53 protein-coding genes, 1 tRNA gene and 1 pseudogene (1 of these 55 running past the window's edge) are annotated in these 57,671 nt (G+C 42.8%); 38 read left to right on the forward strand and 17 right to left on the reverse strand.

Translation table 11 applies throughout. The annotated features are described in order from the left end of the window. Window positions 1-138: 138 nt before the first annotated feature. Window positions 139-300 (forward strand): annotated as a pseudogene (locus JEY82_RS16725) (IS3 family transposase); the annotation flags it as partial. Between the two features lie 35 nt (window positions 301-335). Next, the gene (locus JEY82_RS16730) at window positions 336-713 is read left to right on the forward strand and encodes a hypothetical protein (RefSeq protein WP_304087718.1); all 378 of its coding nucleotides are present in this window, start codon (window positions 336-338) and stop codon (window positions 711-713) included. Window positions 714-983: 270 nt separating this feature from the next. On the opposite strand, the gene JEY82_RS16735 is transcribed toward JEY82_RS16730, so the two are convergent. Genes JEY82_RS16735 through JEY82_RS16745 form a run of 3 tightly spaced genes read right to left on the reverse strand, consistent with a single transcriptional unit; the run spans window position 984 to window position 3,326 of the window. Continuing rightward, window positions 984-2,090 carry an AAA family ATPase gene (locus tag JEY82_RS16735; protein WP_304087720.1) on the reverse strand — a complete coding sequence of 369 codons (1,107 nt, stop codon included), beginning with the start codon at window positions 2,088-2,090 and terminating at the stop codon, window positions 984-986. Further along, window positions 2,024-3,124 carry a hypothetical protein gene (locus tag JEY82_RS16740; protein ID WP_304087721.1) on the reverse strand — a complete coding sequence of 367 codons (1,101 nt, stop codon included), beginning with the start codon at window positions 3,122-3,124 and terminating at the stop codon, window positions 2,024-2,026. The genes JEY82_RS16735 and JEY82_RS16740 overlap by 67 nt, the downstream gene beginning before the upstream one ends. Then, window positions 3,117-3,326, reverse strand: coding sequence for an AlpA family transcriptional regulator (locus JEY82_RS16745; RefSeq protein WP_304087723.1), 210 nt, complete (start codon window positions 3,324-3,326; stop codon window positions 3,117-3,119). Before JEY82_RS16745 ends, JEY82_RS16740 begins: the two co-directional genes overlap by 8 nt. Window positions 3,327-4,078: 752 nt before the next feature. On the opposite strand from JEY82_RS16745, the gene JEY82_RS16750 reads away from it, so the two are divergent. Both JEY82_RS16750 and JEY82_RS16755 read left to right on the forward strand, forming a co-directional pair. Continuing rightward, the gene (locus JEY82_RS16750; protein WP_304087725.1) at window positions 4,079-5,917 is read left to right on the forward strand and encodes a DUF262 domain-containing HNH endonuclease family protein; all 1,839 of its coding nucleotides are present in this window, start codon (window positions 4,079-4,081) and stop codon (window positions 5,915-5,917) included. Between the two features lie 502 nt (window positions 5,918-6,419). After that, on the forward strand, window positions 6,420-7,061 hold the full coding sequence (locus tag JEY82_RS16755) for a hypothetical protein (RefSeq protein ID WP_304087727.1): 642 nt from the start codon (window positions 6,420-6,422) through the stop codon (window positions 7,059-7,061). 406 nt (window positions 7,062-7,467) lie between these two features. Here JEY82_RS16755 and JEY82_RS16760 read toward each other — a convergent pair. Next, window positions 7,468-7,544: transfer RNA gene (locus JEY82_RS16760), tRNA-Arg, on the reverse strand. Between the two features lie 260 nt (window positions 7,545-7,804). Between JEY82_RS16760 and JEY82_RS16765 the strand changes: the two genes are divergently transcribed. The 11 genes from JEY82_RS16765 (at window position 7,805) to JEY82_RS16815 (ending at window position 19,923) form a co-directional block, all read left to right on the forward strand. Next, a complete protein-coding gene (locus JEY82_RS16765) occupies window positions 7,805-8,413 on the forward strand; it encodes a TetR/AcrR family transcriptional regulator (RefSeq protein ID WP_304087729.1) in 609 nt (202 codons plus the stop codon). 21 nt (window positions 8,414-8,434) lie between these two features. After that, window positions 8,435-10,570: a squalene--hopene cyclase gene (gene shc, locus JEY82_RS16770; RefSeq protein ID WP_304087731.1), complete on the forward strand. Its 2,136-nt coding sequence runs from the start codon at window positions 8,435-8,437 to the stop codon at window positions 10,568-10,570. Between the two features lie 8 nt (window positions 10,571-10,578). Further along, complete coding sequence (locus JEY82_RS16775) at window positions 10,579-11,304, forward strand: acyl-[acyl-carrier-protein] thioesterase (RefSeq protein ID WP_304087733.1); 726 nt, start codon at window positions 10,579-10,581, stop codon at window positions 11,302-11,304. Between the two features lie 245 nt (window positions 11,305-11,549). Continuing rightward, window positions 11,550-13,478, forward strand: a complete 1,929-nt coding sequence (gene thrS / locus JEY82_RS16780; protein WP_304087735.1) for a threonine--tRNA ligase — start codon at window positions 11,550-11,552, stop codon at window positions 13,476-13,478. Next, window positions 13,465-14,013, forward strand: coding sequence for a translation initiation factor IF-3 (gene infC / locus JEY82_RS16785; protein WP_092160524.1), 549 nt, complete (start codon window positions 13,465-13,467; stop codon window positions 14,011-14,013). The genes thrS and infC overlap by 14 nt, the downstream gene beginning before the upstream one ends. Window positions 14,014-14,064: 51 nt before the next feature. Beyond that, a complete protein-coding gene (gene rpmI / locus JEY82_RS16790) occupies window positions 14,065-14,262 on the forward strand; it encodes a 50S ribosomal protein L35 (RefSeq protein ID WP_304087737.1) in 198 nt (65 codons plus the stop codon). A gap of 72 nt (window positions 14,263-14,334) precedes the next feature. Continuing rightward, window positions 14,335-14,688: a 50S ribosomal protein L20 gene (gene rplT, locus JEY82_RS16795; protein WP_092160521.1), complete on the forward strand. Its 354-nt coding sequence runs from the start codon at window positions 14,335-14,337 to the stop codon at window positions 14,686-14,688. Window positions 14,689-14,690: 2 nt separating this feature from the next. Further along, entirely contained in the window at window positions 14,691-15,740 is a 1,050-nt protein-coding gene (gene pheS / locus JEY82_RS16800; RefSeq protein WP_304087739.1) for a phenylalanine--tRNA ligase subunit alpha, read from the forward strand. A gap of 146 nt (window positions 15,741-15,886) precedes the next feature. Continuing rightward, window positions 15,887-18,286 carry a phenylalanine--tRNA ligase subunit beta gene (gene pheT, locus JEY82_RS16805; protein WP_304087741.1) on the forward strand — a complete coding sequence of 800 codons (2,400 nt, stop codon included), beginning with the start codon at window positions 15,887-15,889 and terminating at the stop codon, window positions 18,284-18,286. Between the two features lie 222 nt (window positions 18,287-18,508). Then, a complete protein-coding gene (locus JEY82_RS16810) occupies window positions 18,509-19,126 on the forward strand; it encodes a TetR family transcriptional regulator (protein WP_304087743.1) in 618 nt (205 codons plus the stop codon). A gap of 62 nt (window positions 19,127-19,188) precedes the next feature. Next, the gene (locus JEY82_RS16815; protein WP_304087745.1) at window positions 19,189-19,923 is read left to right on the forward strand and encodes a hypothetical protein; all 735 of its coding nucleotides are present in this window, start codon (window positions 19,189-19,191) and stop codon (window positions 19,921-19,923) included. Window positions 19,924-20,044: 121 nt separating this feature from the next. Here JEY82_RS16815 and JEY82_RS16820 read toward each other — a convergent pair whose 3' ends face one another. Further along, window positions 20,045-21,244 (reverse strand): aminopeptidase, encoded by a 1,200-nt coding sequence (locus tag JEY82_RS16820; RefSeq protein WP_304087747.1) that lies wholly within the window; start codon window positions 21,242-21,244, stop codon window positions 20,045-20,047. 366 nt (window positions 21,245-21,610) lie between these two features. Here JEY82_RS16820 and JEY82_RS16825 point away from each other — a divergent pair, with 366 nt between their 5' ends. From JEY82_RS16825 to pgm, 6 genes are all read left to right on the forward strand, one after another. Then, window positions 21,611-21,799 carry a ferredoxin gene (locus JEY82_RS16825; RefSeq protein ID WP_304087749.1) on the forward strand — a complete coding sequence of 63 codons (189 nt, stop codon included), beginning with the start codon at window positions 21,611-21,613 and terminating at the stop codon, window positions 21,797-21,799. A 317-nt stretch (window positions 21,800-22,116) separates the two neighbouring features. Further along, window positions 22,117-22,893: a YkgJ family cysteine cluster protein gene (locus JEY82_RS16830; protein ID WP_304087751.1), complete on the forward strand. Its 777-nt coding sequence runs from the start codon at window positions 22,117-22,119 to the stop codon at window positions 22,891-22,893. Window positions 22,894-22,922: 29 nt separating this feature from the next. Continuing rightward, entirely contained in the window at window positions 22,923-23,270 is a 348-nt protein-coding gene (locus JEY82_RS16835; protein WP_304087753.1) for a hypothetical protein, read from the forward strand. 44 nt (window positions 23,271-23,314) lie between these two features. After that, the gene (locus tag JEY82_RS16840; protein WP_304087755.1) at window positions 23,315-23,935 is read left to right on the forward strand and encodes a tetratricopeptide repeat protein; all 621 of its coding nucleotides are present in this window, start codon (window positions 23,315-23,317) and stop codon (window positions 23,933-23,935) included. A 155-nt stretch (window positions 23,936-24,090) separates the two neighbouring features. After that, window positions 24,091-24,591, forward strand: coding sequence for a DUF3795 domain-containing protein (locus tag JEY82_RS16845; RefSeq protein WP_304087757.1), 501 nt, complete (start codon window positions 24,091-24,093; stop codon window positions 24,589-24,591). A gap of 89 nt (window positions 24,592-24,680) precedes the next feature. Continuing rightward, window positions 24,681-26,330, forward strand: a complete 1,650-nt coding sequence (pgm, locus tag JEY82_RS16850; RefSeq protein WP_304087760.1) for a phosphoglucomutase (alpha-D-glucose-1,6-bisphosphate-dependent) — start codon at window positions 24,681-24,683, stop codon at window positions 26,328-26,330. Between the two features lie 79 nt (window positions 26,331-26,409). On the opposite strand, the gene JEY82_RS16855 is transcribed toward pgm, so the two are convergent. From JEY82_RS16855 to JEY82_RS16890, 8 genes are all read right to left on the reverse strand, one after another. Then, window positions 26,410-28,881, reverse strand: coding sequence for a response regulator (locus tag JEY82_RS16855; protein ID WP_304087761.1), 2,472 nt, complete (start codon window positions 28,879-28,881; stop codon window positions 26,410-26,412). After that, on the reverse strand, window positions 28,878-29,945 hold the full coding sequence (cheB, locus tag JEY82_RS16860) for a chemotaxis-specific protein-glutamate methyltransferase CheB (RefSeq protein ID WP_304087764.1): 1,068 nt from the start codon (window positions 29,943-29,945) through the stop codon (window positions 28,878-28,880). Before cheB ends, JEY82_RS16855 begins: the two co-directional genes overlap by 4 nt. A gap of 127 nt (window positions 29,946-30,072) precedes the next feature. Further along, window positions 30,073-32,334 (reverse strand): response regulator, encoded by a 2,262-nt coding sequence (locus tag JEY82_RS16865; protein WP_304087766.1) that lies wholly within the window; start codon window positions 32,332-32,334, stop codon window positions 30,073-30,075. Window positions 32,335-32,404: 70 nt separating this feature from the next. Next, window positions 32,405-32,977, reverse strand: coding sequence for a chemotaxis protein CheW (locus JEY82_RS16870; RefSeq protein WP_304087768.1), 573 nt, complete (start codon window positions 32,975-32,977; stop codon window positions 32,405-32,407). Between the two features lie 14 nt (window positions 32,978-32,991). Further along, window positions 32,992-34,548 (reverse strand): CheR family methyltransferase, encoded by a 1,557-nt coding sequence (locus tag JEY82_RS16875; protein WP_304087770.1) that lies wholly within the window; start codon window positions 34,546-34,548, stop codon window positions 32,992-32,994. Next, window positions 34,541-35,026 carry a chemotaxis protein CheW gene (locus JEY82_RS16880; protein ID WP_304087772.1) on the reverse strand — a complete coding sequence of 162 codons (486 nt, stop codon included), beginning with the start codon at window positions 35,024-35,026 and terminating at the stop codon, window positions 34,541-34,543. The genes JEY82_RS16875 and JEY82_RS16880 overlap by 8 nt, the downstream gene beginning before the upstream one ends. A 30-nt stretch (window positions 35,027-35,056) precedes the next feature. Next, window positions 35,057-35,659 carry a lytic transglycosylase domain-containing protein gene (locus tag JEY82_RS16885; protein ID WP_304087774.1) on the reverse strand — a complete coding sequence of 201 codons (603 nt, stop codon included), beginning with the start codon at window positions 35,657-35,659 and terminating at the stop codon, window positions 35,057-35,059. A gap of 4 nt (window positions 35,660-35,663) precedes the next feature. Beyond that, window positions 35,664-38,078 carry a tetratricopeptide repeat protein gene (locus JEY82_RS16890; protein WP_304087776.1) on the reverse strand — a complete coding sequence of 805 codons (2,415 nt, stop codon included), beginning with the start codon at window positions 38,076-38,078 and terminating at the stop codon, window positions 35,664-35,666. A gap of 207 nt (window positions 38,079-38,285) precedes the next feature. Here JEY82_RS16890 and panC point away from each other — a divergent pair, with 207 nt between their 5' ends. The 3 genes from panC to JEY82_RS16905 all read left to right on the forward strand — a co-directional run bounded on the left by panC (window position 38,286) and on the right by JEY82_RS16905 (window position 41,089). Then, entirely contained in the window at window positions 38,286-39,134 is an 849-nt protein-coding gene (gene panC / locus JEY82_RS16895; RefSeq protein WP_304087777.1) for a pantoate--beta-alanine ligase, read from the forward strand. A gap of 122 nt (window positions 39,135-39,256) precedes the next feature. Beyond that, window positions 39,257-40,426 carry a methionine adenosyltransferase gene (gene metK, locus JEY82_RS16900; protein WP_304087778.1) on the forward strand — a complete coding sequence of 390 codons (1,170 nt, stop codon included), beginning with the start codon at window positions 39,257-39,259 and terminating at the stop codon, window positions 40,424-40,426. 138 nt (window positions 40,427-40,564) lie between these two features. Beyond that, window positions 40,565-41,089: a hypothetical protein gene (locus tag JEY82_RS16905; RefSeq protein WP_304087779.1), complete on the forward strand. Its 525-nt coding sequence runs from the start codon at window positions 40,565-40,567 to the stop codon at window positions 41,087-41,089. A 61-nt stretch (window positions 41,090-41,150) separates the two neighbouring features. On the opposite strand, the gene JEY82_RS16910 is transcribed toward JEY82_RS16905, so the two are convergent. The 3 genes from JEY82_RS16910 to JEY82_RS16920 are packed head-to-tail and all read right to left on the reverse strand — an operon-like array spanning window position 41,151 to window position 43,730. Beyond that, entirely contained in the window at window positions 41,151-41,621 is a 471-nt protein-coding gene (locus tag JEY82_RS16910) for a hypothetical protein (protein ID WP_304087781.1), read from the reverse strand. A 55-nt stretch (window positions 41,622-41,676) separates the two neighbouring features. Further along, entirely contained in the window at window positions 41,677-42,777 is a 1,101-nt protein-coding gene (locus JEY82_RS16915) for a spore photoproduct lyase family protein (RefSeq protein ID WP_304087783.1), read from the reverse strand. Then, complete coding sequence (locus tag JEY82_RS16920; RefSeq protein ID WP_304087785.1) at window positions 42,777-43,730, reverse strand: ParB/RepB/Spo0J family partition protein; 954 nt, start codon at window positions 43,728-43,730, stop codon at window positions 42,777-42,779. The genes JEY82_RS16915 and JEY82_RS16920 overlap by 1 nt, the downstream gene beginning before the upstream one ends. Window positions 43,731-43,935: 205 nt before the next feature. Between JEY82_RS16920 and JEY82_RS16925 the strand changes: the two genes are divergently transcribed. The 14 genes from JEY82_RS16925 to JEY82_RS16990 all read left to right on the forward strand — a co-directional run bounded on the left by JEY82_RS16925 (window position 43,936) and on the right by JEY82_RS16990 (window position 57,527). Next, on the forward strand, window positions 43,936-45,999 hold the full coding sequence (locus tag JEY82_RS16925; RefSeq protein ID WP_304087787.1) for an elongation factor G: 2,064 nt from the start codon (window positions 43,936-43,938) through the stop codon (window positions 45,997-45,999). A gap of 266 nt (window positions 46,000-46,265) precedes the next feature. Continuing rightward, window positions 46,266-46,973 carry a 1-acyl-sn-glycerol-3-phosphate acyltransferase gene (locus JEY82_RS16930; RefSeq protein ID WP_304087789.1) on the forward strand — a complete coding sequence of 236 codons (708 nt, stop codon included), beginning with the start codon at window positions 46,266-46,268 and terminating at the stop codon, window positions 46,971-46,973. Continuing rightward, window positions 46,966-48,660: a ribonuclease J gene (locus tag JEY82_RS16935; RefSeq protein WP_304087791.1), complete on the forward strand. Its 1,695-nt coding sequence runs from the start codon at window positions 46,966-46,968 to the stop codon at window positions 48,658-48,660. The genes JEY82_RS16930 and JEY82_RS16935 overlap by 8 nt, the downstream gene beginning before the upstream one ends. A gap of 96 nt (window positions 48,661-48,756) precedes the next feature. After that, window positions 48,757-49,530, forward strand: coding sequence for a fumarylacetoacetate hydrolase family protein (locus JEY82_RS16940; RefSeq protein ID WP_304087793.1), 774 nt, complete (start codon window positions 48,757-48,759; stop codon window positions 49,528-49,530). 198 nt (window positions 49,531-49,728) lie between these two features. Further along, window positions 49,729-50,526 carry a 30S ribosomal protein S2 gene (rpsB, locus tag JEY82_RS16945; RefSeq protein WP_304087795.1) on the forward strand — a complete coding sequence of 266 codons (798 nt, stop codon included), beginning with the start codon at window positions 49,729-49,731 and terminating at the stop codon, window positions 50,524-50,526. A 2-nt stretch (window positions 50,527-50,528) separates the two neighbouring features. Next, window positions 50,529-51,161: a translation elongation factor Ts gene (tsf, locus tag JEY82_RS16950; protein WP_304087797.1), complete on the forward strand. Its 633-nt coding sequence runs from the start codon at window positions 50,529-50,531 to the stop codon at window positions 51,159-51,161. Further along, a complete protein-coding gene (locus JEY82_RS16955) occupies window positions 51,130-51,456 on the forward strand; it encodes a hypothetical protein (protein WP_304087799.1) in 327 nt (108 codons plus the stop codon). Before tsf ends, JEY82_RS16955 begins: the two co-directional genes overlap by 32 nt. A 143-nt stretch (window positions 51,457-51,599) precedes the next feature. Then, a complete protein-coding gene (gene pyrH / locus JEY82_RS16960; RefSeq protein ID WP_304087800.1) occupies window positions 51,600-52,328 on the forward strand; it encodes a UMP kinase in 729 nt (242 codons plus the stop codon). Then, the gene (gene frr, locus JEY82_RS16965) at window positions 52,321-52,878 is read left to right on the forward strand and encodes a ribosome recycling factor (protein WP_304087801.1); all 558 of its coding nucleotides are present in this window, start codon (window positions 52,321-52,323) and stop codon (window positions 52,876-52,878) included. Before pyrH ends, frr begins: the two co-directional genes overlap by 8 nt. Before the next feature lie 4 nt (window positions 52,879-52,882). Beyond that, window positions 52,883-53,578 carry a polyprenyl diphosphate synthase gene (gene uppS, locus JEY82_RS16970; protein ID WP_304087803.1) on the forward strand — a complete coding sequence of 232 codons (696 nt, stop codon included), beginning with the start codon at window positions 52,883-52,885 and terminating at the stop codon, window positions 53,576-53,578. Between the two features lie 227 nt (window positions 53,579-53,805). After that, a complete protein-coding gene (locus tag JEY82_RS16975; RefSeq protein WP_304087805.1) occupies window positions 53,806-55,527 on the forward strand; it encodes an SH3 domain-containing protein in 1,722 nt (573 codons plus the stop codon). Window positions 55,528-55,552: 25 nt separating this feature from the next. Continuing rightward, window positions 55,553-55,765 (forward strand): hypothetical protein, encoded by a 213-nt coding sequence (locus JEY82_RS16980; RefSeq protein ID WP_304087807.1) that lies wholly within the window; start codon window positions 55,553-55,555, stop codon window positions 55,763-55,765. Between the two features lie 4 nt (window positions 55,766-55,769). Further along, on the forward strand, window positions 55,770-56,882 hold the full coding sequence (locus tag JEY82_RS16985; RefSeq protein ID WP_304087809.1) for a hypothetical protein: 1,113 nt from the start codon (window positions 55,770-55,772) through the stop codon (window positions 56,880-56,882). A 12-nt stretch (window positions 56,883-56,894) separates the two neighbouring features. Next, the gene (locus JEY82_RS16990; RefSeq protein ID WP_304087811.1) at window positions 56,895-57,527 is read left to right on the forward strand and encodes a hypothetical protein; all 633 of its coding nucleotides are present in this window, start codon (window positions 56,895-56,897) and stop codon (window positions 57,525-57,527) included. Window positions 57,528-57,613: 86 nt separating this feature from the next. Here JEY82_RS16990 and JEY82_RS16995 read toward each other — a convergent pair whose 3' ends face one another. After that, window positions 57,614-57,671 carry the end of a nickel/cobalt transporter gene (locus tag JEY82_RS16995; RefSeq protein ID WP_304087812.1) on the reverse strand. It continues 1,304 nt past the right edge of the window, so 58 of the gene's 1,362 nt are visible here — the last part of the coding sequence; its start codon lies beyond the right edge, outside the window; it ends in the stop codon at window positions 57,614-57,616.

Genomic DNA, 57,671 nt, shown 5'->3' on the forward strand with positions numbered 1-57,671 from the left:
ATGTTTTTGAACGGCTACCACATGCCAAGAATGAAAACGACTTAAAAGCCCTACTTCCGCAGTATATGTCAAAGAACGATTGTTGAGCGTACATAATCAGAGCTTCTTTTAAAAGGTGGGCCTCTTCTGACGGTTACAATGATCTATCACAGAAGTTTTTTAGACAAACATGAAGCAGAAATTTCTTTATTCCAATATATTGAGGCCTACTACAATCGCAGAAGACGTCATTCCAGCAATGGCTGGCAGTCACCTGCTGAATTTGAAATCAACTGTCAGGAAAATGTTTTTGTGGCTTAACTAACTGTCCAGAAAAGTGTGGCAGGATCAACTTTTTGAAAATTTATAAAAATAACTTTATTTCTTATGACAAAAAACTTAGCAACACCATTGAAGCAAGGCTCATTCCTGTCAATTTCAGAATTATCCGCTGGAATACTTTGGACTGGAAAATTAAGGCTGAACAGGAATGGGAAATTCATCGCTCCATCCCTGATGGATGGGAACCGGCTGTTGATTTTGACTTGAATGTCCAAGGTCAAATCCACAGGCTTACTATACACTCAGCAACATTAATACGAGACTTGCACCCGTACTCACAAAATCTGGCACGAGAAGGAAAGAAAATTAAAGATGTCACTACCCGGATGACCATTACTTCTCGGCGTAAGATTAATCCCTCGGTCCGGTTTGAAGCTGTTAAAAAAGTCTAAAGTACAAAACGAGCCCAATGAAGTGAGCAAAACATGAAGACCCGAAACCTCAGAAAATAAGAGCGGACATAGAGATCATCTCCCTGCATCCGCTCTTCACCACTAACAAACTACGATTTATTCACCACAGCAGATTAACCACAACCTCAACATACTAAAATAAATAGATATTTTATAAAAACAGTCACGAAATAGTCATAAATTGTACAAAAACAAGCTATATACCATCATTTTTTAGGCATTATATGGCCAAAAAAAAGCATATTTGGGCTATGTGAACCGGCTGTTTACCCCCCCCATTTTACTGGCAAGGACATACCTGGTACCACTTCTATCCCCCTCTTTGTCGAGCAATTCCTCCTGAACGAGGCCCTTCAAAGCAGCGGACACAGAACTATCAGAGTGTCCTTTTTTATCAGACTTGAAATCACCAGCCTTTATCGTTTTTCTCGTATGCGCTAATTCCATCATTTCTTCCTGCAAAGAACTTAAACCGTATTCTTTCAGGTCAAGATCAGCCTTATAAGAACTATCCTCATGGATAACTTTTCGAGAAAAGATTCCATTATTATTCGAGTACACGACCCGAAAAGGACTCAGTTGATCCCCGTGCAAAAACCGGGAATCAACGATTTCGACATCAATAGCAGTACCCTGACTTCTATCACAGTCTTCAGGTCTTGATAATCTGACAACCAGATCTGCGTCATCGCTGATCTTACCGGTTCCACGGATCTTACCATCCTTGTTAGTGTGATGAACAAGAATCACACTAACACCTTTAGCATTCAATGATCGTATCCATATTTCCAGCTTACGCCAAAGCTCTGGACTTGTTTCTGCTCCAGGGGAAATCAACTTTCCCAGATTGTCGAAAAACACAACTTTGGACCTTGAGTCCTCAATCTGCTTCTGTATCCAGTTCTGATCAGCACTCTGAGAGATATCCAAAACTTTACCTATTTCACGCATAGGTATGATTCTGATGTTTTTTGCATCCGAGTCATTACCGTAAAGAGCTTTGATATTATTCAGCCTCGACTTTATCTCATATCCGGGAAGTTCAGCATCAACAAGAAGCACGCCACATGCCTTGGAACACTTAAACCTTGTGTCGTAATCTTTGCCAAGGGCAATTGCCATTAACAAGTCAAATGTGAAAAACGACTTTCCGGTTTTCTGAGCACCGTGGATTACGACAAACTCGCCTGCAGCAAACAACGGATCAAGCTGGTATACTTTATTGTCAGTAGACGGCAAACTGTCGATTGAATAAATTTCTTCACGCCTAGCATCAACAACAGGAGCTGTTATACCATGATCCCGTTCAGCGATCCTGAAGAACCGCTCGACAGACTTTTCAAAAACGCCTTGCATTTAATATCTCCTTTATTAATGAAGTTTGTATTAACTCCAAGTTCCTGAAGCCTTTGATAAAGACGCTTACCTAACTCCATTGAAACTCGACTATGTGTATCGTAGCAATAGGACACTTCCCGGCCTTTAATAATTTTCCAGTCGATTTCAGAACAGAATGAGAGTTCGCCAGACCACGTAGAAATGAATTCCAACGAATCTTTCAAACGCCACGCTTCATGCAAATCGCTATAGATTCGCACGGGCAGGTCTCGCTTGTTGTACAACCTGTCTAGATTGAAGATTATCGATGAAGCCGGGGGAGCTACAAACTCCCACCTATAACCACCCTGAACACCTGCATGTTGACATGTCCTAAGGAGAAGAACCTGCTCACGGCTAGACGATTTTTTCCAACAACAAACGGAAAAGGAGGGCCTCCCATACGGATTTAAAAAAGGATAAACCCACCCGGGGGGGCCCAAAACAGGATGACGAATGCAGCCCACATATTCGACCTCATAAGGATCTGAAATAAACTTAAATCCAGAAACTCTTTGTATTTGCCGTACAGAACTCTGATGGATATCTATGCAGCCATATCTTGCAAGTTCAACAAATGCGTTTTCGTATGAACACCCTTTAATATGCTGCGTTAGAGCCAAGATTCCATTACGATAAGAAGGCTGACAACCATATGCATAGGGTTCCATCCACCACTCACCAGACCAGTGATAAACGTTCCGTGTTCTGATTTGAGGCTGTCCCATACTACCATAAGAAAAATAGCACGATTCCTGTTCTCTATAACACTCATTAAAAGGCTTCAGAACATACGAGATATAGCCATCGCTAAAAATATTCCCATTCTTTCGTCCTGCGGGAATCAATTTTTCAAGAATAGGCAGAGGATTAAACTCAGAGGACATATAAACTTCATCAAGTTTACGGACAATATCCTGCACGCTTTGTCTTGGGTCTTTAATTCGCAGTTCAAGCGATTCACACGTTATATCCGGCATAGAAAGGATACTGGAAGCAAACATATTAGACATGGCCACCCCCCACCCTTTCTACATTAGGATCCACCCTGTGACACATAACAAACTTTTCGACATCTTCGACGAGGTAGCGAACAGATTTCCCTAGCTTCACATAAGGCATTCCACGCCTGAAATGGCGATCTTTCCTGATTTTAGAAAGGGAGTAGCCAGTCATTTCAGAGACCTTCTTCTCATTCAACAATTGTAAAGACATAATTTTACCCTCCAGTTACATTTTTTTGAACACAGAGGACAAGCTAGGGTAGTTAAGAAAAAGACTCTTTGGCGAGAAAATGGAAAAAATGAAAAACGATCATCCCTGGGGACAACCGTTCTATAATAGGCTCTACTCACGCCACATTTTATTACCTTCTATATACCGCTATAAACGTCGCAATGATCCGTATTTATATCCTTAGATACGTTAAGCATGACTCTTGTTATGAGCTGATTTAAACAGGCTGAGGAAATAGTCGAGACAGTAAACATACTTGGCAACTGTTGTGACAATGAAGGTATTGATGCAGCAATGTTCGGACTTAAAGGAGCTCTTGATAAAGCATACTCCAGATTGAAGAAATCAAATAGACCCGTATGGACGGTTTCGAAATACCTAAGCACTTACTGCTAGCCACAATGACAAACGTTGTCCGAGAACCGCTGAACATGCTTTAAAAGTTAAGCGTATTAGTGTAGAATCCAGCCGCTGGCATCGATGATTATGACTACGATCAGGGTGAAGTCGCATTCGACCTAACATTTGCCATTGATCCCAAAATGGAGCTTGCCGCACATGGAAACATTGTCTGACCTGCAGCAGGGCGGCAAACTGATCGGAATCATCTCCCACGTATCTACACTGAAAAAAAGAATCAGCCCCAGATAACCATCACACCTGCCTCCGGCGGCCGCAGTTCACTGTCCGGCTCGGTGAGTAAAAAGGTGGTTAAAAATGAAGGATATGTTATGGATAAACAGACTCTAAGCATCTTATTTAGCGGGAAAATTTTCAAAATACCTAATTATCAAAGAGGATACGCCTGGAAAGAAAAGCAATGGAACGAATTAATTGAAGATATTGATGCTCTTGTTACGGATGAGAGAGTCAAATCACATTATACAGGTACCGTTGTTACCTTTTCCCCCAAGGACAACACAGCTGTTTACAACCGGAAGCCTGTGAAAGTTGTTGATGTCGTTGACGGGCAACAACGCCTGACTACTGTATGTCTTTATGTTGCTGCCATTATTAGAGCTTTGGTTGCAAATGGGGAGCCTGACTATGCACAGGACATCCCTGAATTTCTATATCACGATACTACCTGCCGCCTAACCTTGAACAATTCCACTGATGATCTTTTTTATCAATTGATTAAAGATGGAAAGCCAAGAAGTGAGGTAGCAACACCTCATCAAAAACGTCTAGTTGCAGCTTCTGAAAAGTTCTCAGGTTATATCGAAAAGCAATTGAACGACAAAAACAGAGGGATCGAGCATTTAAAACAACTCTTCGCGGCAATAACGGGTAGCCTAGTGTTTACCTATTACACCATTGAAGAAGAGTGTGAAATCGGAATGACATTTGAACTGATGAATTCTCGCGGAAAAGGACTTTCCATTCTTGAACTGTTGAAAAACTATCTCATGCATTGGATATCAAGGAATGGAACAGATGAAGAGAGAAAGCCGCTAACTGACATTGTCAATAGTGCATGGAGAGATACATACAGCAATATAGGAAAATCCTCTGGAAGCGATGAGCAATGTCTCCGAGTTGCTTGGATTTTGTATTGCCATCATCTGCCAAAAAACTGGAAGGGTTACGATGGATTTAAATCAAAACAATATATTCCGCTTAGGGAGTTTTCTGTTAAAAGGAGAGACGAGGTAAAAGACTTCCTTGCATCTTTTACTAATGGCCTTGCTGAGATATCTAAGCATTACAGTGTAATTGTCTCGCCTGCACAAAACAATACACGGAGTAACCGTGAGCTGGATTGGCTTACAAAAATTCACAACACTGGTAATATTGCCAATTTCCTTCCTCTTATGATAGCTGCACGCATTCTCTGTGAAGACAAAAAGATTGATGAAGATTTGTATGTCAAGTTGCTTGAATCATTAGAGTGTTTTGCATTCAGGGTCTTTTTGATTGAAGGAAAGAGAAGCAATGCGGGTAAATCGAGCTTTTATCGCTGGGGTAAAGAACTTTTCAAGAATGAGCATTCAGCAGAAGATATTGTCAGCTTTGTACACAGCCTAATTCGATACTATTCACCTGAAAACGAGTTTGTTGAAAAGTTGAACAAGCCATCAAGTTGGTACTCTCGACGTCATTCGCTCAAGTACACACTTTTTGAATACGAAAAGCATCTTTTGGATAGCGAGAGTAAGGGCCAAAAACCACGGGTAACGTGGGCGGATTTATCCAGACATTCAACTATTGAGCATATTTTACCGCAAACTCCAAAGAAAGACTCTCACTGGCTCAAAGTTTGGAATGTTGATGATATTAATAAATACCTCCATGATATAGGGAACCTAGTTCTCACAAGAGATAACTCAAGCTATTTGAATTTTGAGTTCGTTAGAAAAAAAGGCGATGTAGGTACTGGTGTTGGATACAGCAATTCCGATATCAGGCAGGAACGAAAAATAGCAACATTCCTTGAATGGGATAAGAAAGCAGTTGAGACTCGTCGAACAGAATTAGTTAAATGGATAACCTGCCGATGGAAGACTGTTGAGGTTGTAGCCGCATCTGACGTGGATGAAGATGCTGATGAAGAGCTAATCAGTGAATGACTATATGTCTGATGTTATAAATCGAACCCAAGACTGCTTGGTTGGCCAGTTCGCCGGTGATGTGCTGGTAAGTCTGGTTAAGTTCCAGTCCCCGGATGGTGTACGAGAACTGGCGAGATGGCGAGACATGAAATACTATTGCAGGTCAGCCTACCGATGAGTCCGAGATGAGTCTGCACCTTGCCCGAATGCTGGTGAAAATGGGTTCGCATGATCCGAAGACAGCACGTAAGGAATATCAATCAGGTCAATAGAGCCATGATGCGATCAGCCCGCTCGGTATCTTCGGAACCGTATTTAAACTGAATCGGGTGGTTGAATAGGCATGAGGGACACTGTTAGGCGCTGTGTACGGTCGAAAGACTATTCCGGCCCAGTTTTAACTCGACTCCCTGCAAAACTGCACAGAGACCGGATATCTGCAAGTACGCCATCCTCGCCCGGAATGCTTCTGGCCGGTTGATGTTCTGGAGCGGTTTGGGCGGTTGATGGAGAAAAGAACATGAATTTATTAGAAGGTAGCTTTGAAGAAAGGCTTAGGAAGATTATCTCATTTGCATGGCAGGTTTTTATGGAAAAAACAGGCACGGACTTGTTGCCGATTACCAAAGAAGCATCAATGCAGTTGCAGTATTCGTATATTTTACAACAGGTTATTCCTCTAATCTGTTTCCATGAAAATGAAACCGTAAAAATTGAACTGGAAACAGGTGTCACAGTTAATGGCAGGAGCCGTGAAATCGATTTAATATTAGACGGAATTAACTCTCAAGGCTGTCACAGAATCGCTGTCGAAATGAAGTGTTATCGGACACTTGCCTCGTCAGGAGGAAAGCGTGGGGCCACTGATATTTTCATGAAGGATGTCTATGAGGACCTGAGCTTATTGGAAGAGTATTGTAACTATGCCGGTTTTAATCGTGGTGTCGCCTTGGTTATGAACGATATGGAACGACTTGTATCTCCAAAGAAAAAAGATGGAAAATGTTGGGACTATGATATTTCACATGGCACCCAAATAAGTGATGTACATCTGACAACTCCGATTGGGGGGAAACAAATCAATATTCGGCTCAACAAAACATACGATTTTATATGGGTCCAAAAGGGTCAATTTTGGTTTTTGGAAAATGAAGGATTGTAGGGATTTGGCCAATCTAACTTGACCTAGAGAGTCGGCTGGCTTTGCTACTTCCGAACTAACAAGTCTGAGGAACTTCAAAAAAAACTAAATAAACACCGAATTCCCGTTCAGATTTGGAAGGTACCGAGACAACGGTGCGGCAATGCAAGGCAGATAAAGGCCCCAAAAAAGACCTTAGACTTCTATAAAATGTTTGACGTTGAAATACACTCACAAGTCAGCAAACACATGAGAAGTCCAATTAAGACCCATGGATACTGAAATCCAGCAATTAAATCTTAATCACAATCAGGATGCCCCATAAGTCTTTCCTTCCATTTTCCTCATTTTCACCCCAAAGGTTGGACATACGGTTGGACACAAAAAAAGGTTTACAACAATATATGTCGTAAACCTTTGATTTATATGGTGACCCCGAAAGGAATCGAACCTTTGACACCAAGATTAGGAATCTTGCGCTCTATCCGACTGAGCTACGGGGCCACTTTATATGAAAACAGGCCGGATAAAGTTATTACCCGCCTGAGCTGAGAAGATATATACAAGTCGGTTTTCTATTGCAAGATTTTTCTTATATTATTTCCAATAAGTCTCAAACTGCGCCACCTCTTTTAAATAGTTCAACATACCGACATAATTCTTATATAAAAAGTGATTATCTATGTCGCATTTTGTTGACAGCGGTATTTTTTCATGCAAATGAAGCAGCAGCTTAACAGTGTTAAGTGATGGAGATTTACTAGATGACAATACATGCAACGACATTAGAAAGCACTCAGCTTCCGCTTAAAATGCTGATACTTGATGCGGCGCGAAAACTCTTTGCCGAGCACGGCTACGCGCAGGTATCCATGCGCAAGCTGGCGACCACCATCGGCTATTCGCCTACTACTATATATCATCACTTCAAAGACAAAAAGGAATTATTCCTGTGTCTGACTGAAGAAACATATCGAGAATTTTTGCAGGCAATAAACGAGATCCTTTCCGTTTCGAAATCTCCGAAAGCTGCACTGAAAAATATTTTGCACACTTTCGTAACAATGGGACTTCAAAATCCTAATGCTTACAGAGTCGGATTTATGATGGAAACAGATCTATGGAATACCAAAGACTCACACTTTGAGCATAATCCTCTGGGCAAAACCATGTACGACCGCATCAACTCGTGCGTGAAAAAATGTATGCCGCCAGGCTCGTCGGAAGAAGATATTCTTGTGACTTCAAATTCAGTTATAGCAGCAGCACACGGACTTACCGCCCTGCTGGTAACATACCCGAACTTCGAATGGGGTCCGGTTGAAAAATTAAAAAGACAAGTCATCGACTCTGCAGTAGACGCAATCGTCTAATAGAATAAAAGGATTTATCAAATGAACAAAAATAGAAAGTCACCAAAAAATAATGTGAGCAAAAAAAGCAATAGAAGCCGTAATCAGGTTGTAGCGCTATTGCAACCCAAAGAAGCTCTTAAACGAGTTGTCAGCCGCTTCCGCTCGCTGCAAAGTCCTGACGGATATTGGGTCTTCGCTCTTGAAGCTGATGTAACTATTCCATCAGAATATATAATGTTCCAAAGATTTCTGAACCGTAAAATGGACCCGAAAGTTGCTGAAAGACTCGGTAACTATATCCGTTCCAAACAGATGCCTGACGGTGGCTGGCCCCTTCATGATCACGACGGCCCTGTTAACATCAGTGCCTCTGTAAAAGCCTATATGGCTCTTAAAGTACTTGGCGATGACAAAGAAGCTGAACACATGGTGCGTGCCCGTCAGATAATCCTTGCAAAAGGCGGCGCGGAAACCGCAAATGTTTTCACACGCATCTGCCTTGCAACCTTCGGACAGCTTCCATGGCACTGCCCTCCGGCTATGCCTATTGAAATCGTGCTGTTGCCGAAATGGTTCTTCTTCCATCTGACCAAAGTTTCCTACTGGTCAAGATCGGTTATTTATCCATTGCTTATTATTTACGCAAAAAAACCTGTATGCAATCTGCGCCCGGAAGAATCCGTTCCTGAGCTTTTCTGCAAGCCTCAAGAAGAATTGATTTATATCGACAGATATAGAGATAAAGGAATGCGGAAAAATCTCTTTATTCTGCTTGATCGTATCATGAAAAGGACAATACATTTAATCCCGGACTCCATTCATAATAAAGCTCTTAAATACGCTGAAAACTGGACCCGTGAACACATGGCCGGACGCGGTGGTATAGGTGCAATTTTCCCAGCAATGGCAAATGCCGTAACGGCTATGAGTCTGCTCGGTTATGATGAGTCAGACCCGGATTACGCACGCGGCCTGCAAGCCGTTGATGACCTCATGGTAGACAGATTTAATGTAAGCGAAGAATCCCCTTGGGAATTCACAGTCGTAACAGGAGGCCGCGAGCTTTCCGCAGCGCCCGAACTTGACATTTCTCCGAACAAAGGGACTGCCGAGAATCTGGAACAATGCATGTGCCAGCCCTGCAACTCTCCTATATGGGACACCTGCCTGACTCTTTCCGCCATAGTCGAGGCCGGAGAAAACATAGACAGCAAACTGGTTCAGAGCACAATTAAATGGTTGTTCGACCAGCAGATATTCTTCAAAGGTGACTGGATTTCGAAAGCTCCAAGCCTTGAAGGCGGCGGATGGGCTTTTCAGTTCGAAAACACTTTCTACCCGGATCTGGACGACACCGCTATGGTCCTGATGGCGATGGCTCGTGCCGGAGTTCTGAAAATGGAAGAACATCGCGAGAATTTCATTAAATCTGTAAACTGGCTCATCGGAATGCAGTGCACAGGCGGAGGTTATGCAGCGTTTGATATTGATAACGACGCTCTCTACCTGAATGATATTCCTTTTGCCGATCATGGAGCACTGCTTGATCCACCTACATCCGACCTGACAGCTCGCGTACTCGAACTGCTCGGTGTTATCGGATACAACAAGAGCTTCCGTCCGATTAAAGAAGGAATTGAATTCCTGAAAAAAGAACAGGAAGACGACGGTTCATGGTTCGGACGCTGGGGTGTTAACTACATATACGGAACTTGGTCAGTTCTTTGCGGACTGCGTCAGGTCGGTGAGGATATGAACTCTTCATATGTCTGCAAGGCTGTTGAATGGTTTGAAAATCACCAGAATAAAGATGGTGGATGGGGTGAAACCTGCCTAAGCTACAATGATCCCCGCTATGCCGGAATGGGCGAATCAACTCCATCGCAAACATCATGGGCCCTGCTTGGGCTGATGGCTGCACACAAAGTAAACAGCAAAGCCGTAAGTAAAGGTATCCGCTATCTTCTCGACACCCAGAAAGACGACGGTAGCTGGGATGAAAAATATTTCACAGGTACCGGCTTTCCTAAAGTCTTTTACCTGCGTTATCACGGATACAGTCAGTACTTCCCCATGTGGGCATTAGGCGTGTACGAACGATTCTCGGCCGGAGAAGATTCTCAGCAAATACTGATGCGTCTCTCATCCCCCTTGGATCTCGGCAAAAAGTGGTAGAAGCGGCGATGAATGATACCATGATTATGAGCTCTGTCGTCCCGGCATATGAAACCGGCCCGGACGACAGAATGCACTACCATTGGCTGATGTGCCGGTTACAGGAAGCAGCAACCATGCACGCCGACCGTGAAGGGTTCGGCGTCGCGCAGTTGGGTGGTAAAAATTGCTTCTGGGTGCTGACCTCCATGCGTATCGAGATAAAAAAACTCCCACGGCGGGAAAAAAACTTTTCTCTTACTACATGGTCAAAGGGCGCGAAAAGACTCAGAGCATTTCGTGAATTTTCTGGATGCGATGAAAGCGGAAATGAAATTGTCCGTGCAAGCTCGGAATGGATGATATTAGATTCCGAAACAGGAAAACCCCTTAATATAGATTTATTAGGCTTAGACCTTCTCCCTAAAACTGAATCTATATTTAAAGATGAATTAAAGAGAATCCGCCCCGGAAAACCTGAAAATGAACTTAATAGTTTCCGCATCCCCTACAGTTCACTTGACGCAAGCGGTCACGTTAACAACACAGAATATTTACGGTGGGGTATGGATGCCCTTCGGACCTACGGCGCTGCCCCGAAAAACATTAATTCGATCCGTATAGCTTTTCTTTCCGAAGTTTTTGAAGGAAACACTCTTAAAATTATGGGCTGTGAAAAAAATCAACAAAAATTTGAGTTGATAGGCTTTAACGAAACCGAAAATAAAACGGCCTTTGCTCTTCAAGTGCAATGAAAAGCAGTAGATGCGCCGCATACAGCTTGACTTATCAAATCTTATTAGATAAAAATACCGCCTTCCATGTCATATAAAAAATGAAATATTTCAGTTCAACGCTGATCTTTTTTCCTTTTTCTTATAATGAGCTCGATCAAAACGATATGCTGCAAAATGCAGTATATTTAACGAATTTAAAGTTAAGATTTTATCCCCGCCAAACGGGATCAATATAAAACGTCTTCCGCAGAGAGAGAGTTGTTATGCTAGTTGCAGGAAATGAAATTGAAGTAGAGCAAGGCGCCACAATCGGCGAAGTACTCAAAGAAGCCCTGTCTAAAAAACAGTTCAAGAGTGCTGTTGCGGCAAAATGCTGCGACTCATTTATTGACCTTTCATCCCCCGTTCCTGCGGACTGCACAACGCTTGAACCTGTCATGGATACGTCTGATGAAGGAATTGAAATAATCCGTCACTCTACAGCTCACCTTATGGCTGAAGCTGTAAAAAAACTTTTCCCCACAGCAAAAGTAACCATCGGCCCTTCAATTGCCAAAGGCTTTTACTACGATTTCGAATACGAACGCCCTTTTACACCTGAAGACCTTGAAGCTATTGAAGCCGAAATGCTTCGCCGTGTAGGAGCTAACGAAGAATTTTCAAGAGAAGAGCTTTCCAGCGCAGATGCCAGAGAAAAATTCGACAAAATGGGTGAAGCCTACAAGGTGGAACTTATTGACGACCTCGGCGCTGAAACTGTTTCTATCTATACAAACGGTGATTTCTGCGATCTTTGTCGTGGACCTCACGTTGCCCGCACAGGTATGCTTAAGGCTTTCAAGCTCCTATCTGTTGCAGGAGCCTACTGGCGCGGCGATGAAAATCGTGCCCAGCTTCAGCGTATATACGGAACCGCTTTTGCGGATGCTAAAACGCTGAAAAAACACCTACACCACCTCGAAGAAGCCAAAAAACGTGATCACCGCAAACTCGGAACTCAGCTGGATCTTTTTTCAGTGAACAACGAAGTCGGCGCAGGAATGATCATCTGGCATCCGAAAGGCGCTCTCATCAGAGCTGTCCTTGAAGACTTCGAACGTAAAGAACATCTGAAACGCGGTTATAGTTTTGTTCAGGGTCCACTTATTCTCAAAAGAGAACTATGGGAACGCTCAGGACATTACGATAACTATCGTGAAAATATGTATTTTACTGAGATTGACGATCAGGCATACGGTATCAAACCTATGAACTGTCTTTCTCATATGCTGGTTTTTAAATCCAGAATTCGCAGCTATCGCGACCTTCCACAGCGCTATTTTGAGCTTGGAGTCGTACATCGCCACGAAAAATCAGGTGTTCTGCACGGATTGTTGAGAGTGCGCTCCTTTACTCAGGATGATGCACACATTCTCTGCCGTCAGGATCAACTCAGAGATGAAATTATCGGCGTAGCAAAATTCGTCGGCGATATAATGAATCTTTTCGGATTTAACTATGAAGCGGAAATCAGCACCAAGCCTGAAAAAGCTATCGGTTCCGAAGAAGATTGGGATAAAGCAACTTTTGCACTGAAAGATGCACTCGATACAATGGGCATGGAGTATTCAATTAATGAAGGTGATGGAGCTTTTTACGGCCCCAAAATCGACATAATTATCAAAGATGCGCTTGACCGTCGTTGGCAGTGTGCTACTATTCAGTGTGATTTTACCTTGCCAGACAGGTTCGACTTAGTATATGTGGGCGAAGACGGTGCGAAACACAGACCAGTAATGCTACATCGCGTCATCCTCGGCTCCATTGAAAGATTCATCGGAGTCCTGCTCGAACACACAGGTGGAGCTATGCCCGCTTGGTTATCTCCTGTTCAGGCAAAAATACTTACTGTTACTGACACTCAGAACGAATTCGCCGAAAAAGTCTTGCGATTTCTGCAAGAAAAGGGCATTCGTGCTGAGGTTGATATACGCAATGAGAAATTGGGCTACAAAGTACGGGAAGCTCAATTAGAAAAGATCCCGTACATGTTGATAATCGGCGACAACGAGGTCGCAGCGGAATCGGTCAATGTAAGGGCCCGCGACGGGGAAGACCCGGGACTCAAGCCTCTTGATGAAGCGGCAGAGCTTATTTCGACCGCCATCAACGAACCATTCAAACGCGGAGGCATGAGCTATAGCTTTTCATAAAGACGGCAGGCGCCCCTATCGCAGGGAAGACGGAGCCCGACGAAACGAACGTATTCGAGTTCCTCAGGTTAGAGTTATTGATGATCAAGGCGAGCAGTTGGGAGTAATTTCAACAGCTGATGCGCTTGAACTAGCTATGAGCCGAGGACTTGATTTGGTAGAAGTTGCAGAAAAGGAAGATCCACCTGTATGCAAGATTATGGACTATGGTAAGTTCAAGTATCAGCAGCAGAAGCGCAAGCAGGAAGCCAAAAAGAAGCAAACTGTCATCCAGATCAAGGAAGTAAAGTTTCGACCAAAAACCGATGAGCACGATTACCAGACAAAGCTCAAGCATATTCGCCGTTTCCTTGATGACGGCGATAGATGCAAGGTCACCATATTTTTCCGAGGACGGGAAATCGTCCACAAGGACAGAGGGTTGATTGTCTTGGAACGCGTCAGAGAAGATACTAAGGATATCGCCAAAATGGACCAGGCGCCTAGATCTGAAGGCCGCACCATGAACATGATGTTGGCTCCTATAAAAAAATAAGGTTTTGTCCGACGCTCTAAGTTGTCGGTTATATCCCAAGGAGGATAGAAAATGCCAAAAATGAAAACTAGAAGAGGCGCTGCAAAGCGTTTCACTAAAACTGGTACTGGAAAATTCAAGCGCCGCAGACAGGGTCTTCGTCATATCCTGACAAAGAAAAATGCAAAGCGTAAGAGCAGATTAGGTCAGAGCACAATCGTTGACAGCGCCAACATTGGTCAAGTCAAACGCATGCTCCCCTACGCATAAAGCTCTTTTTTAAATTAATAGTATTCCTACCCGTGCTTAGATGCATACGGGTGGCCTTTCGGAGGATTCGGAATGAGAATTAAACGTGGTATGGCTGCTAAGAAGCGGCACAAAAAATATTTAAAGATGGCCAAAGGTTTTCGTGGTTCCGGTAGCACTCTGTACCGTACCGCTAGAGAACGTGTAGAACGTTCGCTTTGCATGGCTTACGTCGGACGTAAAGTTCGTAAACGTGAAATGCGGAAACTTTGGATTCAGCGTATTAATGCCGCCGCTCGCTTGAATGATATGTCTTACAGTCGTTTCATCAATGGCCTTTCCAAGGCCGGTATTGAACTCAACCGTAAGATTCTGGCTGACCTGGCCGTAAGCGACACTGTTGCTTTCGCCAAGATCGCTGAGCTAGCTAGAGCACAGGTAAGCTAAAGATGTCGGACGCAAAGTCCCTGCTACAGGAACTGGAAAGCCTGGTCCCGGAGTGTAAAGCTCGTCTGGACCAGGCTTCTTCTTTATCAGATCTGGAAGAACTCAGGATTGAAAACCTTGGTCGCAAGGGTCGCCTTGCCAAGATTATGTCCGGTCTTCCCTCCCTCTCCAGTGAAGATAAACCTATCGCAGGTAAAAAAGCCAATGAAGTCAAAACAGCTCTCACAGAACTGATAGAGGGAAGGCAGTCCCAGCTTGAAAGAGCTGCCATAACAGAGAGCTTATCCCGTTTCGACCCGACTATGCCCGGTCGTACTCCTCACAAAGGATCACTCCATCCTGTCACTTTGGTGATGGATGAAATTTGTGATGTGTTCGTCGGACTTGGTTTTGAAGTCGTAACAGGACCCGAAGTTGAAAACGACTGGTACAATTTTGAAGCCCTGAACATTCCGCCTGAGCACCCCGCAAGGGACATGCAGGATACTCTGTATATTTCAGACTCTATTTTGCTGCGCACGCATACTTCACCTTTGCAGATTCGCACCATGAAGGATAGAAATCCTCCTTTGGCTGCAATCGCTCCGGGGAAAGTATACCGCCGGGATTCAGATCTTACCCATACCCCGATGTTCCACCAGATTGAAGGCTTTCTGGTAGATCAAAATGTCAGTATGGCGGATCTCAGAGGCACGCTTACCGCATTCGTTCATCAGCTTTTCGGACCGAAAACAGAAGTTCGTTTCCGTCCAAGTTTCTTTCCATTTACCGAGCCTAGTGCGGAAGTTGATATTTCCTGCGTTATGTGCGGCGGAAAAGGACATATCGACGGTAAACCTTGCCGGGTCTGCAAACAGACTGGCTGGGTTGAAATTCTTGGTTGCGGAATGATGGACCCCAACGTCATGGAAGCGGTCGACTACGACACCGAAAAATATTCCGGTTTCGCATTCGGACTTGGTATCGAACGCGTTGCTATGCTGAAATACGGCATCGGCGATCTGCGTATGTTTTTTGAAAACGATATCCGGTTTCTAGAACAGTTTTCCTAACCCTTGCTAAGGGATTGCAGGACAGGATTTTTTTATCCTGTCCTGCAATATTATTTTAAAGACTGTTCCCCTTTCACGAACATATTCATAAAAATTTTCTGGTCCGTGCACCTTACGAGGTAAAACCGGACCGCCGGAGGCCCCCAATGCTTTTAAGCATGCAATGGCTACGCGATTTCGTTCCTTACGAAGGCGAAATTCAGGAACTTGGCGACAGACTGACTATGCTCGGCCTTGAGCTGGAAGAAATTTACAATCCTTTCGAAGCTATCTCTCCCATAGTGGTCGGACACATTGTTGAATGTGGCGCGCACCCTGAAGCTGAAAAGCTTTCAGTTTGTAAAGTTGATGTCGGAGAAGCTGAACTTCTTGATATCGTCTGCGGCGCACCCAACGTTGCCAAAGGACAGAATGTCCCCGTAGCAAAAGTCGGTGCAGTTATGCCCGGCGGCCTTAAAATAAAAAAGGCTAAGCTTCGCGGTATTAAGTCTCACGGCATGATCTGCTCCGAAAGAGAGCTTGAACTTTCTGATGCCCATAAAGGCATCATGGTTCTTCCTGAAACATTAAAAGCTGGACAGAATTTTGTAGAGGCGATGAACCTCGAAACAACAATTCTCGACCTTGGAGTCACTCCTAACAGAGCTGACTGTCTTTCTATTTTAGGTATAGCCAGAGAAACTGCTCTCGGCTTCAACTTGCCGCTTACCATGCCTGCACTCAATCTTATTGAGTCCGGTGGCAACGCTGCAGATATGTTGAAAATTAATATCGACGATCCAGACCTCTGTCCTCTTTATCAGGCCAGAATTCTCGAAGGTGCGGCTATCAAACCCTCCCCTGACTGGATGCGTTACCGCCTTCTTTCAGTCGGAGTTAGACCCATCAACAATATCGTTGACGTTACTAACTATATTCTTTTTGAGCTTGGACAGCCCCTGCACGCCTTTGACCGCGATCTGCTGAAAGGCAATTCCATCAAAGTCGGACTTGCTTCCGACGGACTTAAGTTCTCCACTCTTGATGAGCAGGAACGTACTCTAAAAGATTCCGATCTGCTTATCTGGGACTCTGAACGTCCGGTAGCTCTTGCCGGAGTTATGGGCGGCATGAATTCTGAGATCAGCAATGAGTCAAAAAATGTAGTCCTTGAAAGTGCAGTTTTCAGACCCGGATTAATCCGTAAAACAGCCCGCAGACTCTCTCTGCCTTCTGAGGCTTCTTACAGATTCGAACGCGGCGTAGATCAGCAGCTTAATACTTTTGCAATGAACAGAGCCGCTCAGCTTATGAGTGAACTTTCCGGCGCAAAAGTTATTTCAGGAGTTGCCAAGAACGAACCGAAACCTTGGCAGACTCGCACTCATGATTATCGCCATGCCCGCTGTAATTCATGGCTCGGACTTTCACTCGATCCGGAATTCAGCAAAAATGCGTTCACCCTCATGGGACTCGAAGTAAATGACTCCGACGCAGACCGCTGGAAAGTAACCACTCCTTCATTCAGACTTGACCTCGAACGTGAGGCTGATCTTTATGAAGAAGTTGCGCGATACTTCGGTATGGATAAAATTCCTTCCGTTCTTCCTCGCATTTCTAAAACTTTCGATTCAGCTGTACTCGCTGATACACCTTACGGCTTCTTTCGCAGAATTAAGCAATGGGGACGCGGTGTAGGCCTTCACGAAGCTATCAACTACAGCTTTGTAGGTGATGAAGATCTGGATCTACTTGGACTTCCCACCGAAGGACGGGTTCACATAGCAAACCCGCTGAGTGAAGATCAGAATGTACTGCGTACCGAGCTTGCTCCGGGAATGCTGAATACTGTCCGCCATAATCTGGCACAGGGCAATACTCATATCAGAATTTTTGAAATCGCCAAAAACTTTGTGGAAGATACTACATCCGACACAAACACCCGTGAGCAGACCAGAATAGGCGTCATGCTCACCGGACAGCGAAATGCGGCTGAATGGCCGCATGAACACGGCGACGTCGACTACCTCGATATTAAAGGGCTTATTGAGCATCTTATTTGTGACCTTAAACTGGAAACTCCTGAAGTTTCTCTCGTTGAAGGCCACTCATATCTTGAACCTTGTATCAAAATTGAATGCGGCAACGACGAAGTCGGATTCATGGGTATGATCAAACCTGATATCGCTGACAAATATCACGCAAAAAAAGAAATTTGGATGGCAGACCTCAATGTCGAAATCCTGCGTGATAAAGTCATGAATCATGATATTCAATTTGCTCTGCTCCCTGTTTTCCCTCCTTCAAGAAGAGACGTGACCGCAATAGCCCCTGTCTCCCTTCATGCCGAGGCAATCCAAAAGGCAATTCTCGGACTGAAACTGCCACTGCTTGAATCTGTCGAACTGGTTACTGTCTTCACCCCGGAAGGACAGGACACCGAACGCAATATATCCTTCCGCCTGACTTACCGTCACGCCAATAAGACTCTGAAGGATAAAGAAGTAGATAAGGAACATGCAAAAGTGCTTTCCGCTCTGGAAAAAGCGCTTCCTGTTCGTTTCTAATACGACACCATAAATAGAAACTTAATACCCGTGTGGATTTATCCACGCGGGTATTTTAATTTTCACATAAAAATAAAAAAGCTTTCAAAAAAAATTCAAATTGACCTATTATAAATTTAAGATACTGACAAAATTCAGCAGGATGACAAATCCCTCCGAGTCTGTAATAAAAGATTATTATGTCAGTGACTAATTTTTATATACATATAAACGGGATGAATTATGGCGCGTAAGACCAAAGAAGAAGCAGAAAAGACCAGACAAGCCTTGCTCGCATCTGCTTTTAAAGTATTCAGCACTAAAGGCTATGCTAAAACAACACTGCAAGATATTGCTGAGGATTCCGGAGTCACCCGAGGCGCAGTCTACTGGCATTTTAAAAATAAAACAGACCTGTTCGAAAAACTGCTTGATCATGCTTTTCTTCCCGTTCAAAGTATTATTTTTTCTAAATTTGATGAGAAATCCTCCCCTAAAGAAATTCTTGTCACCCTTATGAAGATATGGCTTAACCATGCTACTTCTGACAAAAATTTTCGCACAGCCTTTGAAATAATTTTCAATAAAACCGAATGGTCAGATGAACTTATGCCCTTCAAACTCAAATATAAAGACGAAGAGTTTAAGTTTATCAAGCAAGTTGAATTAATTTTTGAAAGGGGAATTAATGAAGGGGTATTCCGTAAGGATTTAAAACCGGCGGTAGCCTCAGCATTTTATTACTCCAGTCTTTTCGGACTAGCACAATATTCTCTCTTTTTTGAAAAAGAACTTGATATCAATAAAGAAATTGACATGTTTATAAACATGTTTTTACACTCATGCCTATGCAAAAATTAATCACTTTTTTCACACTTTTCATTCTATTACTGGCAAGCTCCGCAAGTTGCGAAGAAAAAATATTGTTCCCGACAAACGAATTCAAACTCGGTTATCAGGGAATGTACATGTATTATGATGAACCGGATATAATGCACGAAAAAGGCATTATGAATGGCGGATTCGGATCATGGACCGGCTATTTCACGGAACACCTGATTATGGTGAATGTGGAAGCTGAGGGTGTTGTAGGTTCGCTTAAATATGACGGACAGCGTAGTGACGGAAGCAAACTTAAATGCGATACTGATGACTATTTCATCAGTGCCAGAGCTACCGTAGGTAAAGGATTCGACTTCGGAGATATCGGCCTGACTCCTTATACAGGAATTGGCGGAAGATATTGGTACGACAATATAAAAACCACCGGTGGATACGAAAGAGAAATTAAACAAATCTACGTGCCTGTTGGTGTAAACATCATAGCAAAAATGGATGATGACTGGTCTGTCGGCGGAACACTCGAAGGAGATCTCTTTCTCGGTGGAGAAGTTAAAAGCAAACTGTCTCAAGCCGGTCCTGAATACTCAGATGCCAAAAACACCCAAGAATTTATGAAAGGCGGTGGAGGAAGGGTTTCCATGTTCATGGAATACGACCTTGATTCTTATTCCGTCGGAGTTGAACCATATTTCCGCTACTGGCAATTTGCCAAATCAAAATCTGACACTGTTCAGTACGGAGGCTCAATGGCAGAAGTTGTTGAACCTAAAAATAAATTCTATATGTCAGGACTCAGGGTTTACTTAAAGTTTTAGTTTAAATTCTAAACCTGACTTTTCAAGATCTATTTACAAAATTTGATCTTAATAATAAATCCCTTGCAAAGTATAAAACTCTGCAAGGGATTTATTATTAACAAAACACTGTAATATACTGTTAAAGCTGGAATTCACCTTTAGCATAGATTACAACTTCACGCCCGTCTTTAAGCTTGGCATATACTGTTTTATCAAGAGTATTTACTAAGTCCCAATGTAGTGCGGAGCTATTGTAGCCCAACTTTTCTTTCAACTCAGCATCAAGTTTAGTCTGATCTCCTGCATAAGTGTCGGCATATGACGCACCGACGGCTACATGACTATTTCCGAACTCTCCGCCATAATTTTCATCATAAAGAGTGTTAGCCATAAACTTATCAATTCTGGAGAAGCGACGATCCGTCAACGAAAATTCTCCGAGACGCGAAGCTCCCGGGTCCATGGCAATCTGCTTTTTAACAAAATCTTCGCCTTCTTTCGCAGAAACATCAGTAACTACCCCATTTTCAAAGGTCAGCTTAACACCTTCAACATAGTTACCGGACCTGAATGAAGGCTGGTCGGCATAAAAAACACCCGAAGTGCCACGCCAGTCCGGTGATATGAATAATTCAAAACTGGGGATATTATGGCCGGAAACACCTATCCACTGCCTCATTTCACCATGCAGGACTGTCAGGTCCATTCCTTCGGAAACAATACGGTAGGACTTAATATCCAGCCCATTAAGCCAGTCTTTAACTTCAGTAGCCTTATTAAAAACGCCCTTCCAACTGGCAGCGGGATCTTCATCATCCAGATAACAGGCTTTTACAATCTGAGCTGTAAAATCTTCGAGTGAAAGCCCGGCTGATTCCGCCATAGCTTTGGTCGGATAAGAACAAAGCGTCCAGCCGAGCTCTCCTTCCTGCTCACGGATATCCATAATATCCCGAATATACTTTCTTGCCACTGCAGACTTTCCGATACGTGATGGATCAACATCTGCCAGATGAGTTAAAGAAGAAGGTGCAAGAAGCACGATAAGCCCGTTAAGTTTTTTAGTTAATTCTTCATCTCCGGGCGCAATGAAAGTAACCTGATCATCATTTCCCGAACCATAAAAACTTTTTTCCATAGAAGGAGTAAGACTTAGTCTCGACACAGGATTCAAGCCTTCGTCTATAAGCCTCTTAAACACAACCTCAGCAAGAGGCAGAGCCTCGGCTTCGTAACGGATCATAATAACGTCGCCCTTCTCGTAGGGCTTAGTTCTGGCGGTAGTAAGGCCCCACCATAAAGCTTCAACATATTTTTCAAGTTGCTTTTCAGTCAACATAATATCTCCTGATTACTTTGCTATATTTATTTGCAGGACAGAGGAACTAATCCCAACGGTTGCATACGTTTTGGATACATTTGAAATGGTAATTACATTAAACAAAAAAGCAATAACATTTAATTTTTTTATCTAAACGAACGAAAAAAGGAACCTCGCACCACAAGGTTTCTTTCGTTTTTCATCACTGGCTCCTTGACACGGGAGAGGCTTGTGGCTATCCAAATTTCAAAAGCCCTGTATCGGGGTGTAAGTTGGATTACTAAATTCAGCTCAACCATATTGTTAAAGACTGCGCAGCCGTTATGGCATATTTTAGTGCAGACTATCAGTGGCTAAAAAATCAATCTTTTGGAGGGTAACACCATGGGCTACGCTATCACTATTGATACAGAAAAATGTAATGGCGACGGTGAATGTGTTGATGTTTGTCCTACCGAAGTTTACGAACTTCAGGACAACAAAGCCGTTGCAGTAAATGAAGAAGAATGTCTTGGTTGCGAATCCTGCATCGAAGTTTGCGAACAGGGCGCTATCACTATCGAGGAACAATAGACCGTTCCTTGTCTTGACAAGTTTTAAAGGCGGGAATCAGGGTTTACCCGGATTTCCGCCTGCTCTTTAAAAAATTTTGGAATCACCGCACACTCAGTATCGATTCCCCGACGGAGCGTAAATTTCTTTTTTGCCCCCTTTTGATCTCACCGCACAGATGGATTATCTCTACAGATTTTAAATTACTGCCAATTACCGTTAAAATGCACTTTTTTCAGCCAGAAGATTGACTGCTGAAATTAAAGACTTAGTTAATATGAGTTTAAGCGGAATCAATTCGCAACTCTTTGATTAATATATTCTACGGAGGTTTAGCTTTGGACTTCACCAATATTTTCGAAAAATATGAAGCCCTTGTTGCAGAAGTGGACAAGGCTTTCAAAACAGTATCCGAACAGACAGATGACGGCATCAAATGCGGAAAAGGTTGCAGCGACTGCTGTCACGCTCTTTTTGACCTAACTTTAGTTGAAGCTATTTACCTGAATCGCAAATTTAATGAAAATTTCCGCGGAATGAAACGCTCAACAGTGATGCAGCGTTCTGACGTTGCCGACAGAAGCATTCATAAAATTAAAAGAAGAGCCTTCAAAGCCAGTCAGGCAGGCACATCTGCACATGAAATCATTAAAGAAATTTCACTTGCCCGCGTCAGATGCCCGCTTCTGGGTGACGACGACCTTTGTGAATTATATGATTTCAGACCTCTCACCTGCCGCATATATGGTGTTCCCATGAACATTGGCGGTGAGGCTCACTCATGCACCAAATCCGGTTTTTCATCCGGCAAGTCCTATCCGACAATCAACATGGATAATCTTCAGACAAAACTCGTTGCACTTAGTACCGAACTGACTGAAAGTATCAATTCCAAACTCAAAGCTCTGCCTGAAATGATTGTTCCTGTATCAATGGCTCTTGTCACAGACTACACTCCTGAATATTTAGGAGAAAACACAGGCAATGCCAAAGAAGAAGTTGAAGCTCCGGTAGCAGCTCCTTCCGAAGCATGCAGCACCTGCTCTGAAGACAAAAGTGCCTGTGCCAACTGTAATTATACAGTTTCACTCGGTGCCGCTCCAGATGCGGAATAAATCAGTCAAGATTCCGAGGAGGCTATATAGTGAGCAAGATAACGTTTGAAGAAATAGAAGAACAGAAGAAGATGATGTACGCCAAGCTTTCGCCACGCAGGCGCAGGTTTGTCGATAAAATTGGATACGATGAATGGGACCCGTTCCAGCTCCCGATGGATCCCATTGACTTGCGTAAAGATGTTACCGGCAGAACTTCTCAGCAGCTTTGCGAAGAGTTTCTGCAAAATGTTCAAGCAAACAGAAACTCCGAATATGCTCAGGCTGCCTCGGAGTTCGGCGTGACTCTGGTAATGAACTTTGAACGAGTCAGACCAATTTTTGACTTTTGTGTTTGGTATAACGAGCATCTTGAAAGAGAAGGAAAAAAGGCCTGATCTTATCAATTTCAAACCTTTTTCGAAACTAAGAGGATACTCCTGTGCAGAAATTTGATAATATTGATGATTACATTACTGATCTTGAAGATAAAAAAGCAAAAAGCCCGAATTGCAGCAATACACGCTACAACCTCGGAGTTGCATATCTTTCCAAAAGAGACTTCATGGAAGCTGAGCGTGAATTTTTAGCTGCTATTGATGAGTCCCCCAAAATGGCTGAAGCATATGTTCAGCTTGGCGGAATTGCTTTCCAGCGCGACGACCTCAAAGGCTGCCTCAGCTACAACATAGCGGCTACACAGCAGCGTCCTTTCTTTGCTGTTCCCTGGGGAAACATTGGATTCGTATACATGCAGCAGGGTGACGTAGAAAAAGCCATCCAAGCTCTGAAACGCGCAATCAAATACGATCACAATTTCGTTCAGGCTCTTTCTACTCTTGGAAGCGCTTACTACCATCAGGGTGAAGTCGAAGACTGTATTGAAGTTTGCGAAAAAGCTGTAAAGCTCGCAGACACTTTCGGCCCAGCATGGAACAATCTGGCTCTATGTTACTCCGACAAAGGAGACTACGCTAGAGCTGTTGAATGCATAGACAAAGCAATTGCAACCGGATTCGAAGTCCCTGCTGAATTTCTTAAGGAAATTGAAGCACACCGTTAATCCGTTCATATAAAAATATTCTTAAAAAAACCTTCCGCCCTTAATTGGACGGAAGGTTTTTTTATTTGCAGATCATTTTTTTTAGAAGTAAAGTCAATCTCGAAAAGTAACACAAACACTCTCTCACACTGCAACCACCTAAAAAGACATATCAAATGCTACCTAAAAAAACAGATACTCCTGAAATAAGTGCCAAATCTATGGCTAAAATTGCCCCGCGACACTTAATAGCTCCTTGCGGGCTTGATTGCTCCCGCTGCGTAGGTTGTGTTGAGGGCAGTGTGGCAGAGCATGCGCTTGCAATAGCAGAAACAATGGGAAATAATTTTCAGACCTATGCCGACCGCTTAAAAACATTCAATCCTGCAATGAATGAATATTCATCTTTCCGTACACTGCTGGACTCCCTTGCAAGCCCGAACTGCGGAGGATGCCGTTCCGAAAACAAAACTTGTCTGCCCTCTTGTAATATTGCCAACTGTGTAAGCGAACGAAACATCGAATTCTGTTTCGAGTGTACCGATTTCCCCGACTGCAAAAAAACAGGACTTCCCGATTCCTTATTAGAGCGCTGGAAAAAAAACAATAACTTAATGAAAAACACAGGGATCGAAAATTTTATCAAGGGGCTGGCAGAAAGGCCCCGGTATCCATAAAATGAATATCTTAAAAAAAATTTCTTAACGGTTGTATTTTTATATTTCTTTGATATTCTTCAGTTACAGACACAAACTTGGAGGACAAAATGTCACTCAGTCATCTTGCAGGAAAACCAGCTCCACCTGAAATACTTGAAAATATTCCTAAACTGGTATCGGCCTATTACACGATAAAACCGGACCCATCCGTGCATTCGCAGTTGGTGGCTTTCGGAACATCAGGTCACAGAGGCTCATCCTTTGACGGTTCCTTTAATCAAGAACATATCTGGGCCATAGCCCAAGCCATATGCGAATACAGAACCTCAATGGGCTACACCGGACCCTTGTTCATAGGAAAAGATCCGCACGCTCTTTCCGAGCCGGCACAAAGTTCCGCACTCGAGGTTTTTGCTGCCAACGGTATTACCGTCTTTGTAAATGACAAAGGATACACTCCTACCCCGGCAATTTCACACGCTATTCTTTCTTACAACAAAGGAAGAAAAGACGGCTTTGCAGATGGAGTAGTAATCACACCGTCTCATAACCCACCCCGAGATGGTGGATTTAAATATAATCCGCCCAACGGCGGCCCGGCCGGCACAACTTCCACCAGCACTATTCAGAACAGGGCTAACGAAATTCTGAAAAACGGTCTTAAGGATATTAAACGCATTCCTTTGAATCGTGCATTTTCAGCGGACACAACCCATGAATTTGATTTTGCGACTCCATATATAAACGACCTCGGTAATATCGTAGATATGGAAGCTATTGCAGCGGCAGGGCTTAGCATCGGTGTTGATCCGCTCGGCGGGGCTGCAATTGATTTCTGGGAACCCATTGCTGAAAAATACGGATTAAATCTCAGCGTAGTTAATAAGAAAATCGATCCTGCCTATTCTTTTATGCACGTAGATAAAGACGGCAAAATCCGTATGGACTGCTCATCTCCCTACGCAATGGCAGGGCTGATTGAACTTAAAGATAAATACGACATTTCCTTTGCCAACGATCCGGATACAGACAGACATGGCATCGTTACCAAAAGCCGCGGGCTGATGAATCCGAATCATTATCTCGCTGTCGCAATTGAATACCTCTATACAAACAGACCTCTATGGAAAAAAGATCTGGTTGTCGGAAAAACTCTTGTTTCAAGCTCAATGATAGACCGTGTTGCAAAATCCATTGATCGCAAACTCATGGAAGTTCCGGTAGGATTCAAATGGTTCGTGGAACCACTTCTTGCCGGCACCTGTGGATTTGGAGGTGAGGAAAGTGCAGGTGCATCCTTCCTTAGAAAAGACGGAACAGTCTGGACCACCGATAAGGACGGTATCATTATGAATCTTCTCGCAGCTGAAATAACTGCGAAAACAGATAAAGATCCCGGCGAGCACTATACAGACCTTGAGAAACGATTCGGACACCCTGTTTATAAACGGGTTGATGCCCCCGCAACCATGGAGCAGAAAAAAGCTTTCAGCATATTAACGCCTGATATGGTCAAGGCAAAAACCCTTGCCGGAGAAACTATCGAAGCACGACTGACTGCTGCCCCCGGTAATGGCGAAGCTATCGGCGGACTGAAAGTTGTGACCGAAAACGGCTGGTTTGCAGCCCGACCTTCAGGTACAGAATCAATATATAAAATTTACGCCGAATCATTCAAAGGACTGGCTCACCTTGTAGCTATTCAGGAAGAAGCCGGAAAAATAGTTAATGAAGCCTTTGAACAGGCTCTTAAATAAAAGTCATCAAAAAAATTCAAAAAAAATGAGCAACCCTAATGTGATGGGTTGCTCATTTTTTTAACTTTTTTCACTATAGTTAATTCCTCAGTTCAGCCCCCACCTTTTCCGACTCAACTGAAAATTTCTCAACAAAACTGTATACAGCCTCTGAATCTTGACAAAGCACCGCTTTTTCCAATTGCATAGAAACTTCACATGCACGGGTTGCACAAATCGCAGCACAACTGCTTTTAAATGTATGAACAATTCTCTTAGCTGTTTCATGATCATTGCTGAGAACAGCATCATTAAATTTTTTAATTTCATGTGGTACTTCAACTATAAACATATCGCAAAGTTCACGATAAAGAGCCTCATCACCATTATACATTTCAATAGCTTTCTCTCTATCAAGAACTAAACTTACACTACTCTCAACATCTGCCTGCTTTTGAATTGATGAATTATCCACATTTACAACCTTTAAAATTGCATCTTGTAAATCTGAATACTGAACAGGTTTAGCAATATAATAATTCATTCCGACCAGTTCACATTTTTCCTTCACTCCAGCCATAGCATGGGCAGACATTGCAATAATGGGAATTTTTTTATTAGATTCACCAGCCTCTTCGCTACGGATACGCCTGGCAGCTTCAAAACCGTCCATTTCCGGCATCTCAAGATCCATCAACACAAGATCGACGTCTAACACGGCTAGTCTGCTTAGAGCCTCAACTCCGTTCGAAGCAACATAAACACTATGCCCCATTTTCTGCAAAAGACTGCTCGCAACCCTAACGTTGATAGGATTATCCTCAACAACTAAAATTCGACATGCTATTTCTAAACTTCCAACCAAGTTACAGTTTCCATCTATATTATCTGAAGTAAGCTTCGCAGGGTCGCCATGTTGTAAAATGACATCAAAAGTAAAAATACTACCGTATCCTTCAGAGCTTCTAACCCCTATTGAACCACCCATCATTTCTACAAGCTCACGGGATATAGCCAGCCCCAAACCGGAACCGCCGAACTTTCTTGTAGTGGAGTCATCAGCTTGCCTAAAGCTTTGAAAGATAAGAGACTGCTTGGCTTCGGGAATACCTATCCCGGTATCTCTTACTGAAACTTGAAGAACAATACATTCATCATTTATGCTCTCCAAAGCTGAAATCTGGACAAACACACCACCCTGCTCAGTAAACTTCACAGAGTTACCTACAAGATTATATAAAATTTGCTTAAGTCTTGCTTCATCCCCGCAAACAACATCAGGGACTTCTTCATCAATATCAATATTAAGAACCAAACCACGACTTAAAGCTTGAGGTTCCATACTTTTAATAACAGCACGAAGGGATTCACTGAGGCGAAAATCTTTCTTTTCCAGCGTGAGCATACGGGCCTCAACCTTTGAAAGATCAAGAATATCGTTTATTAACGTAAGCAACTGATTTGCTGAAAGACGAACTATTTCTAAATTTTCAGTCTGCTCATCCGTTAAATCAGACCGCAAAGTCAAATCAGTCATTCCGATTACCCCGTTTAACGGAGTCCGAATCTCATGACTCATGGAAGCGAGAAAACGAGATTTCAAACCATTAGCTTTTTCAGCCGTATCACGCGCCTTAATAAGTTCGCGCTCCATTTCTTTACGACCGGTAATCTCAATAAAGGAGGCAACAGCTCCGCCGGACCGGCCTCGCATAGGAGTAACCTCCAGCATATGCCAAAAACTTTCACCTTTTTGTTTACCTTCAATAGAAAACTCAAGCGAATATCGATTTGTCTCGCCGCTTACAACCGAACCAACTCCTTCAAGCAATAGATCAATGTCTTTAATAAGACATCCTGAGGACTCAACAGCCTCCCTGAAATCCAGTCCTCCGAGGTCCACTTCCGAACGTCCGGGCGCAAATAAATCACGCCACGATTCATTAGCTGCTATCAATTTTGCGTCAGTATCAAGAACAGCAATTTTAGCTGACATCGAAGCCAAAACGGAGCTTAACTGTTCCTCTCGGGCAATTAACTTCTGATTAGCAATGTCAAGTTGACGCGATTGCAACAGCGTGTTTTCGTAAGTGGCAAGAAGTAAATGAAAAACCTGCCCGAAGTCAGCCTTCAATGAATGTTTCTCACCGTGAAATTCAAAATCAACTTCCTGCATCATCCCTTGATCGGAATCAAATGGACCATGCTTAAAAACAGATTCTATTCTGGAAAGTAAAAAAGCTTCATCGTAAGGCTTGGTAACAAAATTTGTAGCCCCGCTTTTAAGACCTCTGACAATGTCTCCGGGCTCGGAAAGACTTGTCAGCAGTATGACAGGAACAGTTTTATACACAGGATTGCTGCGAATATGCTCACACAGCTCATATCCATCCATCCCCGGCATAACAACATCACTGATTACCAAATCAATTTTTTTATCGGCAAGAATATTGAGAGCCTTTTCACCATCAGAAGCAAGCGAAACGCTAAAACCTTTCACGCAAAGGAAATATTCAAGTTTAACAGCCTGAGTAAGACTGTCTTCGACTACAAGAATATGGTAGTTACTCAACGCTCTTCTCCGTAACTTTCAAGAACATAGCGAGTGATATCTTCACCTATCTTTTCGAGAGGCAAAACCGACACTGCTGCTCCTAATTTAACAGCTTCACCGGGCATACCGAAAATAATTGAAGTTTCTTTATCCTGCGCAATGGTATACCCCCCCTTGCGCCGGATATCCAGTAAACCTTCAGCCCCGTCACGCCCCATTCCGGTAAGCAACACCCCGACAACTCCATCTCCAAGGTTTTCTGCAGCAGAACTGAACAGCTCAGCTATTGTTGGACAAATCCCATTGACGGCAGGTCCTTTTGAAAGGCTAACTCTTCTTTTAGATGATATCTGAATGTGGTGGTCTTCCGGAGCAAAATAAATCACGCCAGCTTGTAATATTTCATTTTGAGCAACAATTTTTACATTATGCCCAGTATTCTCACTCAGCCAATTAACCATTCCCTCTAAGAATCCGGTAGATATGTGCTGCACAATCAAAACAGGTACATTAAAATTATTCGGCAGAGACAAAAGTACCTGCTTGACAGCCTGCGGACCTCCGGTTGAGGCTCCGATACAGACAATCTTCGCCGCCGCATTTTTCCTTTTATACTCAAAAGCATCGGACCCCTCAGGCGAACTGAGAGCATCCTTTTTTTTCAATTTAATCCGACGACGAACAACTTTTACTTCAGACATCAGACGAACTGACATAATAATTTCAGCCATCTTCTCATTAAAAAATTTATCATTTATGGCCGGCTTGTTATGAAAAGCAAGCGCTCCGGTATCAAGCATTTTAAAACCGAGTTCCGCATCGGAAGCACTGTAGACGGCACTGATAATAACGATAGGTACAGGATTCTGTTCCATAATAAGACGGGTAACCACAAAACCATCATAGTCTGGCAGATTAACATCCATTGTAACAACATCAGGCTTTAATTTACGAACCATCCGGAGAGCTGATTCTCCGTCCTCAGCACATCCCACAACCTCGAAATCAGGCTCACGCGAGAAAAATTCAGTAAAAAACTGACGGACAGAGATAGAATCGTCCACAATTAAGATTTTAATCACTGCAACTCCACTTTAAATTTAAGCAAATCAACGTACTAAATAATATATATTGCATTATATAAATGCATTGAAGTCACAATCAAAAGACATAGAAAGGAAATTACATATCAAAAAAACTTAACGCAAATTAAGCTAAGCGTTGAATAACCTCAAGCAAATTACCCTGATCAAAACTAGACTTGATTATATAAGCATCTGCACCAGCCTCAACCCCTTTTTCGCGATGCTCCTGTGATCCTAATGACGTTACCAAAACTATCGGCAAATTAGCACTGCCGGACATTTTTCTAACTTCAGATGTGAGAGTAAAACCGTCCATATGCGGCATTTCAACATCAGTAACAAGAAGATCCGGCAACTCAGCCTTGATTTTATTAAGTGCATCAAGACCGTCTACAGCTGTAAGGACTCTATATCCTGCGGCTTCAAGAACATTTTTAAGAAGCGTACGCGAAGTAATAGAATCCTCTGCAACAAGAATTGTTTTGACCGTTTTCTCACCTTTTTGATGTGAAAATGTTTGCCCCTTAGCGCCGGAACTTACGCCAAGAGCAGTGCGAATCATATCCGGAGCATGTAAAATGGGCACAAGTCTTCCCGAGCCAAGCACGCTGAACCCAGAAACATTACGCACTCTTTTCAAAAGCGGCCCCATAGCTTTGGCCATAACATCTTGTTCGCCATAAAGCTCATCCATACTGACAGCTACAGTCTTTACTCCTTCCCCCATTATAAAGGCTGGAAATGTATTTTTTTCAACTTTTCCAGAATCAAGTTCCAGCACATCGGAAAGACTAATAATAGGAATTGGCCGGTCGGAATAGACAATTGATTCTCTGCTGCTGACTGATTGAATATCTTCCTGCCGGACCAGCACAACCTTTCTCACCCCGGATTTCGGAACAACAAATTTTTGCCCGCACGATTCAACAACAATCCCTCTGAACGAAGTCAACGCAACGGGGATATTCAAAACAAACCTTACCCCTTGCCCCAAAACACTCGTAACCGCGACACTTCCACCAAGAGACTCGACTGCGTCGCGGACGATAGCCATCCCAAGGCCTCTTCCTGAAATATCTGTAATAATATCACTGGTGGACATACCGGAAAGAAAGATCAACTCCAATGCAGATCGACGGTCCAACTCAGAAGCTTCTTCTTTACTGAACAGCCCCTGCTTCAATGCAAGTCCCTTTATTTTTTCTGAGTCAATTCCCCGCCCATCATCTCCGATTACAATTTTGACGACATCTCGCTCAGTCTGCGTAATATCAATAAAAAATTTCCCGGCAGAAGGCTTTCCTTTTGCCAACCTGTCTTCGGGAATTTCAATACCATGACCAACCGAATTACGTACCATGTGCATAAGAGGATCATGGAACATCTCAAGGACTCTGCGATCAATCCTAACATTATCACCACTGACTTTAAACTCGCATTGCTTACCCGTCTCCGCACTGAGCGTTCTGACTATCCGAGGAAAATCATCCAGCAAAGAAGAAAAGGGTAGCAGCATAGAACTCTTGAATTCACTTAAAAGCGTATCCACTTTAGAAGATAATTCCCAATGGGCTTTGTAGGAGACAGAAGCAAGCTGACCGAGTCTTTTTGAAAACGACTCAACATTTTTCTCCATCTTTAAATAAAAAGAAGCTTCATTTTCATTCGCAGAACTTTTCTTTTCTGTAATAATCTCTTTAAAAAATTTTGAAAACTCTGAAAATTTACTATTTAAATCATCCGCTTCCTGAGCTCTTAATTTTTGAGAATTTCGAGTGGAAAGCAGATCTTCTGTCTGCAACAACAAACCTGTAAGAAATGAAGAACTAATCCTGACCGTCTCAGTCATGGACATCCTAGCTGGAGTAGCCGTGATTTCAGCTAAATCACAGCTTGAATCAGGATCGCCCTTAGTTGCAACTTCAGATTTAGATTCAGAATTGTGAGAATTGACTGAGCAGGAAATAAGAGCGGGAGATTCAGTAAATTCTTTCATTTTTGCAAGAGCTACAACTATAGGAGCAGAAGAAAGACTAGCTTCGGAGCTATCTTCTTTATGAATAAGATCTTCAAGGATATCGAGCCAACCGATCATTGAACCGGCTACTTCCTTTGACGGAATAAGACCACTTTTCTTAAGAACAGAAAAAAAAGATTCCAACGTCTGGCAGAAACGCTCAACAGCGCCAAGTCCGACAGCTCTTGCAGCCCCTTTCAAACTATGTACTTCACGATATGAAGATTCAATCAAAAGAGCTGCCCCCTTTGGATCTCCTCTTTTTTCCAACTTCATAAAATCAGAAGAAAGAACCTGCAGCCGTTCTCTGCACTCCCCTCTGAAAGCTCCGAGAAGCCTTTCTCGTAAATCTCCGTCAATCTTGGACATTTATCTTATCCGAATAGTTTATAGATCTTGCTGAGGATCTGATTAATGAAGCATTCCACTAAGAAAAAAACTACCTGTTACTTATCGACCCGCCGACAACTTCGTTTACAATCAAAGCGGGATCAATCAAAATTTTAGAACCATCCAATACAACAATTCTTTCGTTAATTATCCCTACCGAAAATCTATCAGAAGCCGCACTGCCGACAGAAAGAGGCTTAATCTCTTCATCCAAAACAGAAAAAACATCCGTTATTTCATCGATTAAAACACCGAATCCCATCTCAGATGAGGACAAAAAAAGCACCTTATTTCCTGACACTTCATCCACCCGATTATCCCTGCCGGGGAGTCCTAAAAAAGAGCATAGATCAATTACCGGACATATATGCCCGCGAACGCTTACAATACCCTTAATAAAGTCGGGAGTGCATGGAACAGCTACAATTTCTTCAGGCTCTAGAACTTCCTTTACTATGGAAGTATCAAAAGCATAGGCATCACTCCCCAAATTGAATTGAACATAATCCCGAGAGTTTCCGCTTCGATTAGTATCCGTTTCTAATTCAGCTAAAGTTATTTTGCGGGCAAGCTTTATTGCTCTTTCATTGAGCAATTCCAGAGCATTTTTATTTTTTTTCATAATTTTGCCGTTATTCAAACAATATTATTTTTTACCAGTTTTATCATTTCAACGAGCCTTCCTGCTGTGGCTCCATCAGAATGGGGAACAGGCATATCCTTGTCAATCTTTTCAAGCTCTTGCAACGAAATACGAAAATGACGCACAGCAGCAGAATTATTCTTTTGAGATAAATAAATATTTCCGAGAACAAAATGAGCCATGATAAAACTGCCATCAAGAAAAACTGCTTTACGAATTTCACATAAAGCTGCATCAAAATCACCCTCAGCCATTCGAATTTGCCCCAAAAGGAAATGAGGATATGAGGCAACCCTGTCTGCCTCAATTGACTTATTGCACCAATGAGCAGCTTCATCCAATAAACCGGAGTCAGCCTTTATCTCAGCAATAGCGAGAAGGACTTCAGCCGCAGTACTACGCGGTAAATTGTTATCAAGCGATCTTTTTAACAGAGACAGGGCCGCGGCGTAGTCTCCTTTTTCTCTAAGAACACAAGCCTCTTCAATCGGGTTTAAATTTTCGGGGGATACAAAATTATCAGCAGGACCGCTAACAAGATCAGAAGCAGCATATGGTTCAATGCGGTCATGAGCGAGCGGATCAGGTTCAGGATCGCAAAAAATATAATTATCGCTATCAAAATTTAACGCATCATCAAGGTCATCGCCATCTGACAATTCATTAAATTCCTTTTCATAAAAATTATTCAGAACTTCATTGAAATTTTTTGATAAATATTCTTTGTTCTTTCTAAAAACTAAAACAGACCCGATACTTACATGTTCAAATTTGCCATGAGCAATAACTAATGCAGATTCACTGGGGGTAACGACTAACCATCCGCCGGAATTAAGGCTTTCCCATATTTTATCCAGAACCAGCCTGACTCCGTTTTCTGAAAAATATATCAACACATTCCGACACAGAACAACATCCATGCCCCATAAGTACGTCGGAAGTGCATCGCCGATCAGGTTCAGCCTTGAAAAACTAACCATGTCTTTGATTGATTGGTCCAACTGAAAAAAATTGGGGGCGCCCGGCTTGAAATAAACCTCTTTAAAATTATTGGATTCGATGCGAAAAGACCATTTACGATAACGACCTTCAGCCGCTTTAAGGAGAGCTTCACTATCAATATCTGTCCCGAATATCTCAGAACACACCTTCGACCTACGGCACATCATAGCAACAGTGTATGGCTCTTCACCCGTAGCACAGGCCATGGACCAGACTCGGACAGCGCCATATCGACCGCTTCCATTGCCATTTATTTTCAGCAGAATATCCCGTTCTAAAACTTCCAGCGTTCCGGGGTCACGAAAAAAGTATGTTTCACCAATAGTAAGCTGATTAATAAAAAGTTCGAGAGCTTTTTCACCGACTTGAGGCGACAGAAGATAATCAAGGCACTCTTCAGCTGATTTAAATTTACCGAGCTCACGTCCGGCTTTTACAACAGCAGCTTTTAAATCATTCCACCTGTCAGGAGAAAATTTTAATCCATAAATATCTCTGACCATTTGAGACAGAAGATCTATTTTTTCATCGGAAATAAAATCAATCATCCGTATCAATCTCTCCCTGCTTTACAAATGCTTCAAGAGCTTCAGACAAAGTCTTTTCCTGTTCTGAATTCAAAATAGAATTGAGATCCTGCACCAATATTATATCTTCCCCCATGCCGGCGAAAGATTTCAAATAAAAAACTCCGGGCCAAATCTGGTTTGATTCCTGAGACATGCCGGGAGGTATCTCAATTACATCATTTACTTCGTCTGCAAGAATGGCGATCTTCCTGTCCCCTAATCGGCTGAAAAGTAAACGGTCGGAAAGAATAACATCCCGCTCTTCATTGCCGATCTTTCTGCGCACTCCGACAACCGGAACAATTGTTCCACCGTCACTTACAACCCCTAAAACCGGATACGGTGCGTCCGGTACAGGAGAAAGCGAAACCGCCAGCTCGACCTTATCGACAAGAGAAGAAGACACAGCAAATTTACAGGAGTCAACTTTAAAGACAACATAATCATGTTCATTCATAGACAACTCCTCCGCAATGATAACAACAAATTACTTCTTGTTTGACTGAGATTTATCCAATAATTTTTTATACTTTTCCATAACCCTGACAGCGTATTTTTTTGAACGTTCCGGAAGATTATCCGGAGAGCCTGTATGATATGCACCTATTGCCCGCCAGTTATACCCATAGCGATCAAGACAATAACGCAATATCCATGCTCCGAGTCTGACATTTTCTTCAGGATCAAGAGCCTTAGCAGCACTGAGATTAAATTTCCTGAGCCAATAAGAATTAACCTGCATCAAACCGACATCATAACTTTTAATCTTATTTTTTTTCAGTACAGCCAAAGCCTCATCCTTTGATTCAGGATAAATGCTCTGCCCTTCGATATTCAAAGCCCATGGATTGTAGCCGCTTTCATGATCGGCAATAGCACGTAAAATTTCCGGTTGCAGAGCAAATTCCTGCGCTACCTGATTAAAAAGAGGAGCCACCGAAATGCGTTGTCCACTTCCTAATTTTACACGTTGCTGAACATCGTGTCTGAATGTCTGCGAGAATTCTCTTTCTTCATTGATCGGAATAAACATAAGGAACGCAATAGTACCGCATACAATAAGGTATAATGCGATTAAAAATCTTGGCACAGTCTTAAAGTCTTGAGCGAACCTGCTCAGCCTCTATATTTTTACCTTGAACTTCAAGTGCCATAGCAAGAGTTTCCCAAAATTCTTCTTTTCCGGGTTTAAGAGCAGCACTCTGACGGGCAAGAACCTCGGCAATCTGAGGATCTTCTCCACTTTCCAAATAGAGCCGGGCCAAAAGATTCATAGCGTAGGCATCGTTATGATTGGCGTTCAGTGCCAAATGAAGATATTCGCGGGCTTTTTCCACATCTTGACGTGCGTAGGCAATTCTCGCGAGATGTCTCATGGTGAGAGAATCTCCGCCTTTAAGTTCCGAAGCTTTAAGATAAAACTGCTCCGCCTCATCAAGTCCGAGATCCTGCTCTGCCAGCACTCCGAGCCTTACAAGGCTGAAAACATTGCCAGGTTCCAACTCGAGGCAGCGTTCGTAAGCATCTCTTGCTGTTTCGCGATTCCCGAGCATCTGACATGCCCAACCCAGATTATACAGCGCCATAATATTGCTGGGTGTTATTTCGAGAACCTGCTCAAACTGCTTGCGCGCCTGTTCCGGCTTACCGAGCTGGGCATAGCATATACCGAGTGAGTTACGCGCTAAAATATTATCAGGATCAGCCAGAAGAGCCAGTCTGAACTCTTCTACTGCGCCATAAATATCACCATCAACATAAAGTCTGTCAGCAGCGATATTAAGCGAAACAGAATCAAACTGTGCGACCATGGGCTTTTCCATCATCATTGCATGGTCAAGTCCCTTACGGCAGTTATCAAGAATTTCGCTGCGCCTGTAATTCAGGAACGGAAATGACGCCAGCCCGGCGGATAAACCGATATCGAAATCAGTTTCGCACTCTCTGACAAGTTTCAGAATCATTTCCATAACAAAATCAGAATCCTGTTTCGGAAAAAAGTAAATCAAGCTGTTCAGGCTATACCGGCCACCTGTATGGGAAACTTCAAAAACGTTCTCAGCTCTTGATGCAACCTTCTGAACTTCGGCATCGGTAAGTTTCTGAAAATTGCCGCCCTGATCGGCAGGTCCGGCCGCAAGCCTTAACACTGCGACAGAAAAGTTATCCATATTCTGCCGCAATCGACTGTAGCGTCCGATAAATTCTTTATAGCGGAAAAGCCCGGTAACAATATCCCGCTGGGGAGTTGCCGAGGACTCCGGTCCGGCCTGTGCATCAAAAAAGCTATCCTTCTCATCAAGCAAAGTAAGCCTGTCACCGGCCGTTACAGGCCACGCCGTATCACTCAAATGAAGGATTTCAGCGAAGGCAATCTCTTCCTGTACTTCAATGACAACAACTTCAGCCTTATACATAGTAGGATAAGTACCCGATATTCTTTCATCTTCTGTAAGTTTAGCCTGAGCTCCGGACTGAAAGTCAGGAGACCACACGAGAAATCTTCCACCCTCACGAGTGTCAACGCTCTGCCCAATGCTGAGAGCAAGGCGTTGCAACGGAAGCACTTCAAGAACTTTACCGCCCTTCTGTAAAATATCGGAATACGCAAAAACACAATTTCGACCGGAATCTTTCGCAGTGGCAACAGCTTTAGCAGCCTTACGCATAAGAATTCTGCCCTGCTCGGTTGCACTCCGCTTAAAATGAGGCCCTGAAAGACTTTGAGGATAATTTGCAAACCCGGCACTGGTACTGATCTTTAAAATATCACCTGTCACAGGGTCCTCGACAGGAATACGCTCGACAATTAAACGCATTTTTTCAGCAAGCTGAGCACAGACTTTGGGTCTTCCGTCAGGAATAAGGAATGCGAATTTATCTTCGAAAAGGCGAGCACAGACTACGGACTCGAATGCAGCTTCACTGACAGCTCTACCGACTTCCGCCACAATAGAATCACCTAAAGTATATCCGTAGCGGTCATTAATGCGCTGAAAATTATCAAGATCAAGAACAACAACCCCGACAGAACCGCTGAAAGTAGGAATTCCCGGATCTTTACACCCACCCGGTGCCGGCATCATGCAATTTTGAATCAGATCCAGCTCTTTGACCAGCTTGACCATGAAATGTTCACGAGTAGCCATTCCGGTGAGGCTGTCTGTAATTGAGGTTTTATAAAGCAAAATTTTTTCAAGAGAGCTTGTCGCTAATGCCTCAAGATATTGAGGAGCAGTCTTTGGCGCTTTGATATTAACGCCTCTGGCTATAAAATAGCAGAGATCGCGCCCTTGCAGCTTCAAAGGAAGCATTAAATGTTTCTCTTCCAGGTTATAGCGCGTGGCAAGAGGCTGCTGCGCCTTTCCGGCTACAGGCTTAGGAAAATAAAGGCTGTAGGAGTCAAAAGGCAGAAACTCATAAATCAGATCCTTAAGTGTATGCTCATACCGGATCAGATCTTGCGGAGTCAGACATATTCCATCTTTAAAAAGGCTGTCCTTGTTCATAAAAAAGGCAATAACCCGCAACGCGCTTCAATACAAGCAGCTATTTAAACCGTGTGGCAGAATATTTTTTAAATATTGTTTTTTAGTCACCAAAATCGCCCCCAAACTATGGACAGCCGAAACTGATGAGAGTAACTCAAAACCCCTGCCTATCATTGTCTACAAAATTAATTTTAAGTATAAGCAACCTGCAAAAGGTAACCGAATATGATCATAATTAAAGATCCAAAAGAATTGCAGCAAATGAGCATTGATCTGCGCCGTCAGGGAAAAACCATCGCTCTGGTCCCGACAATGGGCTATTTTCATGAAGGACACCTTAGTCTGATGGACGCTGCCCAAAAAAAAGCTGATAAAGTTATTGTATCTCTTTTCGTCAACCCTACACAGTTCGGTCCAAATGAAGACTTGGACAACTATCCGCACGACCTGCAAAGAGATTCAGACCTTGCTCGCGAAAGAGGTGTTGATATCCTTTTTGCACCGGAAAAGAATGAAATGTACTATCCCGATCATTCCACATGGGTCGAAGTTCCCGGTCTAGCCACAAATCTATGCGGAAAATCACGCCCTGTGCACTTTCGGGGAGTAACCACAATTGTGACCAAACTCTTTATGACCGCACTCCCGGATATTGCCGTTTTCGGAGAGAAAGACTGGCAGCAACTTGCTATAATCAAGCGAATGGTAAGAGATTTAAATATTCCGGTTGAAGTCGTAGGACATCCTATCGTCCGTAACTCTGAAGGATTAGCTTTAAGCTCCCGCAATGTATATTTGACTGACGATGAAAAAAAACTTGCTCCTCTGCTCCAGAAGGGACTAAGGACAATTAAAGACCTTGTCGATAAAGGTGAACATGATGCCGAAATACTCATTAATAAACTCACTGAGTTTTATAAAGAAATGATACCCGGCAGTGAGATTGACTATATACAAATCGTACACCCCGAGAATATCACGGTAATTGAAGAAGTAAGCGGCCCGGCATTGTGCGCTGTGGCTGTCCGTTTCGGAAAAGCAAGATTATTGGACAATTTGCTCATTAAACGGTAGGGTGCATGGGTTATTTGGTCCTGTTAATAAAAACAGAACGCAAGCTTTATAATTTCTAAAAGAGTATTAACGGAAAACGTTTCTGTTAAACTCAGTTTCATTTCACTTCAGGAGGAACTTTAATGATCTGCAGCAAAGGCAAGTACTTTTTTACCTCTGAATCCGTAACAGAAGGTCACCCAGATAAAGTGGCCGACCAGATTTCCGACTCAATCCTTGATGCCCTGCTCACGCAGGACCCCAATGCAAGAGTAGCATGTGAAACTCTGGTAACCACCGGCATGGCTTTCATCGCCGGCGAAATTACTACAAGCGGATATGCCGACTTTCAGGCAATCGTTCGCGACACTATCCGTGAAATCGGCTACGTCAATTCAGACATGGGTTTTGACGCAGACACTTGCGCGGTTATCTCTTCTATCGACAAACAGTCTGTAGATATTGCTCAGGGTGTTGACCGCAACTCCCCTGAAAATCAGGGTGCCGGCGATCAAGGTATGATGTTCGGTTTCGCATGTAAGGAAACTGACGCACTCATGCCTGCTCCTATTTACTGGGCACACAAGCTGTCCCGTAAACTTGCAGGCGTCCGCAAAGAAAACGTTCTAGACTACCTTCGTCCTGACGGAAAAACAGAAATATCCTTTGAATACTTCAACGGCAAACCTGTCCGCATTGCAGACGTTGTTATCGCTGCCCAGCACGATGACGGAATCGAACAGCAGCAGATTTATGAAGATATCAAAAGAGAAGTAGTTCTCGCAACTCTTCCTGCTGATATGATTGACGAAAAAACCAAAATATACATTAACACCACTGGACGCTTCGTAATCGGCGGCCCCATGGGTGACTGCGGCCTTACCGGACGTAAGATCATCAATGACACCTACGGTGGAATGGGTAATCACGGCGGCGGCGCTTTCTCCGGAAAAGACCCGTCCAAAGTTGACCGTTCCGGTGCATACATGGCTCGCTACATTGCCAAAAACATCGTAGCTGCCGGCCTTGCAGAACGCGCGGAAGTTCAGGTTGCTTACGCTATCGGCGTGGCTGAGCCTGTTTCTGTTCTGGCAACTTCTCACGGAACCGGTGAGGTCGACGATGAAGTCTTGACTAAAGCAGTCAAAGACGTATTCGACCTGCGCCCATGGTACATCTCTCAGAGACTTGATCTCAGACGTCCTATCTACAAAGATTCCGCTTGTTACGGTCACTTCGGCCGCAACAACCCCAACTTTACTTGGGAACAGACTGATGCAGTCGCGGACCTCAGAACTGCCTGCAAAATCTAGCAGTAATCTGAATTCACTTTGCTATAAAAATCCCCGGAGACCATTATTGGTTTCCGGGGATTTTTTTTACACTTGAGGGTCTGGCTCGAACCATGTAAAGGACTCCTTACAAATTGAAAACAAGCAAGGAGATAATATATGAACACTCTTAAAATATCAGAAATTAAAGCCACACCGGAATTCAACATCTTTTATTTTGCTGAATTGAACGGTTCCACCCGGGTCGAACAATCCTTGATGGTAAGCCTTGAAGAACATTGGAACAAATGGCTTCCATTTCTAAAAGCATACAGACTCGAAAAACCTAAGAACGGAAAAGGAACTGATTTTCTACTCTTGTTTCTCGATAAAGACGTTGAAGATGCTGTTGAGGAAATCTGGCAGGAAACGCCTACAGAAGGTCTTGCACATCACAACCTTGCAATCACACTGATCATGTCCGCTGCGCAGAGCCTGCTTCCAGAACTGGAAGAAGGTAAATGTGCTCCGCTGCCTAAACCGGGCGAAGCAGCCCTTGCAGCTTTCAAATCGCTGGGACTTGAATGGAATCAGGAAGGAACTGTAAGCAGACAATACGCAGTATTCACCCCTTATCCTTATTCCGGAGGATGTGAAGTCTGTTATCTTGAAGAAAATTGCCCTAAAAGTAAGTTACGTAAATAAGCAACACCCCGCCGAAACAATTGTCTCGGCGGGGTGTCTTTTTTTACTATAGAATTACTGGCTAATCTGTGAAAGCGACTGACTGCAAAAGAGTTCGCTCACCAAAAAAAGCATCAAGCTTTTCGCGTTCCGAAGAAAGTATCTGCATATCCGAAAGCCCGATATCGCCGATTACCCCGCCATACATCTTAAGCGCCTGATCAATAAATTCAGCTTCAACAAAACAAGCGCTCAAAGCATAGGTGCGCCCGTCCCATTTAAGTTTGATTTTTATCAGCGGATTACGGGTCTCGGCGGCAGAAACTATATTTCCAGTTCTAACCAGAGTTTCCCGCACATTTTGTTTAAGCATTACACTGAACTTACTTAAATTTTCTGTAAATGAAGGCTCGAAAGCCACATAATAATAGGGGTCTACCTTCAGTGCTATAGACTTGCCCGGAATATTAAATATGAAAGGATTCTCGGCAAAAGCTTTACCAAGTCCTTTTTGCAACCGATCTATGCGAGTCTGATAATCTTGTAAGGACATATAATCCCCCTTTGAAAATCTTAATACATCAACTTTACCAGTATTTCAAAGTATTTTAGTCTCCAAAAGCCTGTTTCATCAGATGCTTTCCAAGTCCGCCAAGATCCTTCGGAGTGTAGCCGAACACATCCTGCCAATTTTCTGTTGATTCCATACAGAAATACATCTGCTTATCCATTCCATGCTTCCGTAATCTATCAACTATAAATTTAAACTGACGCACACGCAATGGACGGAGCAAACGCATCTTATTATCATTTCCGATGATGAACTCATCATAAATATAAGTTGTTTCAGGGAAATTGCGCTCTATAATAGGCTTTAAATGAGGCATGTGCCTGAAAGATCCTATGCTCAGATAAGCTATATTCTCGGGCTTCAGATAATCAAATATCATATCGACAATTTCAGCATAACCTTCACGCCAACCATCAAAACGAATCATCGGATCAAAATGGAGACACACTTTAAATCCTGCATCAGCGCAAATTTTTGCAGCTTCCAGTCTTTCCCTCAAAGTTGACACACCAAATTCTTCGTGTTCGTTAACAAACGGAGCATTCAGTGACCATGCCGGTAAAATTCTGTCGGTTCTTTTTACGACATCCATCCATGAAAGATCTATCACCTTGGACTTAAGTTCAAGGCAGACATTAGGATAATCTCCTAAAAACTTAACAAGATCGCGGCTGTATCCTGTGACAGCTTCAAGGGCCAGCGAATCCGTATATTCCCCGGTTCCAACGCGGAAACGCGCATCCCGATCAACAGAAAAAGATTTGCCGAGCTCATCAAACAGATCTTCCTGATTAGCCCATACTTTTAGAACCTTGTCGTGAAAATATGCCTGCAATATACAATATGAACAGGCCATAGGACAATTTTCGCCGATATGAATAATGCGATATCCGCAACAATGATAATAACGAGTGCCAGGGCAAAACTTTAAAAAGTTACCTTTATACTCTTTAAGGTAAAGCGACTGCCCTTCTCCCAGAGCTTCGTGAGGGAAATTTTCAGGATCGACAATTTCAACTGGAATGTGAGGAATACGACCAGTAACTCTTTCCGTCAAAGGAGCTTCAACCATACTCCGGTCCACATAAATTTTTTCTATCCCTGCAAGGTGTGATGGAACCTGAATCTTGTTTTCCATTATTTTTCCCTGCCAATCTCAAAAAGCTTATCCCAACCGTCCGACTTCTGGATAGAATCCAAATCTTCGATAGCCTTCTGCATAACATCCCGCGACTTAAAACGCGTCTGAAGCACAACTTCACCTGTTTCAAAGTTACCTACCGATTCAACCCGCCACTTTGTACCAACGCAGATTTCACCGACTATATTTTCCTTAGTTTTAAGAAGATCGCTGAATAGCGGAAAACGAAGCATTTTAGCAGCCTTGCAAAGCCGTGCCACTCCATCTTTAGGAGATTCATTTTCCTTCGCAGGAGAAAGCCCATGCTCCGAAATAAGAGCAGACACAGACTTCATGTCCCGCCTGGAGGTCTCATAAAGCCAAGTAAGAAAATTTACAGCATTGGAACGGGACCAGCCTAATTTTTCAAAATAAGGCAGTATCGCTTTTTTATCCTCATCAGAAAATTTAGAAAAAACCGAAACAGCCGCAAGAGGGAAATTGCCGCACTGGAGAACTACATCAAAGTCCTGTGGTAGAGCCAGCCATTCGAGCCAGAGTTTCAAATCTCTAGCTTTAGGCTTCATACCGAGAAGCGGTGCTACCCGCTGCGAAAGATCTTTTTCAGCTATACGCGTATGAAAAAACCTGAAAACATGCAGCTTAAGCGCATCATCTGCAACCCGCGCCCGATTTTCTTCCATATGAACAAATGCCCGTGAAACTTCATCCTCGGCATCCACAAAAATACCCGACACTTTCAAACCTAATTTTTCAGCAGCCAGAACACGCGACCGTCCGGCAACCAGAATAATTTTATTCCCGTCCTTTGCAAAAAGAACAGGGACAAGCTGTCCCACTGTTTTTATAGAACTGATAAACCCTTCATCAAATAAAGAAGAATAAAGCAACCATTCGCCTGAACAGTCTATTTCAGCAGGGTCAAAACTGTATATTTGAGCATCAGTCACCTTAATTACCTCCGAATCAATTCATTATTTTTATCTTGTTTAACGGATACCTGCATAGCAACATTCATCAGTTCTCTATGCTTGACATGTTGGCGCTGGTGTCCCAATATGTGTCAACCATGTAGAAGTATAAGTTGCACAATCGTACTGGAAGCAGGGACTTTTTGTTCCGGCTAGTTGAACATTCAGAGAAACGGAGTTGTGAATGTCTGAAGCCTTAAAAAACCAACGGACTTATGCACTTGTAGGACATAGCGGTTGTGGTAAAACATCAACCGCAGAAATGCTACTTTTTAACACAGGCGTCATTGATCGTCTCGGCAAAATTGAAGAAGGAACAACAGCCCTCGACAACGAACCGGAAGAAATAAAACGCCGCGGATCAATTCAACCGGGATTTGCCGGTTACAAATGGAAGAAGAATAATCATTACCTTATTGATACTCCGGGTGATCCTAATTTTTGCGGAGACCTTCCATACTCTTTAACCGCATCAGACGGTGTTATCTTTACCATCGACGCAGTAGACGGCGTCAAGCCTCTTTCCCGCAAAGTATGGGCGGCAGTCGAAAAAGCCGAACTTCCTACCGTAATTTTTATCAATAAAATGGATCGTGATCGAGCGGACTTTGACTTCTCTTTTAACAGCCTGAATTCCGCGCTCGGGATCAGCCCCGTACTGCTCCAGTATCCAATAGGAAGCAAGGAAAATTTTAAAGGCATTGTGGATATGCTTTCCGGCACAGCCTATATGTTCGAAGAAAACGGTAAGATGTCCAAGGGCGAAATCCCTGACGATATCGCAGAAGAAATAGAAATTCTGCGTGAAACCATGATTGAAAACATCGCTGAAAGTGATGAAGAACTCATGGAAAAATACCTCGAAGTAGGCGAACTGACCCCTGACGAAATTACTCAGGGACTCTCCTCAGGTGTAAAAAAACGTACTATTTTCCCTGTCTGCCTAGGTTCAGCAATTGAAAATAAAGGGGGATCTTTCTTACTTGATATGGTTCAGACCTACCTTCCTTCTCCGCTGGAACACCCGGACTGGAAAAGTGAAGACGGCTCAACCAGAGCTTCTGACCCGGATGCACCTGTTGCATGTTTTGTTTTCAAAACTCTGGCAGATCCATTTGCCGGACAGCTCACCCTCTGCCGCGTTCTGTCAGGAACAGTATCCGGTGACCTTACCCTTATCAATCCCGGCAGAGAATCCAAAGAAAGACTCGGCACCATTCAGTTACTTAACGGTAAAGACCAGCGGCCCGTGAAAGACTCTGTCGGCCCCGGAGCAATCATAACCCTTGCCAAGCTCAAGGAAACATTCACCGGCGACACTCTATGCGATGAAAAAGCTCCTTTTGAAATGCTAAAACCGAACGTCGCCCCCCAACTGATAACATTTGCTTTAGCTCCGGCAGAAAAAGGCGAGGAAGATAAAGTTTTCCAAGCTATTATGAAGCTGCTTGTCGAAGATATTAATTTGACACTTTCCCGCGACGAAGAATCCGGAGACATTCTTCTTTCCGGCATGGGGCAGAATCACATTGAAATTTCAGTAGAAAAAGCTAGACGTCGCTACAAGACCGATATCATTCTTAAAACACCTAAAGTACCTTACCGCGAAACAATTAAAGGGACAGCCGAAGTTCAGGGTCGTTATAAGAAACAATCCGGCGGACGCGGGCAATTCGGAGATTGCTGGATCAAACTTGAACCTCTTGAAAAAGGTGCAGGCTATGAATTTGTTAATGCAATCGTCGGCGGAGTAATCCCGAAACAATATATTCCTGCCGTGGACAAAGGTGTTCAGGAGAGTGCGGCAAAAGGAATCCTTGCAGGTGCACCTATCATTGATTTTAAGGTCACCCTTTATGATGGAACATATCATGCTGTGGATTCATCTGAAATGGCTTTCAAAGTTGCAGGTTCAATGGCTTTCAAAAAAGCATGTGAGACTGCGGGAATATCTCTGCTTGAACCTCTTATGAATATACTTGTTGAAGTTCCTGATGAATTCATGGGAGACATTATAGGCGACCTTTCCAGCCGCAGAGGAAAAGTCCTCGGTTCCGGCTCAACATCGGGAGTCACTGAAGTTAAAGCACATGTTCCCATGTCAGAGATACTGCAATACGCACCGGACCTGCGGTCAATGACCGGAGGGCAGGGAACCTTCACAATGGAACTTTCCCACTACGAAGAATGCCCGGCTCAGATAGCAGAAAAAATTATATCAGACCGCGAAAGTCCTTCTGATGATTAAAATTAATCTGAAGACACTTTAAAATTATAAAGGCCGCTCATTTTTATGAGTGGCCTTTATAATTTTCATGAGGCAACATCGTTACACATTTAACTTTTTACTTTTTAGGATCTGCTCTTGTTTCCCGTGCCAAATTACACTATCAAGTTAATTATCGAAGAGAGCAGAACTCCTGACCGCATAATTAAAAAGTAAAAAATATCTTCGCTTTGTAAAAACTAAAATTTAGATTAACTTCTAACCCCCAAAAAGCTAACGACTAAAACATGTTAAGACTCATATATTTCTACCTATTACTATTACCGCTTACTATTTTTTACTCCCTCGTAATCATTTTTTCAAAAACACAAAAAAATTTCCACTGGAGCGAAAGATCCTGGGGAAAGGCCGTACTGGATGCCAGCGGTTGCGAATTTGATGTTGACCTTAGCGCTCTTGATAAAAATCAGACTTACGTTTTTATGGTCAACCATCAGAGTTTCTTTGACATTCCTCTGTTGTTCCATTTTTTGAGCCCTTGGCAGTTCAAATTCGTTGCCAAAAAATCTTTATTTAATTTTCCCATATTCGGACATGCAATGGCAGCGGCAAAACATATTTCAATAGACAGAGACAACAGCAGACAAGGAATGAAAGACATCCAGCATGCTGTTGAAGTAGCAAACAGCGGACACTCTCCGTTAATTTTTCCTGAAGGAACACGTAATCCTGATCCTAATAAACTTCTGCCTTTTAAAATCGGCGGAATGATTCTGGCTTTAAAATGTCAAAAGCCCATAGCTCCTATTTTGATGGTCGGACCGGAAAAAGTTCTGTACAAAGGCAAACTTATCATGAGTCCCTGCCAGAAAATTAGAATTAAAGCTCTCCCCCCCATAGATACTACCAAATATACTTTGAAGGACAGAGAGAAAATAAAAGAATATTTACAGGAAATTATGAACAAAGCTTATGCGGAGATGAGGCATGAGTGAGCACCAGTTAACGGTATGCCCACTCGGAGGACTTGGAGAAATCGGTCTTAACTGCATGATGCTCAGCACTGAGGAAACTGTCGTTGTTGTTGATTGCGGATTAATCTTTCCCGACAACGCTCTTTTCGGTGTAGATATTGCCATCCCGCGCTTTGACCATATTCTTGCTCTGAAACATCGCCTCAAAGCGATTGTTTTAACACACGGACACGAAGATCATATCGGAGCACTGCCGTGGCTTCTTCCTTATATTAATGTACCTGTCTATGGTTCAAAATTTACTCTTGGACTTGTTGAAAACAAACTGAAAGAACACAATCTCATTGATTATATAGATCTGCATGAAGTTAAAGCTCATGATAGAGTTCAGCTCGGTGATTTATTTTTTAACTTTTTTCCCGTCTGCCATTCTATAGTAGATGGTTTTGCGCTCGGGATTGAAACTCCTGTCGGACGAATAATTCACACTGGTGATTTTAAAATCGACCGCACTCCTCTTGACGGACATAAAACAGACCTTGATGGCATCAGCAAATTTTCCGAGCAAGGAGTCACCCTGCTTCTCTCAGACTCAACCAATGTCGAACAGGATGGGCATGCCCTGACTGAAAGAGACATTAAAGGGTCCATGAGAGGGATTTTTGAAGAAGCTGAAGGACGCATTTTAGTTACTCTTTTTTCAAGCCACATCCAGCGCATGCAGGAAATATTCGACCTTGCAGTTGAAACTGACAGAAAAGTCGGAATCAGCGGACGAAGCCTTGCGAGAAATATCGACCTAGCTCGTGATCTGGGGCAGCTGCATATTTCATCTTCTACAATTATCGAGATAGAAGACCTGCCGTATTACGACGACCATGAAGTAGTTCTGCTTGTCACAGGCTCGCAAGGGGAACCTCTTGCTGCACTTTCAAGACTATCGACAGGGGAACATCGCCAGCTCAGGATAAAAAAAGGTGATCTCATCCTGATGTCTTCCCGCTCCATTCCCGGCAATACAAAAGCCATTACACGGGTCATCAACAGCCTCTACAAGCTCGGTGCTGAAGTTCTTCATGAGCAAAAACACGGCATTCATGCATCAGGCCACGCGTACAAAGAAGAACTGCGTACCATGCTTGAAACCGTTAAACCGAAATATTTCATCCCTGTTCATGGCGAATACAGACATCTGGTCAAGCATTCCAGACTTGCTGTGGAAACAGGAGTTGATCCTGAAAAAGCTTTAGTTATAGAAGACGGCGAACCTATAACTTTTCTGACTCATGGAATCCGTGTTGAAAAGGTTATCCCAGTTCAATGCACACTCGTGGATGGCAAAGGGGTTGGAGATGTCGGACAGACTGTCATTAAAGAACGTCAGCTTTTAGCCGGAGAAGGACTCGTCATTGTAACCATAGTGATTGACGTCAACACCGGAGAAATTATCCGAGGACCGGAAGTCACCTCCAAAGGGTTTGTTTTTGAACAACAATACTCACATCTTCTCGAAGACGCTAAATGCATTATTCTGGATGTTTTTGAAAATATACCTCCGGGACAGACTATTAAATTAAAAGAAAGAATTCGTTCTGCGTTACGAAGATTTTTCCGTAAAGTCCTAGGCCGCGACCCGGTAGTTATCCCACTCATTATCACGCTGACCGGAAATGAAGCTCAGGAAATAGACTCCCGATGCGATGTGTAAATAAGTAGTATTTACCCCAAAAGACTTATATGAATTTTATAACAAATTGTGCTACGTTGTCACAATTATAATTAAAAAACAGCTTAAAGGGTTATAATGAAAGTATTCAGAATTAAACATAACGGAGCTATCTTTTACGCAACATTTGAAGAGGGAGATGTTTTCAAGCCGCTCCTGTCAAAAAATGGTACCCAAAACGCATTTCCGATATCTGAATGCACAATACTTCCGATTGCTGTCCCTTCAAAAATAATATGTGCAGGTCTTAACTATAAAGAACATGCACGTGAACTGAATATGGACCTCCCGGAAGAACCACTGATATTCCTTAAGCCACCATCCTCAGTAATAGGTAACGGCGGTAAAATCATCATTCCGGCCATGTCCGAACAGATTGACTATGAAGGCGAACTGGCAATTGTAATAGGTCAGGCCGGAAAAAACATACTGCCTGAAAATGCAGCAAAACATGTATTCGGATATACTTGCGCCAACGACGTAACGGCTCGAGATTTACAGAAAAAAGATAAACTTTTCGCACGGGCTAAAGGATTTGACACTTTTGCCCCGATAGGCCCCTGTATCGAAACAGCGGTTGCCGATCCTAACTCTCTGACACTGAGAACCAGTGTTAACGGCAAAGTAAGGCAGGAAGGAAATACATCAGATATGATATACAAACCTTCGGAACTTATCAGCTTTATTTCGCACGTCATGACTCTCACCCCGGGTGATGTTATTTTAACAGGCACCCCGCCGGGAATCGGAACTTTATCAGCTGGAGACTCGGTCGAAGTCGAAATTGAAGGAATAGGAATCTTAACCAATACAGTGGTAAAAGATGAGTCGATCCGGACTCCTGTTCAATAATATCAGGGCTTGGCTAAAAGGGTTAAACCCGACAGTTTCAAACTATTTTTTTTTTGCTCGCACCAAGGGTTGATTTCAAATCAATTTTCCCGTAGTTGTGCGTAGCTAAATTCGCACATTCCGGTCGAATAAGGGTGCTTCACAATTGTTGTGAAGTCTGTTGATGCCGGGATGGAAGAAAAACCCAGGAGAATTATTATGGCATATGTAACTATGAAACAGATGCTGGAAACAGGCGTTCATTTCGGTCACCAGACCCGTAGATGGAATCCAAAAATGCGTCCTTACATCTTCGGCGCACGTAACGGAATCCACATCATGGACCTCCAGCAGACTGTTAAGCTTTTCCGTAAAGCTCACGATTTCATTTCTGACTCTGTCGCAAAAGGTGGAAAAGTTCTTTTCATCGGTACTAAGCGTCAGGCTCAGGAAGCTGTTGCAACTGAAGCTACCCGTGCAGGTATGTTTCATGTAACACATCGCTGGATGGGTGGAACTCTTACCAACTTCCAGACAATCAAACGCCGCATTGATCGCCTTAAAAATCTTGAAGAAATGTTCGAAGACGGTTCCATCAAACGTTTCCCAAAAAAGGAAATCGTAATGATGGGCCGCGAGGTTAAAAAACTTACCCTCGCACTCGGCGGCATTAAAGACCTTAACGGTGCTCCTGCTGTCGCATTCGTCATTGACCCCAAGCGTGAACATATTGCTATTCTAGAATGCCGCAAACTCGGTATCCCTGTAGTTGCTGTTGTTGACTCAAACTGCGACCCGGACATGGTTGATTATATCATCCCCGGTAACGATGACGCTATCCGTGCCATTAAGCTTTTCGCAGCTCACATGGCTGATGCTTGTCTCGAAGGCGCAGCTCGTCGTAAAGAAGACAACGAAATGGCAGAAGAAAAAGTTAAAGCAACTGAAAAAGCTGTTGCTCCTGAAACTAAAGTTGAAGAAGTTAAAGCTGAAGCAACTACTCCGGAGGCTGTTTAGTCATGGCTGCTGTTACTGCTCAGATGGTAAAATCCCTGCGTGAACTAACCGGCGTAGGCATGATGGACTGCAAAAAAGCTCTTGCTGAATGTGATGGAAATGAAGAAAAAGCTATCACATACCTTCGCGAAAAAGGACTTTCAAAGGCAGCTAAAAAAGCTGGCCGTGCTACAAGTGAAGGACTTATCGGTTCTTACATGCACAGCAACGGCAAACTCTCCGCTATCGTTGAAATTAGATGTGAAACAGACTTTGTTGCTAAATCCGACCAGTTCATTCAGTTGACCAAAGATGTTGCTATGCAGGTTGCTGCAACCAGCCCTCTTTGTGTCAGCCCTGACGAACTTCCTCAGGATGTTCTTGAAAAAGAAAGAGCAATCTATCTACAGCAGGCTATCGAAGAAGGTAAACCTGCTAATATTGCTGAAAAGATCGTCGATGGACGTATTAAAAAATACTACAAAGAAGTCTGTCTCCTTGAGCAGCCTTTTATTAAGGATGACAAGAAGTCAATCAAAGACATCCTGAACGAAACCATCGCTATTCTCGGTGAGAATATGCAGATCGGACGATTTGCCCGCATCAACCTTGCTGAAACAGCAAATGGTGCAGCAGAAGAAGCCGAAGAAGAATAAGACGGAATATAAAACGGGCCGCAAGGCCCGTTTTTTTTGCCCGATTTTTAAAAACTCGGCAGAGCTCTTGCCGAAGGACGAGATTGGTAGAAAACTACTTCCCTATATTGCCTTAAAACCACGCAGGAAACACCCGAACCGGAAGCCAGCACAATCCGGATTTATGGAGATATCAGCGATGGAAAATATTTCAGCTCAAATTCAATACGAACTAACAACCCGTAAGAATTTGAGTTTTTTTAGGGAACAATTTTACCATGCCGAGTTTATTGAAGCAGAATCTCTGTTCTCATAAAACTCATACAGATTTTTTAAAGCAATAGTTAATGCTAACCGGAAGCATTAGCGGGGAATTCTTTCCCTCTGCTCAGAATTAGGCTTATCCGGATCTGCTTCTACTCATAACCGGACAAAGTCCGCGGAAAAACGGGGTAAACTATGGACAAATTGCACTATTCACGAGTAATGATCAAACTCAGCGGTGAAGCTCTCGCCGGAGATCAACAATTCGGTATTGAGCCAGCAGCAATCAGCAAATTCTGTGGAGAAATTGCAGCTGTAGCCAAAACCGGAGTACAGGTCGCTTTGGTTATCGGCGGAGGTAATATTTTTAGAGGTTTATCCGCTTCCGCTAAAGGAATGGATAGATCTTCAGCCGATTACATGGGAATGCTTGCAACTGTCATGAATGCCCTTGCAGTTCAAGACGCACTGGAAAAACTAGACTGTGACACACGAGTATTATCCGCAATTCCAATGCAGGCTGTTGCCGAACCATATGTCCGCCGCAGAGCGATTCGCCATCTTGAAAAAGGACGTGTAGTTATTTGTGCTGCCGGAACCGGAAACCCCTTTTTCACAACGGATACAGCCGCGGCTCTTAGAGCAATGGAATTAAAAGCTGAAGCTATTATCAAAGCTACCAAAGTTGACGGTGTCTACGATAAAGACCCTATGAAACATTCAGATGCAGTAAAATTTGAATCTATCACCTATATTGAAACTCTTGAGAAAAGACTCGGGGTTATGGATTCCACAGCGATTTCATTAGCAATGGATAACAACCTGCCAATCATTGTCTTCAACCTTTTTGAAGAAGGAAACATTACAAGGGTTGTTAAAGGTGAAAAGATCGGAACAATAGTCCATGGAGGAAAGAATGATTAAAGAAGTTATGTCAGATGGCATTAAAAGAATGGAAGGAGCTCTAACCAGTCTCAGTGGAGACTTTGTAAGACTCCGCACAGGAAGGGCTTCAACCGGACTGATTGATCATATTATGGTCGATTATTATGGAACTCCTACTCCAATCAACCAGGTGGCTTCAGTAGCTGTACCGGACTCCCGTACCATTACTATTCAGCCGTGGGACAAAGGAGCTTTTGCTCTGATTGATAAAGCTCTGCTTAAATCAGACTTGGGCTTGAACCCTGTTAACGACGGAAAAGTTATTCGTATATGCATTCCGCCTTTGACAGAAGAACGCCGTAAAGATCTAGTCAAGGTCGCTAAAAAATTCACTGAAGAATCCAAAATCGCTATCCGCAATGTCCGTCGCGACTTGAACGACAGCTTTAAAAAACTGGAAAAAGATAAAGATATCAATGAAGATGATCTGCATAAATCTCAGGATGATGTGCAAAAACTTACTGATGAATTCATCAAAAAATGTGATGAACTCTTTTTAGCAAAAGAAAAGGAAATTCTGGAAATATAACATAATGATGCCCCGACATTTAGCCATCATCATGGATGGTAATGGTAGATGGGCAAAGGCTCGTGATCTGTCGCGCAGCGAGGGTCATAAAGCCGGCACTGAAGCAGCAAAAGCTATTGTAACCCAATGTCGAAAACTCGGCATTAAGCATCTGACTCTTTACACCTTTTCCAAGGAGAACTGGGCCAGACCTAAGGATGAAATAGCTCAACTCTTCAACCTGCTGACAGTTTTTTTGAAAACTGAACTGGTTAACCTGTGTGAACAGGATATACGCCTTAAAATTTTAGGTGAACTTTCAGAGTTTCCCTTTGGCGTAAAGCAGGTTGTGGCCCATACCATAAAAAAGACTCAGCATTGTAGCTCGATGACATTAAACCTTGCATTGAATTATTCAGGCAGGGATGAATTAGTGCGGGCTTGTAGAAAAATGATATCTTCGGGACTGAGAGAAGATCAGGTAACCGTTGAAACCCTTTCTGATAATTTATATACAGCCGGGCAACCGGACCCGGATTTAATTATCCGCACCAGCGGAGAAAAACGGCTTTCTAACTATCTATTGTTTCAAGCCGCATACTCCGAGCTGTACTTTACTGACATTTACTGGCCGGACTTTAATTCAGAAGAACTGGATAAAGCCCTGGCAGAATTCACTAAAAGACAGCGTAGGTTTGGTAAAATCGGCGAACAAGTGTAAATATATACCTTAAATATAAGGTTTATAACCCCTCACAGTTTAAAAACTATGAGGGGCTTTTTCTTTTATAAAAACTATCCTCGAGACTTAAAAAAAAACTACACCTCTTTATTTTATTCACAAAATATGCGAAATTAAAAACCAATCTAGGAAGATTTTTTACATTTAGATTTTCTTTACAAAGTCTACCGTAACTATAAAACAGATCTTTTCGGGGAGATTTTTTTATGTGTTTAAAAATATTGACCAGCATGATAATTTCTTTCAGCCTAATTTATTCCGGTTGCATTCCCCAGCAAAAGCCCTCACCTCAAAACTCAATTCAGAGCCAAACAGCAACGCAAACTGTAATAATTACGCCCATAGTAACAGGTACCGCTGTTTTAAAAAGTAATGTTCGGGAAAAAGCGGCTTCAGAATCACATATAGTGGATATTTTGCCGAAAGGGACTCAAGTTGAACTTATCGGTAAACAAAAAAACTGGTATCGAGTTAAACGCACAGATAATTCTAAATCGCCTGGGTACGTATTCCACACGCTCATCTATCTTGATTTTGAAAACTACCTAGGAACAAGAGGGAGAAACAAAGAAGCTGTATCAATCCACAACTCCCCGTCAAGACGCTCAAAAACCGCTTTGGAATTAGCACCGAATACTGAATTTGATATCTTGGGTGTCGAAAATAGTTTTTACAAAATTAGAGGCGATTATTTTGAAGGGTTTGTAATTGCAGAACTATGCGTTGCCGACCCCGAAAACCCAATCGCAAAAACTGAAACAGTCAGTCGCAGCTCTTCAACCGGCACTAAATCCAAAACGATATACAGTACAACTTCACCGACTCAAAAAAACCCCACGACAACCTACAATTCTTCTCCACCTCCAAAAAAAACAACTAAAAGAACAACACAAAGTTCAAACAATGCCCTAAATCTTTTCGGAGCTTTTGCTGCGGCTCTTACCGGAACAGCCCCCGATCGAAGCACTTCGACTCAGGTAAAAAGTGAGGATGATGCTTTAAAAGAAATCCTTAAATCCGTAAGTGCTTCAAAAGAACTTGCTAAGAAAACTGTAGAAATCAGAGAACAGATGCTTCGGGCACTAAATGAGACCAGAGCTCTTCAGTCACTTGTAGGTGCAACAGTCTCCACCATGAATCGAAATTATAAAACAGCAATAGATACAGCTCAAGGTGTGTGCTCAACAGGGATGGAAAAAATTTCTATCAAGGCATTTATTAATGACTTATCTTACGAACCGACAAATTCAATTGAAGGCGCTTCCGTAAAAATCACTGAAAATGCGAAAATGCTCAGCAGCTTGGAAAGACAGATTAAAGTTGAAGCTGATGCCTTCTCTAAACTTAATGCGAGTCAGATTCAAAACATGGATTCAATAATTAAATCATTTTCAAATAACCTTCATGCGTCAAATGCAATGTATGATTTCAGTATTGATAAATCCAGCAACGTTATTCTCGGGATAGACAGAGCCATTAACGCTTACGAAGAAAAATCCGGTCCACTGACTGTGGAAGCGACTAAACAGATTGGAATTCTTACCATTTCTGGAACTCAACTAGTATCGCAAATCAGCAACGCTCAATCTAATCCAGTACAGGCGCTCACTGTTCTGCCACGTTTGATGGAAATACAAGAAGAATTATCTGATTTGAGCACTCTGCTTTCAGACTTCAAAAATGATTACGATTACATTGAAAAAAATTCAGCTCTTATTGCAAAACAAGGGGCCGACATAAGTAGAATTATTATGACAGCCCGTCGCAAAAACACTCAGATAACAACAACACTTGAGTCTTATTACAAAAAAAAATTAGCACTCAGCGAAAGATTAAAAGATTCTTATTCGCGCCAGACTCAGGAAGGATTTAAGATGGTGGAAAAGAAAGCTGACTCTGTAGCATTGGCAGAAGATCTTCTTGATTAACTAAAAAAAAACCAAAGAGGTTAACATGAAAAAAATTAAACTTATTATTCTATGTATGGCTACAATGTTGCTTCTCGTCAGCTGTGGATTCAAAAACGCTGACACGGCTCGAAACTCGATGCGTGATGTTAACAGTTCCGCAGGTGAACTAAAAAATGAAACGGAATCATCACAGCAGTGTACCGAAGAACTAAAAGAAAAGGAAAAAAGAGATTCAATAGAAGAGCACAAGTGGTAAGAGTATGACTCGTAAACTATGCTATGTCCTTGTTCTGCTTTGTATTTTGCTGCCATCCTCTCAGGTTCAGGCAAAAGATCTCTATTTAATGGTTCCAGCCATTGGCAAAGTTAAAAACAAAGAAAAGGATAGGCATAAAGATGAGCTGAACAAGATTCTTAGTAATAAAGATTTCAAAAAAGAACTTAGAAAAGGCATCTTAGGATTTCTGAAAAGAGCCACCATCAAAAACGATGGCATCAACATCAAACGAGCGGGTTTCGATACTAAATTCGATGCCGGGGCCATCCTGATTCCATTATTATTTGTAGATAATGTTATCTCATTTGTTGATGAATTCGGTTCTGCCGAGCAAAATCTCTATAAGGGAACTGTTTATATCGGCATAAATTTTCTAATTTTTCAAGCTGAATCAGAATCACTTGTATACTCTGTCCCGTTAATCGTGTCAGTTCCCTATTTAAACAAGACAAAAAGTTTCAGTCTTAAACCTCTTGCCGGACAGATACGCTCCGCAATAGTGACCTTCTTTACTGACCGCAAAACACTTAAACCGAATGCACAGGAATCACTGGCGAACTGCCTTGCAGACATAGAATATCTTTTTGCAACAAAAACATGTTCCGTTTCAGGCATAAACATTTCACAAGGAACTCTTAAAAGGATTAAAGATTCAAAAAAATATTCTGCACTCGCGGAAATGCTTACAGCACAGGCTCTCTCCGAAAAACATCTTGTTCTTCCTGCGAAATCCAGATTTCCGGCTATACGCAGAGGACTTCATGCCGCTGTTTCTATGTTCGGAGTATCATTTCAACAGGGCTCCGAAAAAGGATTCTCAGAACGCGACAACGTCTATCAGACAAAAATGCGTATGCCTGAACCGGAAATTAAGTATACGCTGACCATCAAAACCGGAGTGAAAGACGTGGATCTAGGTCCATACACTGAACGCAATTACACCACAGCTTGTTACCTCGAAGGCGGAGGAGATAAAATTAAATGTATAAAAGGGATACAAATACCTGTTTCCAAAAGACACACCAAAGTCTCGGACGTACATTTCTACAACAGCCTAATTAATGCTTTGTCAGACATTGATTCATGCACACGCTAAGGAACATCTTTTATGAAAAAAACACGCTTTGTCATATTCAACATTACTTTCATACTGCTGCTATTCACTGCATCATGCGCTTTTAGCGGACAGGACGGATTCAAGGTTTATGAAAAATCCGGCAAACCTACTATTGTTTTTTCCTTGGTGCCTAGAATAAAAAATGAAAATCTTTCACTCCAAGAATGCGATAATCTCATTCGAAACCTGAATAAATCCCTGCAACAGGAATTTAATGAAGCTGGATTTGAAACCCACCGGGACAGAATGATCACGGGATTTCTTTTAGATTCATGCAAAAGATCTTACGCCACGCAACAACAGACCGTAACAGAAGATGAAATTATCGCCATTGCACGGGATAACGCGGTTGATTACGTAGTTATCGGACTTTCAGAAATTTCTATCACCTTTGATGAAGATTACGAGCAATACACAGCTCTTGTCGATATCAACGGAGATTTTCTCGGAGTTGAAAATGATCCCCCGGTTTCATATGCACTGAATCTTACCGGTGAATATATGCACCCTGAAAAAGATAGACTCATAAAACTTGCTCTGATCGACATCTCCAGAAAAATTGCCAGACTCAGAACAATCGATACAGTGCTGAAACACTGGGAACGCAACGCTAAGAAAAAATAGCTGATTCTGATATTTATGATTATAAACCGGGCTTGCTTTTAAAAAGACAGCCAAGTTTATTTTATGAGAAATTACACAAATAAATATTATGGGAAAAATATCAAAATTCCGCCGGCATGAAGAGCATTCAGAGAAATTGCTATT

The organism is Maridesulfovibrio ferrireducens (assembly GCF_016342405.1).
In the GTDB taxonomy this organism is placed as follows: domain Bacteria; phylum Desulfobacterota; class Desulfovibrionia; order Desulfovibrionales; family Desulfovibrionaceae; genus Maridesulfovibrio; species Maridesulfovibrio ferrireducens_A.

Excerpts from the sequence above, each read along its gene's own strand:
- JEY82_RS16910 (WP_304087781.1), bottom strand. The coding sequence starts at position 41,621 with ATGTCCTTACAAGATTATCAGACTCGCATAGATCGGTTGCAAAAAGGA.
- JEY82_RS16905 (WP_304087779.1), top strand. The coding sequence starts at position 40,565 with ATGAACACTCTTAAAATATCAGAAATTAAAGCCACACCGGAATTCAAC.
- JEY82_RS16865 (WP_304087766.1), bottom strand. The coding sequence starts at position 32,334 with ATGTCCAAGATTGACGGAGATTTACGAGAAAGGCTTCTCGGAGCTTTC.
- JEY82_RS16755 (WP_304087727.1), top strand. The coding sequence starts at position 6,420 with ATGAATTTATTAGAAGGTAGCTTTGAAGAAAGGCTTAGGAAGATTATC.
- uppS (WP_304087803.1), top strand. The coding sequence starts at position 52,883 with ATGATGCCCCGACATTTAGCCATCATCATGGATGGTAATGGTAGATGG.
- JEY82_RS16890 (WP_304087776.1), bottom strand. The coding sequence starts at position 38,078 with ATGAACAAGGACAGCCTTTTTAAAGATGGAATATGTCTGACTCCGCAA.
- JEY82_RS16975 (WP_304087805.1), top strand. The coding sequence starts at position 53,806 with ATGTGTTTAAAAATATTGACCAGCATGATAATTTCTTTCAGCCTAATT.
- JEY82_RS16740 (WP_304087721.1), bottom strand. The coding sequence starts at position 3,124 with ATGTCTAATATGTTTGCTTCCAGTATCCTTTCTATGCCGGATATAACG.
- JEY82_RS16940 (WP_304087793.1), top strand. The coding sequence starts at position 48,757 with ATGAAAGTATTCAGAATTAAACATAACGGAGCTATCTTTTACGCAACA.
- JEY82_RS16880 (WP_304087772.1), bottom strand. The coding sequence starts at position 35,026 with ATGAATGAACATGATTATGTTGTCTTTAAAGTTGACTCCTGTAAATTT.
- JEY82_RS16985 (WP_304087809.1), top strand. The coding sequence starts at position 55,770 with ATGACTCGTAAACTATGCTATGTCCTTGTTCTGCTTTGTATTTTGCTG.
- JEY82_RS16930 (WP_304087789.1), top strand. The coding sequence starts at position 46,266 with ATGTTAAGACTCATATATTTCTACCTATTACTATTACCGCTTACTATT.
- JEY82_RS16980 (WP_304087807.1), top strand. The coding sequence starts at position 55,553 with ATGAAAAAAATTAAACTTATTATTCTATGTATGGCTACAATGTTGCTT.
- pgm (WP_304087760.1), top strand. The coding sequence starts at position 24,681 with ATGTCACTCAGTCATCTTGCAGGAAAACCAGCTCCACCTGAAATACTT.
- JEY82_RS16875 (WP_304087770.1), bottom strand. The coding sequence starts at position 34,548 with ATGATTGATTTTATTTCCGATGAAAAAATAGATCTTCTGTCTCAAATG.
- JEY82_RS16745 (WP_304087723.1), bottom strand. The coding sequence starts at position 3,326 with ATGTCTTTACAATTGTTGAATGAGAAGAAGGTCTCTGAAATGACTGGC.
- JEY82_RS16915 (WP_304087783.1), bottom strand. The coding sequence starts at position 42,777 with ATGGAAAACAAGATTCAGGTTCCATCACACCTTGCAGGGATAGAAAAA.
- pheS (WP_304087739.1), top strand. The coding sequence starts at position 14,691 with ATGTCGGACGCAAAGTCCCTGCTACAGGAACTGGAAAGCCTGGTCCCG.
- shc (WP_304087731.1), top strand. The coding sequence starts at position 8,435 with ATGAACAAAAATAGAAAGTCACCAAAAAATAATGTGAGCAAAAAAAGC.
- JEY82_RS16765 (WP_304087729.1), top strand. The coding sequence starts at position 7,805 with ATGACAATACATGCAACGACATTAGAAAGCACTCAGCTTCCGCTTAAA.
- JEY82_RS16925 (WP_304087787.1), top strand. The coding sequence starts at position 43,936 with ATGTCTGAAGCCTTAAAAAACCAACGGACTTATGCACTTGTAGGACAT.
- rplT (WP_092160521.1), top strand. The coding sequence starts at position 14,335 with ATGAGAATTAAACGTGGTATGGCTGCTAAGAAGCGGCACAAAAAATAT.
- tsf (WP_304087797.1), top strand. The coding sequence starts at position 50,529 with ATGGCTGCTGTTACTGCTCAGATGGTAAAATCCCTGCGTGAACTAACC.
- JEY82_RS16750 (WP_304087725.1), top strand. The coding sequence starts at position 4,079 with ATGGATAAACAGACTCTAAGCATCTTATTTAGCGGGAAAATTTTCAAA.
- JEY82_RS16820 (WP_304087747.1), bottom strand. The coding sequence starts at position 21,244 with ATGTTGACTGAAAAGCAACTTGAAAAATATGTTGAAGCTTTATGGTGG.
- JEY82_RS16990 (WP_304087811.1), top strand. The coding sequence starts at position 56,895 with ATGAAAAAAACACGCTTTGTCATATTCAACATTACTTTCATACTGCTG.
- pyrH (WP_304087800.1), top strand. The coding sequence starts at position 51,600 with ATGGACAAATTGCACTATTCACGAGTAATGATCAAACTCAGCGGTGAA.
- JEY82_RS16825 (WP_304087749.1), top strand. The coding sequence starts at position 21,611 with ATGGGCTACGCTATCACTATTGATACAGAAAAATGTAATGGCGACGGT.
- rpsB (WP_304087795.1), top strand. The coding sequence starts at position 49,729 with ATGGCATATGTAACTATGAAACAGATGCTGGAAACAGGCGTTCATTTC.
- thrS (WP_304087735.1), top strand. The coding sequence starts at position 11,550 with ATGCTAGTTGCAGGAAATGAAATTGAAGTAGAGCAAGGCGCCACAATC.
- rpmI (WP_304087737.1), top strand. The coding sequence starts at position 14,065 with ATGCCAAAAATGAAAACTAGAAGAGGCGCTGCAAAGCGTTTCACTAAA.
- JEY82_RS16845 (WP_304087757.1), top strand. The coding sequence starts at position 24,091 with ATGCTACCTAAAAAAACAGATACTCCTGAAATAAGTGCCAAATCTATG.
- JEY82_RS16870 (WP_304087768.1), bottom strand. The coding sequence starts at position 32,977 with ATGAAAAAAAATAAAAATGCTCTGGAATTGCTCAATGAAAGAGCAATA.
- JEY82_RS16935 (WP_304087791.1), top strand. The coding sequence starts at position 46,966 with ATGAGTGAGCACCAGTTAACGGTATGCCCACTCGGAGGACTTGGAGAA.
- metK (WP_304087778.1), top strand. The coding sequence starts at position 39,257 with ATGATCTGCAGCAAAGGCAAGTACTTTTTTACCTCTGAATCCGTAACA.
- panC (WP_304087777.1), top strand. The coding sequence starts at position 38,286 with ATGATCATAATTAAAGATCCAAAAGAATTGCAGCAAATGAGCATTGAT.
- frr (WP_304087801.1), top strand. The coding sequence starts at position 52,321 with ATGATTAAAGAAGTTATGTCAGATGGCATTAAAAGAATGGAAGGAGCT.
- JEY82_RS16810 (WP_304087743.1), top strand. The coding sequence starts at position 18,509 with ATGGCGCGTAAGACCAAAGAAGAAGCAGAAAAGACCAGACAAGCCTTG.
- JEY82_RS16775 (WP_304087733.1), top strand. The coding sequence starts at position 10,579 with ATGAATGATACCATGATTATGAGCTCTGTCGTCCCGGCATATGAAACC.
- JEY82_RS16735 (WP_304087720.1), bottom strand. The coding sequence starts at position 2,090 with ATGCAAGGCGTTTTTGAAAAGTCTGTCGAGCGGTTCTTCAGGATCGCT.
- pheT (WP_304087741.1), top strand. The coding sequence starts at position 15,887 with ATGCTTTTAAGCATGCAATGGCTACGCGATTTCGTTCCTTACGAAGGC.
- JEY82_RS16955 (WP_304087799.1), top strand. The coding sequence starts at position 51,130 with ATGGTGCAGCAGAAGAAGCCGAAGAAGAATAAGACGGAATATAAAACG.